44 protein-coding genes, 1 pseudogene and 1 CRISPR repeat array (2 of these 46 cut by a window edge) are annotated in these 57,671 nt (G+C 48.4%); of the genes and pseudogenes, 31 read left to right on the plus strand and 14 right to left on the minus strand.

All coding sequences use genetic code 11. From position 1 onward, the window contains the following. Both B7990_RS10390 and B7990_RS10395 read left to right on the plus strand, forming a co-directional pair. Positions 1 to 262, plus strand: the 3' portion of a protein-coding gene (locus tag B7990_RS10390; protein WP_088640887.1) for a hypothetical protein. Its footprint begins 185 nt before the window's first position; only the last 262 of its 447 coding nucleotides appear in the window; its start codon lies beyond the left edge, outside the window; its stop codon occupies positions 260 to 262. 17 nt (positions 263 to 279) lie between these two features. After that, complete coding sequence (locus B7990_RS10395) at positions 280 to 2,508, plus strand: FISUMP domain-containing protein (protein ID WP_088640888.1); 2,229 nt, start codon at positions 280 to 282, stop codon at positions 2,506 to 2,508. A gap of 179 nt (positions 2,509 to 2,687) precedes the next feature. On the opposite strand, the pseudogene ruvB reads toward B7990_RS10395, so the two are convergent. Further along, positions 2,688 to 3,356 (minus strand): annotated as a pseudogene (gene ruvB, locus B7990_RS10405) (Holliday junction branch migration DNA helicase RuvB); the annotation flags it as partial. 54 nt (positions 3,357 to 3,410) lie between these two features. Beyond that, the gene (gene ruvA / locus B7990_RS10410) at positions 3,411 to 4,019 is read right to left on the minus strand and encodes a Holliday junction branch migration protein RuvA (RefSeq protein WP_088640889.1); all 609 of its coding nucleotides are present in this window, start codon (positions 4,017 to 4,019) and stop codon (positions 3,411 to 3,413) included. Positions 4,020 to 4,318: 299 nt separating this feature from the next. Here ruvA and B7990_RS10415 point away from each other — a divergent pair, with 299 nt between their 5' ends. Both B7990_RS10415 and B7990_RS10420 read left to right on the plus strand, forming a co-directional pair. Further along, positions 4,319 to 5,368, plus strand: a complete 1,050-nt coding sequence (locus B7990_RS10415) for an ORF6N domain-containing protein (protein WP_088640890.1) — start codon at positions 4,319 to 4,321, stop codon at positions 5,366 to 5,368. A 77-nt stretch (positions 5,369 to 5,445) separates the two neighbouring features. After that, positions 5,446 to 6,195, plus strand: coding sequence for a tyrosine-type recombinase/integrase (locus tag B7990_RS10420; RefSeq protein WP_368668120.1), 750 nt, complete (start codon positions 5,446 to 5,448; stop codon positions 6,193 to 6,195). Between the two features lie 147 nt (positions 6,196 to 6,342). Here the strand turns inward: B7990_RS10420 and B7990_RS10425 are convergent, their stop codons facing one another. After that, entirely contained in the window at positions 6,343 to 7,536 is a 1,194-nt protein-coding gene (locus B7990_RS10425) for a TraB/GumN family protein (protein WP_088640892.1), read from the minus strand. A gap of 149 nt (positions 7,537 to 7,685) precedes the next feature. Here B7990_RS10425 and B7990_RS10430 point away from each other — a divergent pair, with 149 nt between their 5' ends. From B7990_RS10430 to B7990_RS10480, 11 genes are all read left to right on the plus strand, one after another. Next, positions 7,686 to 8,282, plus strand: coding sequence for a hypothetical protein (locus tag B7990_RS10430; protein ID WP_088640893.1), 597 nt, complete (start codon positions 7,686 to 7,688; stop codon positions 8,280 to 8,282). A gap of 77 nt (positions 8,283 to 8,359) precedes the next feature. Continuing rightward, positions 8,360 to 8,815: a hypothetical protein gene (locus B7990_RS10435; RefSeq protein ID WP_088640894.1), complete on the plus strand. Its 456-nt coding sequence runs from the start codon at positions 8,360 to 8,362 to the stop codon at positions 8,813 to 8,815. Between the two features lie 122 nt (positions 8,816 to 8,937). Continuing rightward, the gene (gene cmk / locus B7990_RS10440; RefSeq protein ID WP_088640895.1) at positions 8,938 to 9,606 is read left to right on the plus strand and encodes a (d)CMP kinase; all 669 of its coding nucleotides are present in this window, start codon (positions 8,938 to 8,940) and stop codon (positions 9,604 to 9,606) included. A gap of 36 nt (positions 9,607 to 9,642) precedes the next feature. Beyond that, positions 9,643 to 11,412, plus strand: coding sequence for a 30S ribosomal protein S1 (gene rpsA, locus B7990_RS10445; RefSeq protein ID WP_088630876.1), 1,770 nt, complete (start codon positions 9,643 to 9,645; stop codon positions 11,410 to 11,412). A gap of 104 nt (positions 11,413 to 11,516) precedes the next feature. Then, the gene (locus B7990_RS10450) at positions 11,517 to 12,995 is read left to right on the plus strand and encodes a phosphopantothenate--cysteine ligase family flavoprotein (protein WP_141099260.1); all 1,479 of its coding nucleotides are present in this window, start codon (positions 11,517 to 11,519) and stop codon (positions 12,993 to 12,995) included. A gap of 9 nt (positions 12,996 to 13,004) precedes the next feature. Beyond that, a complete protein-coding gene (locus B7990_RS10455) occupies positions 13,005 to 13,970 on the plus strand; it encodes a hypothetical protein (RefSeq protein WP_088640897.1) in 966 nt (321 codons plus the stop codon). Positions 13,971 to 14,118: 148 nt separating this feature from the next. Beyond that, entirely contained in the window at positions 14,119 to 15,543 is a 1,425-nt protein-coding gene (gene dnaB, locus B7990_RS10460) for a replicative DNA helicase (RefSeq protein WP_088640898.1), read from the plus strand. A gap of 9 nt (positions 15,544 to 15,552) precedes the next feature. Continuing rightward, positions 15,553 to 16,335 (plus strand): ABC transporter permease, encoded by a 783-nt coding sequence (locus tag B7990_RS10465; RefSeq protein ID WP_088640899.1) that lies wholly within the window; start codon positions 15,553 to 15,555, stop codon positions 16,333 to 16,335. Positions 16,336 to 16,345: 10 nt separating this feature from the next. Then, on the plus strand, positions 16,346 to 17,140 hold the full coding sequence (locus B7990_RS10470; RefSeq protein ID WP_088640900.1) for an ABC transporter ATP-binding protein: 795 nt from the start codon (positions 16,346 to 16,348) through the stop codon (positions 17,138 to 17,140). A gap of 20 nt (positions 17,141 to 17,160) precedes the next feature. Then, complete coding sequence (locus B7990_RS10475) at positions 17,161 to 18,354, plus strand: hypothetical protein (RefSeq protein WP_141099261.1); 1,194 nt, start codon at positions 17,161 to 17,163, stop codon at positions 18,352 to 18,354. A gap of 144 nt (positions 18,355 to 18,498) precedes the next feature. Then, positions 18,499 to 19,764, plus strand: a complete 1,266-nt coding sequence (locus tag B7990_RS10480; protein WP_088640902.1) for a PKD domain-containing protein — start codon at positions 18,499 to 18,501, stop codon at positions 19,762 to 19,764. Positions 19,765 to 19,927: 163 nt separating this feature from the next. Here B7990_RS10480 and B7990_RS10485 read toward each other — a convergent pair whose 3' ends face one another. Next, positions 19,928 to 21,364 carry a sodium:alanine symporter family protein gene (locus B7990_RS10485; RefSeq protein WP_088640903.1) on the minus strand — a complete coding sequence of 479 codons (1,437 nt, stop codon included), beginning with the start codon at positions 21,362 to 21,364 and terminating at the stop codon, positions 19,928 to 19,930. A 207-nt stretch (positions 21,365 to 21,571) separates the two neighbouring features. Further along, on the minus strand, positions 21,572 to 22,789 hold the full coding sequence (fabV, locus tag B7990_RS10495; RefSeq protein ID WP_088640905.1) for an enoyl-ACP reductase FabV: 1,218 nt from the start codon (positions 22,787 to 22,789) through the stop codon (positions 21,572 to 21,574). Positions 22,790 to 23,034: 245 nt separating this feature from the next. Between fabV and gltX the strand changes: the two genes are divergently transcribed. The 4 genes from gltX (at position 23,035) to queA (ending at position 27,943) form a co-directional block, all read left to right on the plus strand. Continuing rightward, on the plus strand, positions 23,035 to 24,495 hold the full coding sequence (gene gltX / locus B7990_RS10500) for a glutamate--tRNA ligase (protein ID WP_088640906.1): 1,461 nt from the start codon (positions 23,035 to 23,037) through the stop codon (positions 24,493 to 24,495). Between the two features lie 231 nt (positions 24,496 to 24,726). Continuing rightward, the gene (locus B7990_RS10505) at positions 24,727 to 25,890 is read left to right on the plus strand and encodes a BON domain-containing protein (RefSeq protein WP_254917476.1); all 1,164 of its coding nucleotides are present in this window, start codon (positions 24,727 to 24,729) and stop codon (positions 25,888 to 25,890) included. 20 nt (positions 25,891 to 25,910) lie between these two features. Further along, a complete protein-coding gene (locus tag B7990_RS10510) occupies positions 25,911 to 26,894 on the plus strand; it encodes a YafY family protein (protein WP_088640908.1) in 984 nt (327 codons plus the stop codon). 2 nt (positions 26,895 to 26,896) lie between these two features. Continuing rightward, entirely contained in the window at positions 26,897 to 27,943 is a 1,047-nt protein-coding gene (gene queA, locus B7990_RS10515) for a tRNA preQ1(34) S-adenosylmethionine ribosyltransferase-isomerase QueA (RefSeq protein WP_088640909.1), read from the plus strand. A 4-nt stretch (positions 27,944 to 27,947) separates the two neighbouring features. Here queA and B7990_RS10520 read toward each other — a convergent pair whose 3' ends face one another. The 8 genes from B7990_RS10520 to B7990_RS10555 all read right to left on the minus strand — a co-directional run bounded on the left by B7990_RS10520 (position 27,948) and on the right by B7990_RS10555 (position 40,991). Next, positions 27,948 to 28,472 carry a hypothetical protein gene (locus tag B7990_RS10520; RefSeq protein WP_088640910.1) on the minus strand — a complete coding sequence of 175 codons (525 nt, stop codon included), beginning with the start codon at positions 28,470 to 28,472 and terminating at the stop codon, positions 27,948 to 27,950. Then, the gene (gene hpt, locus B7990_RS10525; protein ID WP_088640911.1) at positions 28,469 to 28,990 is read right to left on the minus strand and encodes a hypoxanthine phosphoribosyltransferase; all 522 of its coding nucleotides are present in this window, start codon (positions 28,988 to 28,990) and stop codon (positions 28,469 to 28,471) included. Before hpt ends, B7990_RS10520 begins: the two co-directional genes overlap by 4 nt. Next, entirely contained in the window at positions 28,990 to 31,410 is a 2,421-nt protein-coding gene (locus tag B7990_RS10530; protein ID WP_088640912.1) for a DUF3536 domain-containing protein, read from the minus strand. The genes hpt and B7990_RS10530 overlap by 1 nt, the downstream gene beginning before the upstream one ends. A gap of 65 nt (positions 31,411 to 31,475) precedes the next feature. Beyond that, positions 31,476 to 33,362 (minus strand): glycosyl hydrolase, encoded by a 1,887-nt coding sequence (locus B7990_RS10535; RefSeq protein WP_088640913.1) that lies wholly within the window; start codon positions 33,360 to 33,362, stop codon positions 31,476 to 31,478. A gap of 20 nt (positions 33,363 to 33,382) precedes the next feature. Continuing rightward, the gene (locus B7990_RS10540; RefSeq protein ID WP_254917477.1) at positions 33,383 to 35,182 is read right to left on the minus strand and encodes a glycosyl hydrolase; all 1,800 of its coding nucleotides are present in this window, start codon (positions 35,180 to 35,182) and stop codon (positions 33,383 to 33,385) included. Between the two features lie 175 nt (positions 35,183 to 35,357). After that, positions 35,358 to 37,244, minus strand: coding sequence for a T9SS type A sorting domain-containing protein (locus B7990_RS10545; protein ID WP_088640915.1), 1,887 nt, complete (start codon positions 37,242 to 37,244; stop codon positions 35,358 to 35,360). A gap of 310 nt (positions 37,245 to 37,554) precedes the next feature. Beyond that, complete coding sequence (locus tag B7990_RS10550; protein WP_088640916.1) at positions 37,555 to 39,870, minus strand: glycosyl hydrolase; 2,316 nt, start codon at positions 39,868 to 39,870, stop codon at positions 37,555 to 37,557. Positions 39,871 to 39,992: 122 nt separating this feature from the next. Next, positions 39,993 to 40,991 carry an aldose 1-epimerase gene (locus B7990_RS10555; RefSeq protein ID WP_088640917.1) on the minus strand — a complete coding sequence of 333 codons (999 nt, stop codon included), beginning with the start codon at positions 40,989 to 40,991 and terminating at the stop codon, positions 39,993 to 39,995. Between the two features lie 515 nt (positions 40,992 to 41,506). Between B7990_RS10555 and mnmE the strand changes: the two genes are divergently transcribed. From mnmE to B7990_RS10575, 4 genes are all read left to right on the plus strand, one after another. Then, positions 41,507 to 42,925 carry a tRNA uridine-5-carboxymethylaminomethyl(34) synthesis GTPase MnmE gene (gene mnmE, locus B7990_RS10560; protein WP_088640918.1) on the plus strand — a complete coding sequence of 473 codons (1,419 nt, stop codon included), beginning with the start codon at positions 41,507 to 41,509 and terminating at the stop codon, positions 42,923 to 42,925. Continuing rightward, positions 42,915 to 43,769, plus strand: coding sequence for a GRP family sugar transporter (locus B7990_RS10565; protein ID WP_254917478.1), 855 nt, complete (start codon positions 42,915 to 42,917; stop codon positions 43,767 to 43,769). The genes mnmE and B7990_RS10565 overlap by 11 nt, the downstream gene beginning before the upstream one ends. Before the next feature lie 115 nt (positions 43,770 to 43,884). Continuing rightward, the gene (locus tag B7990_RS10570; RefSeq protein WP_088640919.1) at positions 43,885 to 46,098 is read left to right on the plus strand and encodes a M6 family metalloprotease domain-containing protein; all 2,214 of its coding nucleotides are present in this window, start codon (positions 43,885 to 43,887) and stop codon (positions 46,096 to 46,098) included. A gap of 112 nt (positions 46,099 to 46,210) precedes the next feature. Continuing rightward, complete coding sequence (locus tag B7990_RS10575; protein ID WP_088640920.1) at positions 46,211 to 47,680, plus strand: pitrilysin family protein; 1,470 nt, start codon at positions 46,211 to 46,213, stop codon at positions 47,678 to 47,680. Positions 47,681 to 47,823: 143 nt separating this feature from the next. Here the strand turns inward: B7990_RS10575 and B7990_RS10580 are convergent, their stop codons facing one another. Then, positions 47,824 to 48,726, minus strand: coding sequence for an Rpn family recombination-promoting nuclease/putative transposase (locus B7990_RS10580; RefSeq protein WP_088640921.1), 903 nt, complete (start codon positions 48,724 to 48,726; stop codon positions 47,824 to 47,826). 421 nt (positions 48,727 to 49,147) lie between these two features. Between B7990_RS10580 and cas3 the strand changes: the two genes are divergently transcribed. The 8 genes from cas3 to cas2e are packed head-to-tail and all read left to right on the plus strand — an operon-like array spanning position 49,148 to position 57,507. After that, the gene (gene cas3, locus B7990_RS10585; protein ID WP_088640922.1) at positions 49,148 to 51,751 is read left to right on the plus strand and encodes a CRISPR-associated helicase Cas3'; all 2,604 of its coding nucleotides are present in this window, start codon (positions 49,148 to 49,150) and stop codon (positions 51,749 to 51,751) included. 8 nt (positions 51,752 to 51,759) lie between these two features. Continuing rightward, a complete protein-coding gene (gene casA / locus B7990_RS10590) occupies positions 51,760 to 53,325 on the plus strand; it encodes a type I-E CRISPR-associated protein Cse1/CasA (protein WP_088640923.1) in 1,566 nt (521 codons plus the stop codon). Further along, positions 53,325 to 53,840 (plus strand): type I-E CRISPR-associated protein Cse2/CasB, encoded by a 516-nt coding sequence (casB, locus tag B7990_RS10595; RefSeq protein ID WP_088640924.1) that lies wholly within the window; start codon positions 53,325 to 53,327, stop codon positions 53,838 to 53,840. Before casA ends, casB begins: the two co-directional genes overlap by 1 nt. Continuing rightward, a complete protein-coding gene (gene cas6e, locus B7990_RS10600; RefSeq protein WP_088640925.1) occupies positions 53,840 to 54,460 on the plus strand; it encodes a type I-E CRISPR-associated protein Cas6/Cse3/CasE in 621 nt (206 codons plus the stop codon). The genes casB and cas6e overlap by 1 nt, the downstream gene beginning before the upstream one ends. 24 nt (positions 54,461 to 54,484) lie before the next feature. Beyond that, positions 54,485 to 55,606: a type I-E CRISPR-associated protein Cas7/Cse4/CasC gene (cas7e, locus tag B7990_RS10605; RefSeq protein WP_088640926.1), complete on the plus strand. Its 1,122-nt coding sequence runs from the start codon at positions 54,485 to 54,487 to the stop codon at positions 55,604 to 55,606. 2 nt (positions 55,607 to 55,608) lie between these two features. Then, positions 55,609 to 56,349 carry a type I-E CRISPR-associated protein Cas5/CasD gene (cas5e, locus tag B7990_RS10610; RefSeq protein ID WP_088640927.1) on the plus strand — a complete coding sequence of 247 codons (741 nt, stop codon included), beginning with the start codon at positions 55,609 to 55,611 and terminating at the stop codon, positions 56,347 to 56,349. After that, on the plus strand, positions 56,350 to 57,219 hold the full coding sequence (gene cas1e / locus B7990_RS10615) for a type I-E CRISPR-associated endonuclease Cas1e (protein ID WP_088640928.1): 870 nt from the start codon (positions 56,350 to 56,352) through the stop codon (positions 57,217 to 57,219). It begins immediately after the preceding gene. Further along, a complete protein-coding gene (gene cas2e / locus B7990_RS10620; protein WP_088640929.1) occupies positions 57,220 to 57,507 on the plus strand; it encodes a type I-E CRISPR-associated endoribonuclease Cas2e in 288 nt (95 codons plus the stop codon). It abuts the gene before it with no gap. Positions 57,508 to 57,555: 48 nt separating this feature from the next. Next, positions 57,556 to 57,671: direct repeats of the CRISPR family, unit length 28 nt; unit sequence GTTTTCTCCGCGTAAGCGGAGGTGTTTC; it runs 2,962 nt beyond the window's last position.

Consider the following 57,671-nt stretch of genomic DNA (forward strand, 5'->3'; position numbering starts at 1 on the left):
CACGTCCACAATGCATCTGGATGGTTTCGATACCGCCTATTTCGATAAGAAAATCTCGCTACGCCACCTACAGGTCAGTGCTGGTGACGAAGTTGACATCGATGACAATGGCAATTTCACTTTTGACAACCAGACCGTATTCGGATTGTGCGAGAACACGAACTCCATCAAGATTATCCCGAAAGCCAAGGAAAACGTAACACTCCGGCCATCGGCCATCATTCTTTATTCTTATATCGACGGTTACTACCAGTACCAATAAACGAATTTGAGTGACATATGAAAAAAGTTCTTTTTTTGATTTTTTTATGCGCATGGATTGCTGGGTGTAGCGACTCCTCGTCAACGTTCCCTTCAGAAAATCCGAAAGAATCTATACAGCCTATTGAACGTGCCGATTCGCTTTACGTAAAAATCCTCCATTATAACGGAACGGACAAAATCTACGAACTCGCCGCGTATCAGGATTCCTATCTCTTCAACGGGGAACTTGGCGATGGCGACCATTATACCATTGAACGAAACTTCTATATCGACACCGTCGTTTTCGATGTTTCTCCAAGATTCCACCAATGTAAAGATTCAAGTTCCTTGACATACAAGATTGACGGCAAAAAGGTCGAGACGGTCGAATCGAAATGGGGGAGACAGGCGCTTCCTCTGCCTGACGAAGAAAAGCACACCGTCGAAATCTCGACAGAGTCGACCTGTAACCAGATGACGGTCACGTTCGATATCGTCCCTTCCGAAAAGTCTGGAAAAATATTCAAGCATACCGACCGTTTTTACCTGAGCTTTTCCCCGAGGATAAACTCTTATCCTTACAAGAATGGTTCCCTGTTCCTCACCATAACGCCCAGCGTGGCACCGCAATACTTCGAAGGCGACACGACGCTCTCACGATGCAAGCTGGTGAGTGGCGAAGACAGCCTCATCATTCCCATGACATTCGATAAGTACAAGAAACGTCTGGGAACTCTCGCCCACATAAACGCGGACAGTGTCACGCTCACTTCGTTTACGGATGCGCATAAGGATTTCTCGCTTGCCTGCGCCCTATATTACCAGTCATGGAAAGTCCCGGCCAAGGTCGATTCGGTACAATACTTCCAGGCATTCCCTGTTTCCTTCAAGAAGACCATCGAAGAGCCCTACATTGGCGAACGCAACGGGAAAATTGATATCTTGCGCGAAAGCGATTTGCTGTCTTACCTTGTAATAATTCGCGCCCATAAAAGGGGAACCGACGAGGTTGTGCACAAGATATACTACGATTACATCCAGGACACCCTTCGTGTTGGCACAAACTGGTACCTTCCTCAAGATTCCCTCGGCTGTCTGGTTGACATAGATTCCATATACGCCTATACACTGCCCTATGTGCTGGCAACTCCGGAGTCGTACAAAATATGGGATTATCTCCATTCGAAATACGCTATAAGCTGTCTGGACGGCAAATGGTGCTCCGAAGACGCCGATATGAAACAAGACTTTGACACGACTCTCGCGAAGCTTTTTACCAAGTATGACGGAATGGATTCGCACACATGGATGTCTGCGTTTGCATGGGAGAGAGACCCTCCCGGCCCCTGTAACTTGCCAAAGTCCAGTTCCAGCTTCAAGAAAGCCGAAAGCAGTTCGAGTTCGGCCTTAGAGAAATGCACCGATGACAATCTCGGAAAAATGGTCGTAGATGAAGACTCGTCAATCTATGTCTGCGAAAACGGGAAATGGCGTGATGCGGAATATACGGAAATGGAGATAATGAAATCCTGCACAAAGGCGAACGATAAGGAACGCTACGAGAAGAAGTCAAAATACAGGACTTCTAATGGAATGCTTATATGCAAGAATTCCATGTGGTATGCGGTAACGATATACGATGACGATATCACGGACTATACCAATCCCGATATTGCATACAGGACATTCGTGGATACGCGGGACAATCATTCCTACAAGATTGTCGATATCGGGACGCAGACCTGGTTTGCCGAAAATCTGGCGTACACCAATGATACTTTGTCTGGAGCCTCTTGCTATGAAGACAATCCGAAGAACTGTAAGATAGGAGGAGTGCAATACTTGTGGAGTACCGCAATGAACTTGCCCTCTAAATACCAGACTGAGCTGGCGACGGAAATCTTGAAGGAGCCCGTGCAGGGGCTTTGTCCTGACGGATGGAGGATTCCAAACAAGGAAGATTGGGATATCTTGACCGAGTACGCCCAGAATAACAGCAAGGCAGAATCATCGTCAGACGCCCTGAAGGCCAAGAATGCCTGGAATTTTGATGATTACGACGACATTTCTGATGAATTCGGTTTTTCCGCCATTCCGGCTTCTGAAAATGGCGACGCCTATTTTGCCTCTTCTACAGAAACGAATGATCCCAAGAAGGGTGTTTTCGACTGGGGCATGTCTACATTCGAGCCATATCCTTCGAGAGGATACTCGTTTATGTACGACACGAAATATCTAGTCCGCTGCGTTAAGGACAAGGAATAGATTTCCTGCCATGCCGACCTTCACAAAATACATCCAGAACGAGGAACACTACTCCGAGGTGATTTCGCGTATCGCGAAGGTCCGCAATACGCTGTGGATCGGTACGGCCGATATCAAGGATGTCTATGTGAAGCAGGATGGCGACGCGATTCCCCTGTTGGGGCAACTCGCTGGCCTCTTGAAACGCGGGGCGTTCCGCGGCAACGTCCACCGAGAATGTTGGCCGCTTCTTCGGTAAGCTTAACTCCCAAAATGCGGGCGCTGCGCATGAGAATCTTGACGATGTCCTTTTCGTTGTAAAGTTCCAGGCGGTACTGGAGTCCAAAGCGGTCACGGAGCGGCCCTGTCAAGAGTCCGCTGCGGGTTGTGGCGCCGACAAGTGTAAAGTGCTTGAGCGGAAGGTTCACGCTCCTTGCCGCAGGGCCAGAGTCGAGCATGATGTCGAGCCTGAAATCTTCCATGGCGGGGTAGAGATATTCTTCGACGACGCGATTCAGGCGGTGGATTTCGTCGATGAACAGGATGTCGTTTTCTTGCAGGCTTGTGAGCAGCCCGGCGAGGTCGCTTGCCTTTTCGAGGACGGGTCCGCTCGTAATGTGGATGTTCACGCCCATTTCTTTCGCGATGATGCTCGAAAGCGTCGTCTTGCCCAAGCCCGGAGGGCCTGCAAAAAGGCAATGGTCGAGTGAGTCGCCGCGGTGCTTTGCCGCTTCGATGGCGATGGATAGGCTTTCCTTGATATCGTCCTGACCCGTAAATTCGCTCAGGCTTGGCGGTCGCAAGTTGCGGTCGGAATCGCTTTCGTCAAAAGAGCATTTCTGCGGTGAAATAATGCGTTGATCGTCCATATTCTAGTTCTTGGTCAATGGTCAGTAGTCAATGGTCTATCGTCTAATTACAAATTACAAATACTTGAGAGCTTCCGGGATAAGAGCTGCCGCGTCCGCGCTGTCGCCGAGAACTTCGACCGCTTTGACCACAGCCTTTTCTGCTGCCGGATCCTTGACCCCAAGCGTATGCAGAGCCAAAACCGCTTCCAACTTTGCCCCGGTTAGCGCTCCGATGCTCGTGATACCGCTCCCTTCGACATCGCCCAGCGATTGCAACATTACGCCAGCTTTTTCCTTGAGCGTCAGCGTCATCTGCTCGCATGTCTTTTTGCCAAGCCCCTTGATTTTGCTGAGGGCAGCCTTGTTGTCGCTAGCAATCATGTTCAAAAGATCGGCGGGCGTGCTTCCGCTCAAAATCCGTTGGGCAAGCTTCGGTCCGATACCGTTCACGCTTAAAAACATGAGGAACAAGTCTTTTTCGGTCGTATCCGCAAAACCGAATAACGTCATGGAATCTTCGCGTACCACGAGATTCGTGTGCAATGTGACTTCGGCACCCTCTTCGGGGGGCTTGCCTGCCGTAGAGGCCGAAATATTGACGCCGTAACCGACCCCTGCACATTCCACAACGACAAACGTAGGGGTTTTCTGTACCAAAATGCCACGAATCCGCTCAATCATAAATTCTCCAAATATGCACTTTTGTGCGGCTCTGTCGGGCTAAACTGTACACTTGTGCCCGGCTAGCAAAAAATCCTCAATCCGTAAGCCCTTCCAAAACTGTTTTTCGGCTGCATGACCGTAGTTTTTAGGCTATTTCGGCAGGTTCCGACTTCGCAGCGTTTCCGTAGCTATACGGCCTGGCCTAACAGAGCCGAAGGGTCATTTTCGCAGCTTTTTCGCAGTTTCGACCCAAAAGTACGGCCTGGCCCGACAGAGCCGTCCGTTTTTTATAGCGTGTAAACGGAGTGAGGTAGTATATGAGCAAGCAAAAAGCACCGGCATTAACCGCATCAAAAGCAGTCGGCAAAAACGATTTCTCCCTGATAGACGAAAATTTCCTGAAATCCAGAATCTACACGATTCGTGGTCTCAAGGTGATGTTGGATTCCGACTTGGCGGAAATTTATGGGTATGACAAAAAGGTTTTTAACCAGCAGGTCAAGAATAATATTGAAAAGTTTGACGATGATTTTCGGTTTCAGCTTGACCGCAATGAACTTGAAAATCTTATATCCCTGCATCCGGCATCAGACTTGAAGTCAAAATTTTTGACTTCAAGTTGGGGTGGCTTGCGAAAAATGCCATTTGCCTTTACCGAACAGGGTATTTATATGCTCATGACGGTCCTCAAGGGGGAACAGGCTATAGCTCAAAGCAAGGCTCTGATTCGCCTTTTCAAGCAGATGAAGGACTACATTGTTTCCGAGAACATGCTGTTGCTCAATGTGGGCAATAATCCGCAAATTTCCTCTTATATGGTTCAAAATACAAGGGAAATTGCAGAAATTCGTGGAGAACTAGCCGAAACCCGCACGGATGTTTTTGCAATGAAGTCTGATTTGCAGAAGGTAATGGAAAACTTCATTGATCCTTCGATGTTTAAGCACTTCTTGATTTTGAACGGACAGAAACTTGAAGCCGATGTTGCGTACGCGCAAATTTATGGTATGGCAAAGAAGTCGGTGGTCATTATTGACAATTATGTGGATGTCAAGACTTTAGATTTACTGCGGAATGTCGCCAAGGGTGTTGTCGTTACGATTTTCAGTGATCAATACGGAAGAACCCGGTTAACCGAGAACATGCTGGCTGATTTTAGGGCCGCACGCCCAGATGTTGTGCTTGAAGATCCGAAAACAGCCGGAAATATATTTCATGACCGCTATATATTGCTTGATTTTGGTTCTAAGAACGAGAAAATATTCCACTGCGGAGCATCTTCCAAAGATGCCGGGAACAAGATTACGTCTATTGTCCAGTTGGATGATGTTTCGGTTTACCATGCTGTGTTTGAGAACTTGTTATGAACTGCTTCGTCTTCTACCTTGCCGAAAGACCATCGTTTTATCAATATCTAGAAGGGCAGAACCTTGCGGTGAATACGATGGATTCGTATTGCTGGACGGCGGATTTTTTCAAGTCGCATTTCGGGCGGTTTGGTCGCAAATCGCTGGCTGATTACAAGAGTTTTCTTCTGGAAAATTTCAAGCCCAAGACCGTTAATTTGCGGATTCAAGGTATCAATAAATATCTGGATTACGCAGGCAAATCGAAACTCCGAGTCAAGAATGTCAAGGTGCAGCAAAAGAGTTTTCTTGAAAATGTCATCAGGAATGCCGATTACAGATTCTTGAAGACGAGTCTATTGCAAGATGGCCAAACCAAGTGGTATTTTGTGGTGTGGTTTCTTTCGGCGACGGGCGCCCGCGTGGGCGAACTGGTGAAACTCAAAGTGGAACATGTGGAGTGCGGATATTTTGACATTTACGGAAAAGGCGGAAAGCTGCGACGGCTCTACATTCCTGAAACTTTGCAAAAAGAAACTTTGCGTTGGTTGGAAAGTGAAGGTCGTTCCAGCGGATACCTGTTCTTGAATCGTTTTGGCAAGCAGATTACCCCGCGGGGGATTGCCTCGCAACTGAAAACGTTCGCAAAGAAATATGGCCTAGATGAAGCCGTCATTTATCCACATTCGTTTCGCCACCGGTTTGCTAAGAACTTTCTGGAAAAGCGAAACGACATCGCTTTGCTTGCTGACCTTATGGGGCACGAACATATCGAAACGACTCGTATTTATTTGCGCCAGACAGCAAGCGAACAGCGTGAAGTCGTAAATAAGGTTGTGACGTGGTAAATTTATATAAACTAAAAAGTCCGCTTTTAGGCGAACTTTTGTACAAAGTAAAGCTGTGCGGGGCGTTTGTCTGAGGTGCGTTTAACGGCAGGTCTTCGTCTAAGATTTTTCCTAATCCCTAAAACCTAATTCCTGACGCCTACTAAACTAGAATGCCTGGTAAATCTTGAAGATCGCGAGAATCTTTCCGATGATTGCAGGAATGCCCGGGCACAAGAAGCAGAGGATGACGCGCGTGACGCGGTTCTTCCACCAGCGCTTGACTTGCCATATGTCGTCGGTCAGCGTTTCCATTTCGGATACTCGTGGCGGTCTGACGTAGACTTGCGTGAGTGCCGTGAAAAATCCGACTCCGATAAGCGGTGTGAGTCCTGTAAACGGAGCCATGACCAGCGCTACCAGAATGGTCAACGGGTGACCGCCTGCGATGATTGCTCCGAGCATGGCGCCACCGCCGGTGAGCATGGCCCATTGTAAACTCAGCTGTCCTGCTTTTTCGATTCCTGCGACGTAGCCCACAAAGGCGATGCTTGCGATGATTAAAAATGTTAAAGTCCAGCCTAAAATTTTCCAGAGCGAGGTGCCCTTCGGGATGACGGAAATGGATTCTTCGCTTGGAAGTTCCTTGTCTTCCTCGATGATGCTTGCAATGCCGCGCATGTGGCCTGCGCCGATAACGGCGACGACCTTGTCTCCTGGAGCGTTCTTGATCTTGCTTGCGAGGAACTGGTCACGTTCGTCTATGAGCACCTGCTTCACTTCTGGAAACGTCTGGCCGAACTCCTGCATCATGGAATTGAGCGCGTCCTTTTCCTTGATTTTCTGGAGTTCTTCTTCGCTAATTTCGGTCTTGTCGAAAATGCTTGCGAATAGCCCGCCCAGGAGACTGAACTTGCGGTACCATGGAGTGCAGGCCCAGGTTCGCTTGAGCGTAATCTTGATGTCGCGGTCGGCCAGTACGATGGGTATGTTCTTTGCGCTTGCGACGTCAACGGCTTCCTTGAGTTCTGAGCCTGGCTTGACGCCGGTCTGTGCGCCCATGCGTTTCTGGTATGAGCCGAGCACCAGGTTTGCGATGAGGGTGGCCAGCTGCTTTTTGCGGATCACGTCTCTCAAGTCTGTGTTCTTCCAGCGGTTCGGGTCCTGGATAGACTTGAGGCGGCCTTCGTCAAGTTCTACACATACGGTGTCCGGGTTTTCGGTTTCGATGGTTTCGTGGACAAGGTCCTTTGAAACTTGCGAAATATGGGCCGTCCCGACGAGGACTATTTCCCTGTCGTCCTTGGTGCGGATTCGGTAGATGTCGGACTTTTCTTCAGACTGAGAATAAACTTCGTTCATAAGGTAGTGGTAATGTAGAAAAAGAAAGGAACATTTTGAGGAAAAAGGCAAGTTTGGGTACATTTTATAGAAAAATGGAACAATTGTGTGGATGTTTGTAATATTTATGTTTATATTTTGGTAGGATTTTTTTTTCGGAGGAGTACCCCATGAAAAAATTGTTGGTTATTTTATCTGCAATTAGCTTGTTCCTTATGGGCTGCGCAGGCACCCCGAAGGACGAAGGCGAGGCATTGGATAATGCCCTCGTTTCTTTCACATCCAGTGTCCAGAGTTCCCGTTGGCAGGAAGCTCTTAGCTATGTGACTCCGGACGAAGCTCGTCAGATTGGTACATCGGACGGCTATGAATTCTTGCCGGAATACCAGACGGCAGCAAGCCGCTTGCCGCTCTCTACGCTCCGCAAGGCCGGACTTGGCGTCGATAGCGATGGTCGCCTCGTCGGCATCAAGGCTGTCATGGACGAAACGAATGAACGCTACAAGGTTTCTGAAGAACAGGCTAAGGTCGGAACGAACCTGAAGCAGATGGAAGATGACCGCATCAAGCGCCGTCTCGAAGAAGGCCAGAAGATTCTCCAGGAAGAAGAAGCTACGGCTCATCAGGAACAGCAGGTCGAAGTGCTCACGAACCGCCTCACGGACGACGAAAAGCGCAAGTACGGCAGCACGGGTGAACTCCTTGCTCCGGAATCCACTCGCGAAGATGGCACTGCTGAAGAATCCTACAACGGTGACTACAAGTAATCGGCTCGTTTCCTGCAAAAACTTTTTGTAGATTTTCCCTCGACAGTTAGTCGGGGGATTTTTTTTAGGAGTGTCCTATGAATCGAATTGTTGCGTCATTTGCTATGCTTGTAACGCTTGCTCTGATGGCTTGCGGTTCGGACTGGAGCGTCGGTCCTAGCGATGGCGGAGCCTCTTTCAACAGGCGCTTCCACTATTACTACGAAGTGGACTGCCGTTACGATGCCTTTGACCAGCCTTACGACTGCTCGGACACCTATTCCATGTCGCCGTCCATGAGTGTTGACCTGCGGATTACCCACGATGGCTATGCCACATTTTGCGTCAATGATGATTGTTCCTACTATAACCCGCGCGAATACGATGTCGGTTACAATCATGGGACGCGCTATTATGATTTTGTGGGGTATGATACTCGTTGGGTTGTCTATGCCGATGGCTCCGAAGTCATTTTCGTAGATTCTCGCAATATCGACGCCTACGCCTACTATTATTACTACGATAACCCGGACTATTACGATTATTACTATTGATTTATTGGCGCAATTTTCTATATTGGCGCCCTTTCTGGGCGCATATAGCACGGCTCGGTCATGCCAATTCGTGCAAGCACGATTGACGCGACTCTCGCCTTAAGCTATATTTGCTCCCACTCATGAGTAATTCGGAAAATTTTGTTATCGCCCTTGATGGGGGCTCTGGCACAGGCAAGAGTACCACTGCAAAGATTATTGCAAAGAAATTGGGCATTACCTACCTCGACACAGGTGCGATGTACCGCGCCGTGACGCTTGCCGCCCTCGATGCTGGACTTGCCGCCGAAGAAGGTTCGGCCATGGACGAATTGCTCTCTAACCTCACGCTCGGGTTCGACTCCGAAAACCATATCCTCATTAACGGTGTCTGCCGCGAATCTGAAATCCGTGGCATGCGCGTATCGAGCAACGTGAGCATCTACTGCGCCCTCCCGTCGGTCCGCGCCGCAATGACCAAGCAGCAGCGCGAAATCGGCAAGAAGCAGAGCTGCATTCTGGATGGCCGCGATATCGGAACGGTCGTTTTCCCCGATGCGAAGTACAAGTTTTTCATGGTCACAGACGTGAAGGTCCGCGCCGAACGCCGCTACAAGGAACTCCTTGAAAAAGGCGAAAAAGTTACCCTCGAAGAAGTCCTCAACAATCTGGTCGAACGCGACCGCCTGGACTCATCTCGTGCGACCGCCCCGTTAAAGAAGGCGGACGATGCTATTGAAATTGACACTACACACATCTCAATCGAACAACAGGTTCAAAAGATTCTCGACTACGTAGGTGTAGTGGCGTAGCCTGAATCCTTTGTTACCACAACCCAATTAACTAATATGTCTCAAAATCTCAAATTCGGAACTCAAGAAGATCTCGAAGAAATTCTCGCCGCCCAGGGTGAATGCTCCCCGGACTTCCGCAAGGCCAACGCTGACGTCTATGCCGGCATGGGCTGCCTCGAACAGGGCAAGCTCGTCACGGGCAAGATCAGCCAGGTGAACGACCAGGAAGTTCTCGTCGACGTGAACTACAAGTCCGAAGGCGTTATTGATCGCGCCGAATTCAAGGATACTGATTCTCTCGAACTCGGTTCCGAAATCGAAGTGTTCGTCGAAAAGCTCGAAGACGAAGACGGTCGCCTCATCCTCTCCAAGCAGAAGGCTGACTTCGTTCGCGTGTGGGATCGCATCCACGCTGCATTCGAAAACAACGAAGTCGTACGTGGCACTCTCACGAAGCGCATCAAGGGCGGCGTTGTCGTCGACCTCTTTGGTATCGATGCCTTCCTCCCGGGCTCTCAGATCGACCTCCGTCAGATTCCGGACATCAACGCTCTTATCGGCCAGGAATTCGACCTCAAGGTTATCAAGGTCAACAAGGCTCGTCGCAACATCGTCGTTTCTCGCCGTGTTGTTCTCGAAGAAGAACGCAACAAGCAGCGTGGCGACGTTCTCGAAACTCTCGAGAAGAACCAGGTCCGCAAGGGTATCGTCAAGAACATCACCGACTTCGGTGCATTCATCGACCTTGGCGGCGTAGATGGCCTCCTCCACATCACCGACATGAGCTACAAGCGCATCAACCACCCGTCCGAAATGCTCCAGCTCGGTCAGGAAGTCGAAGTCATGGTCCTCGACTTCAACGACAAGAAGGAACGCATCTCTCTCGGCATGAAGCAGCTTAAGCCGCATCCGTGGAAGGATATCGCCGAACGTTATCCGGAAGGCGCTATCGTTAAGGGTAAGGTTGTTTCCATCACTGATTACGGTGCATTCGTCGAACTCGACAGCGGTGTTGAAGGTCTCATCCACGTTTCTGAAATGTCCTGGACCCAGCACGTCAAGCACCCGTCCAAAATCCTCACCGTCGGTCAGGAAGTCGAAGCTGTTGTTCTCAAGGTTGAAGAAGATGCAGAACGTATCTCTCTCGGCATGAAGCAGCTCGAATCTGATCCGTGGGATTCTATCGAAACCGAACTTCCGCCGGGCGCACGCGTCGTCGGTGAAATCCGCAACATCGCTTCCTTCGGCGCATTCGTCGAAATCAAGGAAGGTGTTGATGGCCTCATCCACGTCTCTGACATGTCCTGGACCAAGAAGATCACCCACCCGAACGAAATGGTCAAGAAGGGTGACAAGGTTGAATGCGTCGTTCTCGCCGTCGATAAGGAAAAGCGCCGCATTTCTCTCTCCATGAAGCACCTCACCGAAGACCCGTGGGATTCTATCGATTCCACCTATCCGGTTGACTCTGAAGTCAAGGGCAAGATCGTTCGCATGCTCGACCGCGGCGTCGTGGTTGAACTCGCTGACGGTATCGAAGGCTTCATCCCGGTTTCCAAGCTCACCGCTGAATACATCAAGGTTCCGGCCGATGCATTCAAGGTTGGCGACGAAGTTCCGGCTGTCGTGACCGAAATCGATCAGAACAACCGCAAGATTTACCTCTCCGTTGTTGACTACTTCAAGAACCGTGAATCCGCTGAACTCAAGGCTTGGATGGACTCCCACAAGCCGGGCGAAAACGGCACCACGATTGGCGAAGCTGTTGCTCCGAAGAAGAAGGCTTCCAAGAAGAAGGCTGAAAAGTCTGAAGAAGAAGCTTAATTTAGTTTCTGACTAAAGCTTAAAGGAATCCCGCGGGTAACCGTGGGGTTTCTTTTTATTTGTCATTCCCGCCTCCGAGCGGGAATCTCCATACACATCTCGAAATGCAGAAATTGACGCCTACGGCGTCCGCTGCTTCGGCTCGGAAATGCGAAAACAAGTTTTCGCGCTTCTCTCGCCTTGCTCACTTTTCTATCTTGCAGTTCATGAATCTCGCTGGAAAGAAAATCCTTCTTGGAGTCTCGGGCGGAATTGCCGCCTACAAGTCTTGTGAACTCTTGCGCCTGTTGCAAAAGAAAGGCGCCGAAGTGCGCGTCTGCATGACCGAAGCTGCTACACAGTTCGTGGCTCCGCTTACGTTTGCAAGCCTTTCCAAGTGCCCCGTTTACCTGAAGAACGGCGCCGTCGAAGCCCGCCCTTTCCAGCACATTGATTTTCCGCGTTGGGCGGACCTTTATTTGGTTGTTCCGGCGACCGCCAACGTTATCGGAAAGTTTGTCTATGGCATTGCCGATGACCCCGTAAGCCTTTGCTTTATGAGCTGTACGGGTCCGCGCTTTATCGCCCCTGCGATGAATGTCGCCATGTTCAATTCCCCGGCGGTCAAGCGCAATCTCGAAACGCTCCGCAGTTTTGAAAACACATTCGTGATGGATAGCCCGGCAGGCGAACTTGCCTGTGGCGAAGTCGGCAAAGGCCGCCTCCTCGACCCCGCTGAAATTGTCGCTTATTTGGAAGCAACCAACGTCGTCCTGAACAACGTGAAGGACTGTTCGCAACCCGTCACCCTGAGTGAAACGAAGGGTCCAATCAAATCTTGCCCAACGCAATCTCCTGCCGCGCAGTTCCTTCAAGAAACAGCTTTGCAGGACCTTCCTGCATCCGGAGTGGGCAAACGCCGCGTCCTCATCACCGCCGGCCGCACCGAAGAAGCGATTGACCCCGTGCGTTACATCAGCAACCGCAGCAGCGGAAAGACCGCAGTCGCAATTGCCGCGACGTTCCTTGCGAATGGCTTCGACGTGAATGTTGTCGCAGGCCCGATGGAAGCCGAATTCCCCGGAGGCGTACGCGTCAAAAAAGTCAAGAGCGCTTGCGATATGCACAAGGCCGTTCTCGAACAGATGAAGAACGCCGATGTGCTTGTGCATTGCGCCGCCGTAGCCGATTACCGCCCGAAGATAGCCGCCACCGAAAAAATCAAGGATAGCCGTAGCCAACTCATCTTGGAACTGGAACCGAATCCGAACATCTTGCGCGATAGCGTCGCACAAAAACGCGCAGACCAGGTCGTTATCGGCTTTGCGCTTGAAACGGACCACTTCAAGGAACATGCGGCCGAAAAGCTCAAGAAGAGCGGTGCTGATGCGCTCCTACTCAACGCCCCCGTGGCATCAAACAGCGGTTTTGGTTTTGACGAAGTCCGTTACACATTGATCCGCGCGAACTCTCGCAAAGCACAAGAATCCGGCGACTCTCGAAACGCCGCAGAGGTTGAAATTCCCGAGATGAAGATGGGCTCCAAAATCGATCTCGCGCAAGAAATTGTAGATTTTAGCCTTGATAAGTTAAAGAACGTTTAGAGGAACGGTATGCCCGAAGAATTTGATTTTAGCGAACTTCGCAAGTATCTGCAAGGCCAAATGGACATGGGCGAGGAGGATTTGCTCCTCGATGAACCGTGGACATTGACTCGCAAAAAGTCCGCTGCTCCGGCTCCTGCTCGTCCTGCAAATCCGATGCCTCAAATGTCGCGCCCGGCAAATCCGGCGCCATTCCCGCAGCATTCGGCTCCCGCGAATCCTGCTCCGATTCCGCAGCAATCGCCGTTCCCTTCAAACCCAGCCCCGTTTGCAAATCCCGCGCAGTCGGCATTTGCTGCACAGTCCGCTTTTCAGCAGCCTGCGTTCGGCGCTCCCGCGCAACCCGCGCCGGCTCCGCGTCCGGCCCCGGCGCCAAAGCTCGATGCTGGCCTCACCATTGCCCCGCGCGCCGTCAAGAAGACGACTGCCGCGTACGAACTTGCCGATTCCATCGGCGCCTTCTACAATGCGCTCAAGACAGATGCACTTTACGCCCGTGCCGCGAACGTTGTTCGCTATGAAGGCCCGGAACACCCGCGCCTTCTGATTCTCCTTGCTGCCCCGAAGCCCGGCGAGCCGGCCGGCGCCTTTTTCCAGTCTCCGACTGGCGAGATGCTTGTGCGTTTGTTCGGAAGCCTCGGTTACGCTCCAGACTCTCTTGGTGTTACATATTTCTACAAAGATGCTCCGCGAGCACTATCTCCGATCCTGCTCGCCTCGCTCCGTCGAATGCTAACAAAGGAACTTTCCTTTATTGCACCTGAAATGATGATTACCTTTAGCGAGCCGCTTTTCTATGACGTGTTCAGCAAGGGCAAGAACTTCAACGAACTCGCAGGAACTGCGCTTGATTTCAACGGCACAAAGACTGTTTCGCTTGTCGATGCTTACGCGATGACTTCGGATAAACAGCTCAAATGGCTCACGTGGAAGGTGCATATCCCGCGCAGCGGCCTTTTCACCGCCGCCAAGTAGCCGCGCATTCCACGTGCGCACTCGCAATTACATTGTCATGCCCGCCACCGAGCGGGCATCTCCATTTTTATGGCCCATTTCACCCCGATTTCGTGCCATCCCCAAAATTCCATGTAAATTTTTATTGTATATTTAAACCGGTATAGTTATGTCTGAAGAAAATAATTCCAAGTCGTTTGATGGTCGCCAAATGCCCGCCGATGTTGAGGCGGAACGCTGTTTGCTGGGTGGTATTTTACGTGACCCCGAAGTGATGGGCGTCGCTGTTATGGCCATCAATGACGATGACTTTTTCTACATGGAACGTCATCAGTTGATTTGGAACGCGCTTTGCAGTTTGAACAAGGCGGTTACTCCCATCGATCCCGTGACGCTTTCAGCGGAACTCACGAAGATGGGCAAGCTCGACCTTGTCGGTGGCCGCGAATACATCTTTGAATTGATGGAATCCGTCGCATCGTCGGCGAATGTCCCGTGGCAGTTGGAACACCTTCGCAACAAGGCGGTGCTCCGCAAACTTATCCGCACGTCATCCGATATTATCCGCCAGGCGATGGACCCGGCCTCAACGCCGGACAATGTGTTACAGGATGCCGAACGCGATATCTTTGCGATTGCCGATAACCAGGTGCGCAACACCTTGAAGTCGATCGACAACTTTGTGGCGCCTCTTTTGGAACGCATCAACAACCGTCGTGATGGCGGCATTACGGGTGTGCCTACGGGCATTACGGAACTGGATGAACTCACGAACGGTCTCCAGAATTCCGACTTGATCATTCTCGCAGCCCGTCCGGGTGTGGGTAAAACATCTTTCGCGATGACGGTTGCCGCAAATGCAGCCATTCGCTACGGCAAGAACGTTGCCTTTTTCAGCTTGGAAATGGACGGCATCCAGCTCGCCCAGCGTCTGCTTTGCTCGCAGGCGCAGGTGGACCAGAGTAGGCTCCGCAACGGTAAGCTCAGTTCTGACGAAATCAAGAAGATTATCGCCGCAGTGACGCCGATTAATCAGGCTCCGCTGTTTGTCGATGACAACGCCGACCTCGGCATCATGGAACTCATGAGCAAGGCGCGCCAGCTCAAGCACAAGGGCCACCTCGACCTCCTCATCATCGACTACTTGCAGTTGATGAAGACCGGCAAGGAAGAAAACCGCGCGGTTGCAATCGGTGCCATTTCCCGTGGTCTAAAAATCTTGGCGAAGGAATTGAGCATCCCGGTCATCGCACTTGCACAGCTCAGCCGTAAAGTCGAAGAAAAGGGTCGTGAACGCCCGCAGCTTTCGGACTTGCGTGAATCCGGTTCTATCGAACAGGACGCCGACATGGTGTGGTTCGTGGAACGCCCGTTCGTGCAGACGCACAAGGACGAAGACCGCTACAAGGCAACACTCATTGTGGCGAAGCACCGTAACGGTTCCGTGAAGGATATTGACATGAGCTTCGTGCCTGAATACACGACGTTCTACGATGCGACCGACCAGCAAGGCGTGGAAGGTGACGAAGATTATCAGTATGGCTCAGATGACGATGGCGGTGGACCGCAGGTTGCCGACTTTGGGAGCTTTTAAGGAAGTGCAATGCCGTTGATTCTGAAACCGATAAATTGGATAGGGCAAAAGATTGTCGATGCAATCGCCGCTGTAGGCGAGTGCATTTGCATCCTGTTCATTACGCTCAAGCAGTTCAGGTATGTGCACAAGAATCCGGCCCTGATCGTAAAGGAGATGATCTCTGTAGGAGTCTCCTCGCTCCCGCTTTTGTTTGTGACGTCCATCTTTACAGGCATGGTCGCGACCATCATGGCCGAGTTCGAATTTCACAATCTCGTGTCCGACAAGTTCGTGGGAACGGCCGCTTGCAAGATGGTGCTGATAGAACTTGGCCCCTTGCTTACTGCGATTGTGCTTTCGGGCCGTGTGGGTAGCGCCGTTGCTGCTGAAATCGGCTCCATGAAGGAAAAGGAAGAACTCTCCGCGTATGTGGTGCTCGGGCTTGATCCGTACCGCTACCTTGCCATGCCGAGGCTGTTTGCGTTCTTGACGATGATCCCGTGCCTGACGGCCATCTCTAATGCGCTTGCGCTGATTGGCGGCTGGATCGTCTGTGTGCTTGCTCTGGATATCACGACCTACACCTATTCGACCGGTATGCAGTACCTGTTCGAAAATCTGGACTTGTGGGCGGGGATTATCAAGTCTATTGTATTTGGAACGATCATATTTGTGCTTGCCTACTACCATGGGACGCATTCCAAGCCGGGTGCGCATGGTGTTGGACTTGCGACGATGAGCGTTGTGGTTTCTAGTTGTCTTATGATTTTGGTTTCTGACTTTATTCTTGATGCGTTCTTGTTCTTCTAGAGGTTGAGCTATGCCGAATGTAAAAATCGATCCGAATGACATTGCAATTCGACTCAAAGGGCTTAAGAAGTCCTTTGGCCCTCAGACCGTTCTTGAAGACGTGAACCTCGACATCCGCCGTGGCGAGACGATGGTGATTATCGGTAAGTCCGGTGGTGGCAAGTCTGTGATTCTAAAGCACATGATTGGACTTTTGCAGCCGGATGGCGGCGAAGTGACTGTCGATGGCGTGACGATCAGTACGCCACAGTTCTTCGATACGCGTACCATCCGCCGCAAGATGGGTATGTTGTTCCAAATGGGCGCCTTGTTCGATTCCATGGACACGGGCGAGAATATCGCTTTTGCCCTCCGCGAACATCACCCGGAAATGTCTGAAGCTGAGATCCAGAACGTGGTGACGGAAAAGCTTCAGATGATCAACCTCGTGCCGTCATTCCGTACAAAGATGCCCTCCGAACTTTCGGGCGGTATGCGTAAGCGCGTGGCTCTTGCAAGGGCCATTGCCTTGAATCCGGAAATTCTTTTGTACGATGAACCGACAACGGGCCTGGACCCGATTACAAGTGACGTGATCAACGATCTTATTCTCGATATGCAGAGCAAGCTCGGTGTCACCTCGGTTGTTGTGACGCACGACATGGTAAGCGCCTTCAAGGTGGCGGACCGAATCGCCATGCTATACAATGGGCGAATCATCGAAGTGGGTTCAGTCGATGAAATCAAGAATACAAGCAACCCGTATGTGCACCAGTTCATTACGGGACAACGTAAAATTTCGGTGGATGGGGAATCGCAGGAGTAGAATTTAAGATGGGGAATAATATGGATAGGAAAAAGTTTTTACCATTATTGCTTTCGTCGGCAATGGTGCTGTTCTGGGCTTGTGGTGAAGGTGAGATTGCTAAAGCTACAGATAATGACGAATTGGCGATGAAAAAAATCGAAGAAATTGATGAACTTGAATTTGCCAATTTCTTTATCAAGGAATACTGTAAGGGAAAAAAGAACTGCAATGTAGAACTTATAAAGAGTAGCAGTTCCAAAAAGAACGACGCGAAAAGCAGCAGTTCTGCAAAGTCTTCTTCGTCCAAAAAATCTTCTGATTCTGGCAAGAGCAGCAGCTCTGCGAAGTCTTCGTCGTCTGGAAAATCGTCTAGTTCTGGCAATAGCGGCAGTTCGACATCGTCGAGTTCGTCAAAGACCGGCTCTAGCTCCAGCGGCGCTTTGAAAGTCTCTGGTAAGTGTAGCGTCGAAAAAGACGATGTTGTTCGTATCGGAGACGCTGTCACGTGGAGCTATGTTCCTAATGAAGGAACGCTGGATGAAGGCAAATACAAGTGGGACCTGAGTCCTGATGCCGGAAGGAAGCCTAGCGTCCTTGTCGGTTCCGTTGAAGAAACCGGTTTCCCTGAAATCACGGTGGCTTATGATGCGGAAGGCCCTGTCATCGGTCCGTTGCTGACCTTTGCCGGCAAGGAATTTGATTGTGGCGATTTTGTAAAGCCGTTTACGGTACATGCTGCGGGTTATGATCCGACGTCTTCTTCTGCTATGGAATCCTCGTCTTCTGAGGCGGAATCGTCTTCTTCGGAGGTGAAATCTTCTTCAAGCGTCGTGAGGGGCTACTGCAAGGTTAGCAAGCGCGAAGCGTTTGTCGATGAAGAAGTGTACTGGTATGTTGCCGATGAAAACGGAGTCGAACTTGAAGGGTATCACAACTGGACGGGTCTCGGCGCCTTTGGTACGCTTGTTTCGGGCGAACGCGAAGGAAATGGTTCCACCAGGATTAAGGTGAAGTATTCTGCACCAGGGCAAAAGGAACCTACTGTACAGTATGGAACGCTGGCTCTTATTTGCGATATCGATGATGAACTGGATCCGTTCCTTGTAGTTAAGCCCAAGATTGAAGAAAGTTCATCTTCCGAAGAACCCGAGGAAAGCTCGTCATCGTATGTTGAATTGAGTTCTTCTGATCAGGCTTCATCATCTTCTGGTAAGCCTCCGGTGATCGATTAGTACACAAAAAACTGTATAATTAACTTTACAAACACCCTGGACTTGATGTCTGGGGTGTTTTTTTGTGAACTTCCTCAATAAAAAACGCTTACACCATTTGCATATTGCCGTGATTTAATTTATTTTTCGCCTAAGAGGTTTTTTATGAATAAAAAGTTTTATGTTGGAACGCTAGCTTTTGGTGTTGCTGCAAGTTTTTGGGCTTGTGGTAGTGGTGATATTTTGAACCCAAATAATGGCGACGATATTATGGGTCTCCCGATCAACTACGAAGATGGCGTAGCTGCTGACAATAGTCTTAATGAAGCCGTGATGAATTCTACCAACTGCCCAGAATGTTTTGTAAGTGTTCAGCCTAGTTCTTCATCTAGGGGGAGAGTGAGGTCTTCGAGTTCGGTAAATCCTGGCCTTTCTTCGTCCCGCTATTCCAGCGCTATAGTTAATTCTTCTTCCTCTATACCTGGCTATGTAAGTTCTTCATCTACGACGAATCCTCCGCCTTCTTATTCGTCGAGCGCTGTTGTGGTTTCTAGCTCTTCTATACCTTCTGGTCCGATTTCGGATATCGGAACTTGCCATCCGGATCTTGCTACGATCTCTAAGGGTGGAACGGCTACATGGGTGTTTGACCAGGATGCAAGCATTTCCGCTCTTAAGTTGCTGAAGGCGAAGTTCACATGGACGTTTGAGGGCGGTACGCCTCCGACTATTGAAGTTGATGGTGCTAATGGTACTGAACAGAAGGTCAAGTACGTCAATTCCGGTAAGTATGGTGCTTCGGTTGTCGTAAGCTTTACTGATGGTGCTCATGTTGTGCCCTGTAGTCCGCTACAGGTGAATGGTGAACCGATTTCTTGTAAGTGCACTGGTGCTGGCGGCGATGTCACTACCGATGCCGGTGTAGCTACATGGACCGCTACTTGCACTTCTGCTGCTAACATCATTGATTATGAATGGGATGGCGTGTCTGCAGGTGCGACGGGCGTTACTGGTACTCACACCTTTACGAAAAAGGGCCAGTCCTATGCTCCAGTTCTTAGAGTAAGCAACGATGATAATTCTGTCGAGACAGTGACCTGCCCGGCTATTATTGCTTCGGATGCAAACATTCCGGACTATAAGATTGAAACGACGCAAGATAAAGTTGAATTTGACAAGGTTGGCGAATTTACTTTGGTGGCCGACTTGCCGCAGAATTGGCATAATGATGCGACAACTTGCACCTTGGTCTGCCAGGGTGGAAATTCGCCGTATGAATTGACTATCGACGGCATTGAAGTTTCTGGTACGAACTATCAGGACATTAAGGGCAAGATGCTTGTTGCTCATACTGTTGGTAAGTATCCGATCCCGGTAAAGGTGACAAAGATCGCTGCTGGTGAAACCGTCTCTTGCGGTGTTAACTGGTAACAGTTGTGAAATTCTAAAAAAGACCTCCCGCATGGGAGGTCTTTTTGTATGCTCTGTCATTCTGAAGCGCGGCTTCGTCTTGCTCATAAAAATCTTGCTCATAAAAGGAAAGCCCGCTTTCGCGGGCTCCAATGACCAAAGACTATTGACCAATAACTAATGACTACTCTTTCTCTCCCTTGAACTTCGCAAGGAACGTCTTTGTTTCGTTCGCGACAATGCCAGAGAGAAGTATTAGCGCCACAAGGTTCGGGAATGCCATCAGACCGTTAAAAATGTCGGCGCTTGTCCAGACGGCGCTGACCGTGAGGTATGGTCCGATGAAAATGGCGAAGATGTAGACCCAGCGGTAGGTGAGAATCGCCTTCTTGTCCTTGCGGCCGAGCAGGTACTGCAAGCACTTTTCAGAGTAGTAGGCCCAGCCAAGAATCGTCGTGAACGCGAAGAACACGAGAGCTATTGCAAGGAAGTACGGGGCGATCACGGCACCGCCTGGGATAATGGCAAGGCCGCGGGAGAATGCTTCCATCGTGATGTTTACGCCTTCGAGTCCGAGCTTCGGATCCCAGGCGCCCGAGACGACAATCGCAAGGCCGGTCATCGTACAAATGATAATCGTGTCGAAGAACGTGCCTGTCATGCAAACAAGACCCTGACGCACAGGTTCCTTTGTCTTTGCTGCGGCAGCTGCAATCGGTGCAGAACCGAGGCCTGCTTCGTTACTGAAAATGCCACGAGCGATGCCTTTCTGCATTGCAATGAAAATGGAACCGACAACGCCGCCGGTGACTGCAGACGGATTGAAAGCTGCCCTCACAATCGTTTCGATTGCGGAGGAAATCTGCGAGAAGTTGAGGAGCAAAAGGAGAATGCAAGCGATGATGTAGATGATTGCCATGATAGGAACAATGTACATCGAGACTTTTGCAATGCGCTTGAGACCGCCGATGATGACTGTTGCCGCAAAGATCGTGACGAGGAGGCCTGCGATAGCTGTCGTGACACTCACGGAGTTTCCGCCGATGTTGACAAATTCAGCGGCATTCGGAGTGAGACGCGCCATGGCGCTCGTGATGCCATTGACCTGCGTGATGGTGCCAATGCCGAGGAGGCCTGCGGCCATGCCAAAGATGGCGAATATCACGGCAAGCCATTTCATGTTCCAGCCAAAGCGTTCCTTGATACCCGTTTCGATGTAATAGAACGGACCGCCGAGAACCTTGCCGTCCTTGTCTACTGTGCGGTACTTGACGGCGAGCAGGCCTTCGGCATACTTTGTTGCCATGCCGAGGAAAGCGGCGACTTCCATCCAGAAGAGGGCGCCCGGGCCACCGGTGCCGATAGCGGTTGCCACGCCGACGATGTTGCCTGTACCGATCGTGGCGGCAAGAGCCGTGCAGAGAGCACCGAAGCTAGAAACTTCGCCTGCGCCGTCCTTTTCGCTGTGCGCCATGAAGCGGAGCGCGTTGTGCAAGTTCATGACTTGCAGGCAGCCAAGACGGATGGTGAGGAGGATGCCTACAAAGAGAATGATGACAATGAGGGGAACGCCCCAGACGTACCCATCGATAGCATCGAGAATGGAATTGAGTGTTTCCATAAAGAATCCTTGATGTTAAGGGGTTTTGCTTCAAAGTTAGAAATAATGCTTGATGGTGTGAAGCTTTTTTTGCTGCTTTTTATAGACTTGTTCTATGACCGAAAAAATTGGATTGCGTTTGTTACGGCAAGTGTAAAAAATCCTGGCGTAAAACCAGGATTTGTAAAAGACGGAGCTGTTGAAGCCGCTTGGCGACTAGGGCTACGGCTAAATTGTAGTTAGAGAATCAACTTCGGCGTTGTAATCTACGCCTTCGATGTCGAAACCGTTTGTTGCGAGAAAATCGTGACGGTAGCCTTCGAGATCGCCGACCTCGGCGAGGTTCTCTTGCGTGACGGTCGCCATGCGTTTGTCCACTTCGGCCTGGACTTTCGGGTCCAATTCGTAGTCATCGATGCGGATGAGGTGATTCTCGTCTGTCGGAACCTTGGAACCCGTATAAAGTCTTTCGGTCATCAAGCGTTCCATCTGCTCGATGCATCCTTCGTGATTCCCCATTTCCTTCATGACCTTGAAGAGCACGGAAATGTACATCGGGATGATGGGAATGACGGCGCTGGAACGAGTGACAAGTCCTTTGTTCACAGAGACGTAGGCTTCGCCGTGGAGGTCGTTTTGCAATTCGCTGTTGAGTTCAAGCGCGGTTGCTTCGAGATGCTTCTTGGCGCCGCCGATTGTACCGTCGCGGTAGATGGCGTGCGAAAGCTTCGGGCCGATATATGAATAAGCGACGGTCTTCACGCCTTCGGCGAGAACGCCTGCCTCCTTGAGCTTGCGTACCCAAAGCGCCCAGTCTTCACCGCCCATGACTTTAACTGTATTGGCCACTTCTTCGGCGGTGGCGGGTTCTGCGCTGATGGTGCTGATCTTTCCGCTGAGGCAGTCGATTGTGGCGCCTGTGAACACTTGGCCGATCGGCTTCAAGACGCTGCGGTAGATCGTTCCGTTGTCTGGATCGACACGCACGGAACTTGCGACACTGTAAACAAGAAGGTCAACTTTCTTGCCCATCTTCTTGAGTGTGTTGATAACGTTTTGGCGCATCTCGTGCGAGAAGGCGTCACCGTTGAATGTCACGGATTCGAGGCCCGCTTCTTTTGCGAATTTGTCGAAAGCCATGTTGTTGTACCATCCCGGAGTTCCTGTCTTTTCGCGGGATTCGCCGATTCCTCCGTCGGAACCTTCCTTTTCGAATGAAACGCCGATGGTTATCGCCTTGTAGCCAAATGCGGCGACTATGCGGCTTGCAAGTCCATAACCGGTAGAGCAGCCGAGGACAAGAACGGTCTTCGGTGCATCGGCGGGAATATTGCGCGTGGTGAATTTCTTTTCGATAAATTCAATTTGGTGTTTGACGTCGGCAGCGCAACCCTTCGGGTGAGCGTTAATGCACATGTTGCTGCGGATCAACGGTTCAATAATCATAGTGGACTCCTAGTTTTTGACGCTCGCAACTTAGCAATAAAAGGCTAGTCGCTATGGCGTAAAAACAAAGTCTTTGAACGTAAAGTATTTGTGTAATAATTATGTAATAATTTAAGAAGTTTGTAAGGCCTTGTGAGTAGAAGATGTGCTAAATATGCGTCTAAAAGTAGAAATGTCGATAAATTTTATACAATGGAATTTGCTATTTTCTGTCATAAAAGTAAAAAGGATCACTAGAGGAAATTATGACTGAAAAAAGTCCTGTTCGTGTACGCTTTGCTCCAAGCCCCACGGGTTACTTGCATGTGGGTGGCGCTCGCACGGCGATTTACAATTACTTCTTTGCAAAACACATGGGTGGTACGTTCTACCTGCGCATCGAGGATACTGACCGTAAGCGCTATAACGAAACTGCTCTTCACGACTTGATGCGTGACCTCAAGTGGCTTGGCCTCCAGTGGGATGAAGGTCCGGGTTGCGAAGGTGACTGCGGTCCGTATTTCCAGAGCGAACGCCTGGATATCTACCATCGCGAAATCAAGAAGCTTCTGGATGCGGGTTGCGCTTACCACTGCTTCTGCACAGAAGAACGCTTGCAGGAAGTCCGCGCCGAACAAGAAAAGTCTCACGTGCCGGTCACAGGTTACGATCGCCACTGCCGTAACATCAGCCGCGAAGAAGCCGAAGCCCGCATTGCTGCTGGTGAAAAGGCTGTTATCCGCTTCAAGGTTCCGGAAACGGGCGTCACGGAATTCGATGACATGATCCGTGGACACATCAGCTACCAGAACGAACTTTTGGATGACCTCGTGCTCATCAAGCGCGATGGCTTCCCGACTTACCACTTTGCAAGTGTTGTCGATGACCACTACATGGGAACGACTCACGTGCTCCGTGGTGATGAATGGATCAGCTCTACGCCGAAGCACGAACTTTTGTACAAGGCTTTCGGTTGGCAACCGCCTGTGTGGTGCCATTTGCCGGTGATTCTTGACAAGAACGGTGGTAAGCTTTCCAAGCGCAAGGGCGCTGCTTCTGTCGGTGACTTCCGCGACCTCGGCTACTTGCCGGAAACGCTTGTCAACTACTTAGCGCTCCTCGGCTGGAATCCAGGTGACGACCGCGAAGTGATGAGCGTCAAGGAAATGATCGACTGCTTTACGCTCGAACGCATTAACCCGAAGTCCGCAAGCTTTGACGAAAAGAAGCTCCAGTGGATGAACGGCCAGCACATCCACATGTGCGATGATGAATTCCTCAAGAACATCATGGTCGAAGGTCTCAAGGCTATGGGCGTTGATACGAGCGCTGAACCGAACGAACGCTTGCTCGAAATCGTAAAGCAGCTCAAGCCTCGTGCACACTTTGTACAGGACCTTGCTACGATGGCGAAGTACTTCTTTGTCGCTCCGACGGAATACGACGAGAAGGGGGCGAAGAAGCATTTCGGTGAAGGCTCCAAGGAAGTCGCGACGCTCGTGCGCGATATGCTTGCTTCCATCGAAGACTTCAAGACTCCGGTGATTGAGAAGGGCTTCTATGAATTGGCAGAACGCTGTGGCCACAAGGTCGGTGAACTGGTGGGCGCTCCGCGCCTCGCTGTTTCCGGTGTGACTGCGGGTCCTGGCCTCTGGGAAATGTTCGAAATTATCGGCAAGGAAGAAGTGCTCCGCCGAATGGATGTGGCTTTGCCGCTGATGAAATAGTTTTAAGCTATGGGGGCGCTCGTAAACTCGCTTTGGGCTCGCTTCGCTTTGGGCAACCTCAAAGGGAGCCGTAGGCGACCGACCTCATACCCCAAAGGCACGAAGTGCCGACCCCATAGCTAACTATTAACTAGTAACTTTAGAATGCGTCAATATTTTCCATACAGATTATACTCACAGCAGCTGTACTGCAGGCAATGCCGGCAGGCAGTTCGCCATGATATCTGTGCGATGGAAGAGTATTCGACGTATGGTGGCTTGGATCGTGGAATCCCGCTGCTTTGCGTTTGTACGCACTGCGGAACGATCCATGTCGCTTTTTCGCAGGAATTTGCTTTTGGACGTAAGGACGAAGCTCATTCCGAATATGCGAAAGTCTATGGACACAATCGAATTTTCCCGGGTGACTGGCTTTACTTTGACGGGGCGACAAGGCCATGTATTGTTAAAAGCTTTTTCCAGTCCAGAGACCGGGAAGTTGTTGTGTACAAACGGAATGGCATGCCCGATGAAAAGTATGAAGGGCCGAAGATTCCGATAAGTCATGAGGTGGCGCCTGAAGGCTACAGGCTCTTGCCGGCACAGTGTGTGAACACTTTGCTTGGAGATCATGTTTACCATGTCCTCCGCAAACAGTTTGGTGTGGCTGTTGGTGTTGTTAAGGATGATACTAAAGACAAACTTGTGGTAAAGATGGATGATGGGTTGTTGGTCTTTATGAGTTATCCGCGTTATGCGGAGAATCCGCCAAACGACGAGGTTGTTTCCGTTGTGCGTAAACGACTGGAAATTTTGTCGAGCGGACTCAGTGAAGACATCACCATCGAAGCCGGTCAAGGAATTGTTTACTTGCGCGGTTTTGTAAATAGCCTTGCAACAAAACGGGCTATTCAGACAACTGTTGGAGAAATTATGGGACTCCGTGGTTGTGTGAACATGGTCCGTGTCCGTAAAAACTCTAAGATGACCGATGGTGACTTGGAGCGGCGGATCTGGGATGTTTTGGATGATGTTGCACATCCGATTTTTAAGTACAGCGTCAAGGTGAAATCTGGCGCTGCGAAGGTGACTTTCTATTACGAGGACGAAGTCTATCCTGAAGAACTGAAGGCTCGTATTGAAAGTATTCCAGGCATAGTCTCGTTGAATATGCATGGAACTGCAATTTTAAAAAAGAATTTGGGAAAACAAGATCTTTGCCGGAAGATTATGGATAAACTTGCGTCATACCGCTTCTTGAAAAATTCTTTTGTCCATGTTACTTATGTGGGAAAGCGTTTTTTGGTCGAAGGGCGTGTACGCAATATTATTCAGAGAGAGTTTGCACTATTGGCTGTTGCAGGATTTGCGCGGTCGGTGGCGGTGGGTAACCGGTTGAGAATATTAAAAACTTAGGAGTAAAAAGGGGATAACAAATGGCTACAGGCTATGAAAAAATAAGTAAAATCAAGTGTAAACTTCGTGTGCCGATGACGGTTGCAATGCTTGCCGAAGCTATGGATTGTGGTCCGCGAACCATATTCCGCCACTTAAACGCTTTGGAGCAGGAAAACTGTGGCTTGCATAAGTTTAAAAAAAATGGTGAGACTTTCTACGTTATTCAAACGGAACAGAAAGTTGATTTTAACCAGAAAATCGTCAAACAGCTTGAAAGGCTGAAAAAGACGATGAATGACACGACTCCGCTTGACTTGAAGAACAGAAAGCTTATTGACAGTGTCATCTCGTCGATGCAGACAACAGACCCGGATGGCTTTAAGGCAGAAGCGATTACTCTTGATCCGAACTATATCATGGATTATGGCCCGTTCTGCGACCATAAGGCTCAAGACTGTATGGTCTCAAAGCTTTTGTCTGCAATACGCGAAGGCTTTAAGATTCGCATCGTGTACAGAAGCACAAACGAAGGTACCGAAAAGGAAACGAAGGAAGTTTGCCCGATCAAGCTTGTAATGCGTGTGGATACGCTTTACTTGATTGCTGCGGATGAAACTTACGCAGAAACTCATGTTTTCAAGAATTATCTTGTTGAAAATATCATGAGTGTGGCTCAGACGAATAACTGCGCCATGACGCTTCGTGAGCCGTTCTGTGTGTATGATCATTATAAGTATGCTTTTGGCAAGTATGTTTCTACGGACGATCCAGAAACCATTTCGCTTGTTATTAAATCTGGCTGGCTCAAGACTCAGTTTAACAAGTCCCGATTCTCGCCGCCTGCAGAATTTGCCGAAGATAAAGACGGCAATATGATTGTGACATTGAAGCTTCGTTTGACTCCGGACTTTAAGACATGGCTGTTTGGAGTGCTTCCGGATGTGAAAATTTTGAAGCCGGAATCCTTGAAAACGGAAATGCTTGAACGCTTGAAAAATACTTTGAAAGAAATGAAGGCTTAGTGATGGAGTACCATCTTTCTGATTACAACTTTGAATTCCCGAAAGAACTGATTGCGTCCCGTACGGCGGGTAAGGGCAAAACGCGCATTTTGTATTGTCCGAAGAATGGCGGCGAACGCCGCATTATGAAGGCTCCTGAAATTGTCGATTTGTTCCGTCCGGGGGACTGCCTTGTGGTGAACAACACGAAGGTGATACCCGCTCGTCTTTATGGTGAAACTCAATTTGGTGGCCAAGTCGAAGTGCTTTTAGTCCAGGCGCTGAACCCGTCTGAATCAGGCGAGGCTCGCTTTGAAGCGAAAGTGCATCCGGGTAAGGCTTTCCAGGTTGGGCGTGAACTGACGCTTGCTGGAGTGCGTACTTTTGTGGAAGAAGTTCATGAGGAAGACGGTAATCGTGTCTTGCGCTTTGAAAAAACGCCTTCTGAAATGGAAGAGGTCATGAATAGGGAAGGCCATGTTCCACTGCCTCCTTATATTGACCGTCCCGATGATGAAGACGATAAAAAGGCGTACCAGACGATTTTTGCAAAGTATGCTGGCGCCGTGGCCGCTCCGACGGCAAGCCTCCACTTTAGCGAACAAATGCTTGATGACTTAAAGGCCAAGGGCGTCTATGTCGCTGAAGTCACGCTCCATGTGGGGCCGGGAACGTTCCAGAACATTTCTGTCGAAGATTTCACGCAGCATAAAATGCATGGCGAACATTACGAACTCACCAAGGAAAATGCAGACATCATCAACAAGGCTAAACGCGAAGGCGGCCGTATTGTGACTGTCGGCACGACGAGTACGCGCGTGGTCGAGACGATTGCCGATGCGAACGGATTCTTGAAACCGCAAAAGGGCGTGACCTATGCGTTCTTCTATCCGGGCTACAAGTACAAATTGATTGATGGACTTTTAACCAATTTCCATTGGCCAAAAAGTTCTCTCATTTTGCTTGTGTCCGCATTCTATGGCCGCGAAAACACGCTCGACGCATACAAAATGGCCGTAGAGAACAAGCTTAAATTGTTCAGCTACGGCGACGGAATGCTGATTTTGTAAGGGATTACTTTGTAGGCGTTTCGGATTCCATTTCGAGCGCCTGCGGAATCTTTTCGTCCTTGCAAAGGATTTCTTCGCGAATCTTGAATGTGAAGTCCTCCAGATTGTTTTCAAACATCTTCTGGAAGGGCTTCTTTTTTTGTACACGTTCCAAAGCGCAAGAGCAGTAATTGATGCGCTGGATCAGCTTGACTTCGTTGGTCGGCGTATCATGCGAAAAGACGCATTCGTGCATGATGGCGTATTCCATGGAACGGTCATAACGGTATTTGCATTTGTTCGGAAGGTCCGGCTGTGCGGCAATTTTCTCGATGATCTTTTCGGTTGGGATCTTGCTGCTGAACCAGTTATTGGCTTGGTAGCCCAAGAAGAAAAATAGCAAGCAGACGATGATACGGATGGTATTCCTTCTGCGGTATGCCATTCTGTTGAAACTGCGCTCGATGGCTGCAAAAGTCATTGTCGCATGTTTCTTGACTTCGTTCAAATCATCGTTTTCGTTGTTGTTTATGTTGTTGTTTTCAGTCATGCTTCTTCAAGTGCCCATACTTCTGGATAGGTGCGGTACGTGTTTGCATAGTCGAGACCGTAGCCTACCACAAATTTATCTTCAATTTCAAAACCAACGAAGTCGGCATGGAAATCCACCGTTCGTCTAGATTCCTTGTTCAACAGTACGCAAGTCGTGATGGAGGCGGGGGTGTAGTCCGCGAGGGCTTTCACGAGGGAATACATCGTGTTGCCAGTGTCTAGAATGTCGTCAATCAACAGAACGCGCTTGCCCTTGATGTCGAGACCTTCAAGGCCCGAGATATGGACGTTCGCGCTCGGATGGTCGGAATCGCCGTAGCTTGACGCCTTGATAAATGCAATGCGCAATTTCGGAGTCGCGATACGGCGGGACAAGTCGGCGGTAAACATATAGCTGCCAGTCAGTGCAGATAAAATCACGTCGAAATCAAACGCCTTCAGTTCTTGGGCGAGCGAGTCCAGACGCGCGTTTATCTCTCGCGCTGTAATGAGTGGAGCGCTTGGCAGCTTGTACATTAGACCACCTCAAAGTTCAACCATTGGAACATCGGCTTGAGGGCCGCAAACTTTCCGTCTGGTTCTGCCTTGTATTGCTTGTAGATGCTGAAGACGTGGTTTTCAAGAGAAGTCTTGTTGATGAAAAGCTTCAGCCAGTCGGCGACCGTGATGAGGTCGGTGATGTAGTTGAGCGTTTCTTCGTTGAACTTCTTGGAAACTTCGTCAATGAGGAGCGTGAGCTTGTGGAAGAACATGTGACCAAGCCCGCCAAAGCTAAAGTGCGTGTTGAGCGCTGTTGCTTCGTCGATGAGTTCGTGGATCTCTTCGATGGTCGCCTTGTTGTGTTCGTTCAGCAACTGCAATGCGGCATGATGAATTCTGGCGTTGATCTCCACCGTGAGGATTTTGCGCATAGTGTCCGGCAAGGTGTGGTCCGGGTCGGCAAGGCTGTCGATGGAAATGCCATGGTTCAGAGCAAAGCCGGAGAACGACTTTGTGATGTTCTCGAGGTGCTTTTGCGTCGAGAGCAAGTTGATGCGCTTCAAGGAATCGCTCGCGAGATTGCTCATGCGGACAACGTATGCAGTCGGGTAAAGTTCGTGGAGCTGTTCCGTCGTCATGTTCGGATTTTCAACGAACGTGAGAGCGCTTTCCTTTTCTTCGCCCATGGCGACGACGATGTTTACGCGGCTGAGCTGGTCTGTGACGACCAAGTTCGTGGTCACGCAAGATTCGCCGAGATCGTTGTCTTCGTAAGAAGTGCGTACAAGCGTCTGGCGACGGCGGGACGCGATCTTTGTAGCCGTGATGCGGGAATCCTTGTTGAGGTAGTCTTCTTCAAGTTCGAGGTGGTAAATCGCTGCACGTTCTGCCATCTGCTTGATGACGGACGGGACGTTTTCTTCGGCGTACTTCGTGAAGACTTCGGCGCCGTTCCACTTGTGTTCGTTACTTGTGGCACGGGCGAGGATGTACAGAATTTCGCTCTTGAGGTTGTCGCCCATCGGGAGGAACGGCTTCAAGAGTTGCATCGCACGGAGTGCATAACGCATGTTCTGCACCGGTTCCAGACCTTCGATATCGTTGAAGAACCAGCCGCAGCTCGTGAAGCTGAATAGGCAGAACTTCTGGATTTCGAGGAGTCGAATGGCCTTGGCGCGGTCTTCTTGCTTGCTGTAATCCTTGAGCGTTTCCTTGAGGTATTGTTCCTTGCGGGATTCGTCTTCGGGCGCAACGATCACTTGGATGTAGTTGTTGCGGGCTTCCCATGGATCGATCTTAGAAATCTTTTCGAATTCGCGAACGAAGATGTTGTCGGCGACTTCCTTGAGATGGTTGAAGGCGTCGCGGAGCGGGCCTCTCCATTTCTGGTTCCAGTCGGCGCCACCTCCGGTGGAGCAACCGCAGTCTCTGTACCAGCGACCGACTCCGTGAGCACAGCTCCATGCACAGCCTTCGCCGTAGAAATTCTTGAGTTCGACTTCGTGCTTGGGCGGGAACTTTTCGAGGAACCAGCCGTAGTTTACCGGAACCATGTTGTTCTGCGGAGCGAACTTGTTGTAAAGCCATGCGGCGCACATGTCGCCAAACGGTTCGTGGTGGCCGTAAGATTCGCCGTCAGTGCCGATGCTTACGAGTTGAGGCTCGCTGCGATTGGCGTCCCAGGCGCTTTCAATGCGGTGTCCGAATGTTCCTGCGTCGCGGAGCAAGTGCTCGAAGCCGACGGCGCTCGAAAGCCACGGATTGTAGAAGAATACGTCGAGGTAACCGTCACAGACGAGGTTGCCATCCTTGTCGCGTGGGTAAATGCGGTACGGGCGCGTCGTGTCGATGTTCGTGTTGCTGCAATCGGTCCACTTCTTGTCGCCAAACTTGCGGAACTTGTCGGCTTGCGTGGGCGAGAGAATGGTGTATTTGATGCCGGCTTTGATAAGTTCAACAACGGTCTCAAAATTGATGGCGGTTTCGGCAAGCCACATGGCTTCGGGCATGCGTCCGAAATGGAACTTGAAGTCTTCAATGCCCCAGCGGATTTGTGTACGCTTGTCCTGCGCACTTGCAAGCGGCATGATGATGTGGTTGTAAACTTGAGCAATTGCGTTACCGTGCCCGTTCATGCGTTCCTGGCTGCGCTTGTCGGCGTCTTGAATGCGCTTGTAGGTGTCGGGCGTATTGGTGCGGATCCAGCCCATAAGAGTCGGGCCGATGTTAAAGCTCATGAAATCGTAGTTGTTTACGATATCGACAATTTTGCCTTTAGAATTTAAAATACGGCTTGCGGAGTTCGGGCTATAGCACTCGCTTGCAATGCGTTCGTTCCAGTCGTGGAACGGACGTGCGCTTGGCTGGTTCTCGATAACGCCAGTCCAAGGGTTTTCGCGAGGGGGCTGATAAAAATGTCCGTGAATGGTAAAGTAAAGGGGGTTCTTTTCGGTCATGGCTTAAAAATAGAAAAAAGGTTCAAAAGTGAACCTTTTTTTTAGAATACATGTTACAGCGCACACTATTTTAAGCGTAATATCTGCATTGTGTTGTGTTTGTCGATACTCGCTTTGATGATGTAATTTCCGGAGGCGATGGATTGAAGGCTTAAATCATGAGTTCCTGCCGAAATATGACCTTGCATAAGCGTTGCGACACGGTGGCCAGTCAGGTCAAAAACGGTGACGGTGGCGCGGCCATTTTTATTCGTAAAAAGCGAAAGCGACTTGCCGTTTATGGCTAGACTTATGTTGTTTGTTACAATGCGCTTTGATCCAAAATTGCGGACGGTGACCTTATCCCAACCGGGCATGTTGTCAAGGGCGATGATGCGCTTGTCGTCGAGGTTCCTCTTCCACATTTCTGTGGTCGTCTTTTCCAGGAAGTTCCCGCTCCAGGTCTGGCTCCAGGTCATCCAATAGCTCCAATTGGCCTTGTCTTCGGCAATGCTATCGATGTCCGGGATGGCGCCGTTTTCGCTCAAGGCGATCATCTTGTTCGTGCCCACATCGCTCACAATTTTATTGTAGTAGTTTGCACCGGAATTGTGGTCGTTGAGCGGGTCATAAATGTCAACTGCGACAATGTCCACGTAATCGTCGCCCGGATACCAACTTGCATTGAGGGCTGAGTAATCGTAACCGAATTGCGGGTCGGTATTGATGTTCCAGACCCAAAGCAAATTCTTGAGGCCGTTTGTCTTTACCATGCGGTCAAAGACGAGTCGGTAAAGCTGTTTGTAGCAGTCGCCACTGCCGACTCCCCACCAGAACCAGCCACCGCTTGCTTCGTGAAGCGGGCGCCAGATAACGGCGACATCTTTCTCCTGCAATTGCTTGAACAGTGCAGAAACTTTATCAATATCGCTTACGATGTCCTTGTATTCCTGAGAGGCTTCGTTGATTTCCTTGCAAGTGGAATCCTTGAATGCCTTGGTGTAGTTGAAGCACGTGTTGCTTTCGCTAGAACCCTTGGCGCCGTTGGCGCAGCCGCTGCTGCGGTAGCCGTTCATGGGGTAGGTGTCTTTTGTGTAGAACACCGTGTCTTCGCCGACTTTCCAATGCCATGTGAATGTCGGGATGCCGCCCAACTTCCAAAGTTCTTCTGCCATCAGGAGGTTGTTTTCGGAATAGCCTCTGAACCAGCCTTCATCGGAATGTCCGCCGGCGGCAAAGAGCATATCAAAACCGCCAATGGCGGGGTAGTGCCCGGAACGCTTGTAGAATTCGGCAATGTCCGTCTGGCCTTTCCACGAGACTTCGGCGTCGGTGTACTTGCAGGAATCGGCAGGAGTGCAGCCTCCCGGCGGAATGAGCCGCATGTTGCCGTAATCGTAGTTGAAATTCTGGTCGCTAATCATCATGCCGCTAAGCGTTGCCTTCGTAAAGTTCTCGCGCAAGAACGAGAATACTTTGCGAGCAGATTCTGTCGCGTTGGGCGTGACGGGCGCGGTCCCGATTTTGTATTCCGGGTCGGGGTGGCGCTCAACGGTGATGTTGTCTACGCCAATCGCCTGGTTTCCGACCGTAATCTTGTTTTCGCCGACTTTCATCTTGGCAGATGCGGATACGACGTAGCTTGAATCGCAATTGCGCGGAGTCGTGAGCATGGAGCCTACATCGACGCCGTTGACCGTGATTTTAGAAGTAATCCAGTCGTACTGCTTGATGAGAACTTTCGTGGTAATATCGTAAACGGCGGTCTCTTCGACTTTGACCGTAAACGTGATGCCGCTTGCGTCTGCGGGCTTAGCGTATTTGCCTCCGGAGAAGTCTGCGCCTTCGGCTACTGTTACGCCGTTCAAGTCCTCGGCTTCGTAAGTTGTCGGTGCCGCGTAAACTGATGTTGTAGCGACTGCTGTGGCAAAAGCCATTGCGGAACAAGCGCCCGCGAATAATTTACATCCCATAATCACACTCCAAATTTATATTACTTCACCAAAATTTTCCCGTTCTGCGCAAAGCCTTTTCCTTGCACTTTCACGAGGTATTGCCCGGCTGCAATTCCATTCAAGTTGATGCTTGCGCTTGCACCGTTGATGGCACGACTCATCACTTGGTTGCCTTGCATGTCGAAAATCGCGACTCTTGCGGTTGCGCTGGCAGCAGCGCTCGGAACGCTAATTTGCAAATTCTTTCCGATAATAGACAAACTTGCGGTACCCTTCTGCGTATGTAACGTGTTCTTGATTCCCGTTGTCGGCGGCGGGACGATTTCGTACTTGTCCCAGCCCGGCATGTCTTCGAGTGTCAAGGTGTATTCGTTGTTCATCACGATTTTCCAGCTTTCGGCGTTGTTGTCGTTAGCCCAGCCTTCCATCGCGTAGTCACCGTACCAAGGCATGAACCAGCTCCAGTTGGCGCCATCGGCCTTCATTTCGTCAGGGTAGGGCACGGAACCGTTTTCGCTGAGCGTAACGATCTTTCTCCCGCCGAAAATTTCCTTGACGGTTTCGAAACTCCCGACAAGGCTAGAGTGGTTTGATTCGCGCGGGTAGTAATAGTAGTCGCGGCCCACAACGTCCACGTATTCATCGCCCGGGTACCAGTCGAGTGCGTCGGTCGCTTCGTCGGTGGTCCATACCCAAATTAAGTTGTGCAAACCCTTCTGGTTTACGAAAATGTCGAACATGAGCTTGTACAAAGCGACGCAGGGCTTTGCACCATCGGTGCCCCACCAGAACCACTTGCCGCTTGCTTCGTGGAGCGGGCGCCAAAGAACGGCGACACCTTCTTTTTGCAAAGACAAAAGCGAGTCGGCGATCATTTCCATATCGCGGACAATTGCCTTGTATTCTGCACTTTCTGTTTTCCACTTGTCGGAGGCCTCATCATAAGCCTTGGTAATGCTGAATTCCGTGAAAGGTGTGTTGCCGCTAGATTCGGTGTAGAATGCTTCTACATCGTGCATCGGGTCTTTCCAGTGCCAGTTGAATTGCGGAATGCCGCCTGCTTTCCAGACGGTCTTTGCCATTTCGAGCGAAGCATGCGTGTAACCCTGATACCATTGCTGGTCGGAATTCTTGCCTGAGGCGTGCAAAAAGTCAAAACCGACGAGGACCACGTTCTTGCCGCTCGCCTTGTTGATGTAGCTGAGTTCGGTTTGTGTTTCGTAGTTTTGCGGGGTGTACTGGCCGTTGTTTTCGAACGGGCGTTCCGTCATGACGCCGCTAATCACGTGCTTGCCGAAATTGTTGAGCAAAAAGTTGTAGAGTTTCTGTGCGCTTTCGGTAGGCTCCGGCGTGACAGGCTTCGGTGAAATGTTCCACGGGCTTGCTTCGTATTCCGTGAGTTCGATGTAGTCGAGGTTGACCCAGCCCCAGCTGTGGATTATGCCGATCTTGTTTTCGCCTGCGGTGAGCTTGATTTTGCCCGCGCCCTTGATGGTCTTGAAATCGTCAGATGTGCCGAAAGAAATCTGGCCGGCAGAAACATCGTTGACGGTCAAGTTCTGGATTTTGTTGCCCGATTCTGTTGGCAATTGGTAATTGGCCCATAGCGTGTAATAGCCTGTGGCGGTTACAGTCACCTTGAATTCCAGGTTGCCTTCTTTCATCTGGACGAACTTTCCACCCGATGCATTTGCATCTTCGGAAACGACGACTTTGTGATCATTGGCAAGGACGGCGTCTTCGGCTTCTAAGCGGATGGGGGAGGCGGCAAAAGCGGAACCCGCAAGTGCTGCGACAGTTGCCGTAGCGACAAAATTTGTGTAATTAAAAGTCTTCATAAACATTCCATATCTCCAGCTGTAAATCTATATTTTTGAACCCCAAATTCAAAGGATTTTCGTCACTACTTTCTTTCAAAACGCAGGATTGTCATGCCCGACTTGATCGGGCATCTCCTTCTTGTGAAAGCAATAAAAAAAGTCCCGTTTTTCGCGGGACTCTCGAAGCTTCTTGTTACTTCACAATCACGGGCTGCGTCGTGGTGATTCCAGCGCCTTTCATGCGGACGATGTACTGTCCCTTCGGCATGTCGGCAAGGCTGAACACGTAATTGCCTGCGCCTAGCATTCCGTTAAAGAGGGTCGCGACGATTCTTCCGTTCATGCCGAATACGTCAACGCTGACCTGGCCTTTCGCCTTTGTGTTGAGCATAATCTTGTTGCCGCTGATGGTGAATTTGGAGGTTGCTGCGAGCTTGTTCTTGGAAATCGTGGTTCTTCCATAGGCGTAGTTTTCATCGAAGACAATCCTGATTTCTGGAATCATTTCTTCGGTGTTTTCGTAACCGCGCTTGAAGGCGTCGTACTTGTCGGTGTTGAAGTCAAAGAGCGTCGTGGCGCCAGCCTTGATGTCATCGTAAATCACCGTGCCGGTGTAGCCTGCGGCATAGTTTGCAAATGTGATGCTGAGGGTCTTGTTGCGGTCGGCAAAGCTAGAAATGTCAATGGAGCAAGTGACCTTTTCGCCTGCCGGAACCTTGCAGCTGCCGTCCGTTTCGGTCCATGTCCAGGAATCCGTAAGCTTGAAAATCAAATAGAGGTCTGCGTCCGATGCGCCGTTGTTCTTGGCTGTCCAAGTGAAAGTCGTTGCGCCGGAGAGGTCCCAGCCGCCCTTGTTCTGGTATTCCACCTGGGCGTTATCTCCACCGTAAGTCACGGCCATCATGCCGTTTCCACCGGAACCGCCTTCAATGTTCACGTCCTTGATCTTGATGCTTGCCTCTTCTTTTGCGGCGAGAGCAGTCATTGCCTTGAGCGCCGGATCAATCGTGTAGCTGTAACCACCAAAGTTAGCTTCGGTCTTGTCGCCGATGTACTGCCAGGCGAGAGCGCCTGCGTAACCGCCGTCAAAAGCTTTGCGGTAGCATTCTTCCGTGGTAATCTGCGTCTTGGCAGCCATGCTTGCCGTATAGGTGTCGCCTGCCCAGCCGCTTGCCGGGAATTCGCCAATAATCATCGGCTTGCTGTCGTAGCTGTACTTTGTTGCCATTTGGGCCGCCGTATTCACGAACGGACTCACAGCATCGTTTTGCCAGTACGGGTAGTAATGTGTCTGGAAAAAGTCGAGTGTACCGTTTGCCTCGCCGCCCGCAGCGATAAGCGCAGCATCGTTCCAGTGCTTTTGATACTGGATGTTCACGCTACCCGTCGAAACGAGAAGTTCCGGGTTCGTCGTGTGAATTGCCGCTGCGACCTTGTTCGTAAACTTCTGGATTTTGGCAAGAGCCATCTTCTTGGTGGTCCAGCCGCTGCATTCGCTCGTCATGCCTTCCGGCTCGTTAAAGACTTCCCAAGTCATGAGTGCCTTGTGATTGCCTATGGCTTTCACAACCGGAATCAAAACGTTGTCTATAAAAGCCTTAGTTCCTTCGTCTTCGAAAAGGAGCGTATTTGCCGTGATGTCAAGCTTTTCGTTGTAAAGACCCCACTGGTTCGGTTCCATCAAGTTGTGGCTGAAAAGGCACATCGAGACCATTACGCCGTATTCTTCGGCAATGTCCAAAGCCTTCTTCATGTTCGCAATAGTGTTTTCCTTAGGACCCGTGACCAAATGCGTGGACTCGTCAATCGTCGGACTCTGGCTCATGTTGTTGAAAAGCCACCAGCGGATTGCGTTACCGCCTGCGGCACGTGTGCCTTCCACGGCCTTGCGCCAAGCATTTTCGTCAAGCGGGGAGGCTCCCACGTCGGAGTTGTAGTCGCTCCAGGCGAGGTTTGTGCCCGAGAAGAAAATCTTCTTGCCGTTGTATTGGAGATCCGTGCCGTTTACGGTGAGTCCCGGTGCTGCAAAAGCGGCGGTTCCGAGAAGCGTTGCGGCGATTAAAGTCTTGAAGCTATTCATAGAATATCCTTGTTTTTCTTTGAAACTAGATAAATAACGATGAAATAGGTCTATCCCGACTTTTGAGTGTTGACAAAACAGTGGAAAATGTCCACACCCCCAAACATCCTAAATATCGTTAATAGAAAAATAGATTCGATAAAAATGAAGTCAAGTTGCTCTGTGATAAAATGCAATTTCTTCAGGGAAATGTAAGCGGAATAAATGCTTTATTTGGCGATTTTGGGGTGAAAAGTGACGAAATGCACACACGAGAAAAGGCAGCCGCTTTCGCGACTGCCTTTGTGTATTTAGCTTTTTGTGTTATAATCTACTTGAGGAGGACCTTCTGGGTGGCGTTAAACCCTGCGCCCTTGGCGCGGATGATGTACTGACCTTTGTTGAGGCCCTGGAGGCTGAACGTGTGGCTGCCTGCGCTGAGGTTGCCGCGGTGGAGTGTCATAACGCGCTTGCCGATCATGTTGAACACGTCGATGCTTGCAAAGCCGGAGGTGTTTGCGGTGAGCGAGACGTTTCCGTTCTTGACGCTCATGCTTGCCTTCTTTGCGGCGGCAATCGGCTTGATTGCGGAAGTGCCTGCCGGCGTACCATCCTTGTTGTAAAGTTCGATGCTTGTGATGTGGCCCTTGCTCTGGTCTGCGGCCGAGAAGAGTTCTGTCTTCTTGTTGAATCCGTTGATGATGATGCCGTTGTCCGTGACCATGTTGTCGAAGAGCACCGTGCCAGAAAATCCGTTTGCGCCTGCCAAGATGAAGGTGACGGAGAAGAGGTTGTCGAGGTCCATCGGGTGTTCAACGCCTGCGTCGTCGGTGTAAGTCTCGATGGCAAATTCACAAGTGGATTTTGCACCGTCGTTGAGCCAGCAACCATCAGACGGGGACTGTTCCCAAGTCCAAGCCTTGTCCTTGGAACCGTCGCGGACAAATGCCATGCCGATCCAGATGCCGTTCATTTCGCCACCAGAACCCTTGTTTTCGATCGTGACGGCGATGCTCTTTGCGCCGGTCAAGTTCGGGACTTTCTTGAATTCGATATTTGCGCCGCTATCGTTGATGGCCTTGTAGGTCACGCCCATGAGGAGGTCTACATTTCCGGAATTTGCCTTGGCTGTGTCTGCACCGAATTTGGCGTTCTGCGTAGATGTCGGGCAAGCGTTAGTTGCTGCGGCTGCTTCGTTGTAGTTGTCCCAGCCCGGCATTTCGTCGAGGGTGATGATGCGTTCGTCGGCGAGGTTCTTCTGCCATACGCTTGCTGCGGTCTGGCTTACGTAGCCTGCTGACCAGGAATCGTACCACGGCATCCACCAGCTCCAGGTAGCGCCATCTTCGTACATCTTGTCAACGTCAGGAATCGGGCCGTTTTCGCTGAGCGAGATGATCTTGTTGGTGCCGGCCTTGTTCGTGAGGTCGATGAATGCGGAGCTGTTGCTCTGGTGATCGTTAGCGGCGTTGTAAATGTCGACGCTCAAAATGTCATAGTAGGTTTCGCCCGGAGTCCAGGACATCATAGCGGCGTCCTTCGGGTTGAAGTCCCAAATGAGGTTGTTTACGCCGTTCGTGAAGACCATGCGTTCGTAGAGCAACTGGTAAAGGGCTGCGAACTGCTTGCCCGTGTGGGTGCTCCACCAGAACCAGTTACCACCGGATTCATGGAGCGGGCGGAAGATGGCGGCGACGCCTTCTTTCTGGAGGTCAAGGAAAATCTTGGAGACGAGGTCAATATCTGCGACGATGGCCTTGTAAGCTGTGGAGAGTGTATCCCAAGTGGTCGTGCCCGTGACAAATGCTTCGGTGAAGTCGAATTCGGTATAGGTGTCGTGAGCGCCCTTGACGTAGAATTCCACTTCGTCACCCGGACGCCAGTGCCATGTGAATGCCGGAATGCCGCCCTTCTTCCAGGTGGTCTTGGCAATGTCGATTGCCTTTTCGGTGTATTCCTGGAACCAGCCGTCGTTCTTGTTCGCGCCCGTGGCGTTCATGAGGTCGGAGCCGACGAGTGCCGGGTACTTGCCGCCAGCCTTGAATACGGCCTGGACGTCTTCGTGCTGGGAGAAGTCGCCTTTGGTGTAGGCGTCCATGTTGCCGGTCATCACGCCGGAAATGGTCTTTTTGCCGAAATTGTTGACGAGGAAGTTATAAAGCTTGACGGCGGACGGGGTTGCCGTTTTGGTGATCGGGGCGTTGCAGAGGTTGAACGCCTTGGCTTCGTAGCCCTTGACTTCGATGTAGTCGAGGTCGATCCAGCCCCAGCTATTGGTGATGGCGATGGTGTTCTCGCCGGCTGCAAGGTTCATGACCGTTTCGACGTCGGCGAATTTGCCCTTATCGGTCACGTCGAATGTCACGGCGGAGGAGGCTCCGCCGACTTCGACGTTGTTAATCTTGGATCCGCCATAATTGTTCATGTAATGGAGAACGATGGTATATTTGCCTGCTTTTTCGACGGTCACCTTGGAAAATGTGATGTCGCCGCCGTTCATCTTGACATATTTACCGCCGGAAGCGGCTGTGTTAGAGGCTACGGCTGCGTCTTTGGTGATGGTTGCGTCTTCGGCTTCATACGGGGCCGCGAAGGCGGTGCAGGCGACTGAAAGGCCGCATGCGAGGAAAACTTTCTTAAAATCCATGTTCTCTCCTTAAGATACGTGTTCTCAAAATATATTGAAAAAAGCAAAAATGCAATAGCATTTTTGCTTGAAAGGAAAAAATATGTTTACGGGCATTTTTGGATGCCTTTTGGGCCCGTTTTTTAGCGTTTTTGGAACTTTGCCCCGAAAGTGAATGTGCGGCTTTCGCCCGGCTTGATGATGATTAAGTCACGGTGATGGTTTAAAGTATCGGGTTCTGCGGTCATCGGTTCGATGGCGATGCTCATACGGTCAGGCGGTGTGTAAATCTGGATGGCGTTGTATTGTTCATCGCCTGCCTTTTGCCAAATCTGGAGCGATTTGGTGTCGCTTTTGAGTTCTACAGTGGCTAAAATGTTCTCAAAATTTTTCTTGTTCTTGAGAACAAAGGTTCCGTTGCCCTGGTTTAAGCAGAAACAGTCGTTGATGAACTCGTCGTTGATGAGGCGCCCGCCCACGAAACGGGTATCCGGCTTGAATTCGCCTGTCGGGATGTCGGCCTTGTCGAGAATTGCGAGGTTTGATTCCGGGAGGGTCATCTGGAGGCCGTTGATTTTTTCACCGAGCGTGTAATAGGGGTGCCAGCCTTCGGAATAGGGAAGGTCGCATTTGCCGATGTTCGTGACGGTCGATTCGACAGTGTAGCTTTCGCCTGTGAACGTGATCTTGTTGACCGCGCGGAAGGGAAACGGGAAACCCGTAAATGCACCCGGCCAGTCGATACCGAATGTCGCGACGCATTTTTCGCTATCGCTTTCGAAACTCAGGAGGTTCCATTCTTTGTTCTGCAAAAAGCCGTGGAGGGCATGCGGTGCCCAGCTCACGTTGTTCACGAGCTGGTAATCGCTCCCGTTCCAGTTGAATTTGGCGTATGCCACGCGTCCCGGGAACGGGGCGAGTCTGCAACCTGCGTTTGTGTCGGGGCCCATTTTGAAAATGTCGTCGCCCTCGCGGTAGCCGAAAAGGAGGTCCTGGAGTTTGCCGTTATTGTCAGGAAGGCGCCAAGCGTTGAGGCCTGCGCCATAACCGCTCAAAATTTCGAATTCAGCGCCGTCGTCACGCTGCAAAACAAAGCACTGCACAGTGCCCAAAGGACGGGAAATAAGTTTGAAGTTGCTCATATCGTTGTTGCTAGTTGATAGTTATTAGTTATTAGAGAATTTAGTAATTAGACGAGAGAACGCTCGCAGGCTTGCTACAGACGGGAGCCTGTTTAAATTACTGCATTTTTCTCTTGATTTTGATTTTTTGCCGTTTTTTACGTCAAAATGATGGGGAAATTTCGTTTTTTGACGTAAAATTTTATACAAATTAACTGATTTTGGCTGAGAAATCCCGATTTTGGTAGCGTCGGGCTGCTTTTCCCTTCAAAAAATTGCCTGTTTCGTCAGTTTTTTGAAAAATTTGCCTCCAATATCTCGCAAATTTCTCAAGATATTATAGACAACGTTGAAATTTTACGTCAATTTCTTTGAAAATTCACCTTTTTTGACGTAAATTTTGACCTTTTTTCGATTTCACTCCTTTTTAGATTGCTGAACTCAAAGTTCTGCCGACTGCGGTAAAATCGCGATTATTATCAAACGACTAAAGACTAATAACCAATGACCAACTGCTAATTACTATCTTTCTCTTCATGGATTCTCAGACGATTGTTGCTCCGATGACGCCTGCGGGCGTGAGTGCCGTTGCCGCCATCCGCGTGAGTGGCTCGAAGGTGCGCGAAGTGGTGCGCCTCTTGTTCGGCGAATCGGCGTTCAAGAATTTGAAGCCTCGCGAAGCAAAGCTTGCGACGGCTCGTGACTATCGTACAATGATCGGCGATGACCGTAAAACGGCGCAAGTCATCGATAGCCTCCTCTACATCTTTTTTGAAGGTCCGAATTCCTATACCGGCGAAGACGTGCTGGAACTTTACCCGCACGGGAACCCGATTATCGTCCGCGAACTCATTCAGGTTATCAAGAGCGTCGAAGGCGTACGCTTGGCAGAGCCGGGCGAATACACGCGCCGCGCTTTCTTGAACGGTCGCATGGACTTGGTGCAGGCGGAATCTGTCGCCGATGTGATCCACAGCGCTAACCGTGACGAACTCAGGAACGCCCATCGCTTGCTCGGCGGTGCGCTCTCGAAAAAAGTCAAGACGCTTACGGAACAGGTCATGGATATCTCGGCCCGCCTCGAACTGGATGTCGATTTCTCCGAAGAAGAAGCTGACCCGGATTATGCGACTTGGGGCGTGAAAATCTCTGCGATTCGCGAAAGCGTAGAATCCATTTTGAAAAGTTTTAAGGGCAAGGCTGTCGTCAGCCGTTTGCCGCTTGCGGTTTTGTACGGCGCTCCGAATGCGGGCAAGTCGAGCCTCGTGAATGCGCTCCTCGGTGAAGACAGAATCCTCGTGAGCAACATCCCCGGCACGACCCGCGACTTTGTCGAAGTCCGCTTGTTCCTGGACGGGGGTGAAATCCGCCTTGTCGATACCGCCGGTATCGCGGACAAGGCGACCGATGCTCTCGATGCGCTTAGCATGGAAAAGAGCAAGGAAATCCTCGCCGAAGCGGACATGAAGATTCTGGTGGTGGACGGTAGTTTAGACGAGAGGCTAGAGACGAGAGACGAAAGTTGCATGTCCTGTCATCCTGAGCGAAACGAAGTGGAGTCGAAGGATCTCCATCCGGATTTTGTCGTCATTTCAAAGAGCGACTTGGGCGCATCTCGGCAGGTCGGCGCATCTTGCCAAGGCGGAAATCTTCACATTTCCTCCAAAACAGGGGTGGGTCTTGCGGATCTCAAACGCGCTATGAACGCCGCCCTTTTCAAGAAAACTGAAAATTCCGAAGACCTCTGGATCACAAGCGAACGCGAAAAGACTTGCCTCGAAGAGGCCCTTGCGGGCATCGACCGTGCACTTGACCTTATCCGCACGAATCCGGCGGTGGAACTTTTGGCTTTCGAAATGCAGCTGGTGCGCCGTTCGCTCCAGAGCATAACGGGCGAAATCTCGTCCGAAGACGTTTTACAACAAATATTTGCGGGGTTCTGCATTGGGAAATAGTTACGTTGGTCTCGTTCTTGCCGTCTTTGCGTTCGGCACTTACATGGTCCCTCTCAAGGCTTGGTCCAAGTTCTCGTCGTGGGCGTACCTCTCCTGCATGGCCTTGGGCATGTTCATCGGGCAGCTTTGCATCTCTTTTGCGACGGACTCGTTCCGCTTTTTGCCGGTAGGCATCCTTTGCGGTTTCCTTTGGGTGATTGCAGGCGCGTTCTGCTTCTGGGCGGTCAAGGCTGAACAGGACTTGACGGGTGCCGGTGTGCGCTCGATGGGCGTGAGCATCCTCGCTTCGTTTGTGAGCGGTGTACTTGTATTCTCGGAATCCACGCTGCTTTATTTTTCGATCCCGGCGATAATCCTTTTGCTTTTCGGCTTGAGCCGACTTGCCCCTCCGCAAGGGAACATTTTCAGAAATTGGCGCTCCCTTCTGGGCGGTCTCATTTTTGGGCTGTTCCTCATCCCCTACAAGTTTGCCGAAGTCCCCATACTCGAATTTATGGGTTCGTTTGCCTTAGGTATTTTTGTATCCGCAGAACTTTTGGTTGCAATTTTGAGTATAAAGCGACGTGCACTTTTTGAATATGGCGTTGCTCCGTCTGTGACGTCCATGTTTATGGGTGTCCTCTGGGTCATCGGACAGCATGGCTGCTTCTGGGCTATCGATTCGAATGGCGCTTTGGGTTACGCCGTTGGTTACCCGCTCACGCAATTGAATCTTTTGGTGAACTTGCTCTGGGGCGTGGTCGTCTTCCATGAATACCCGACCAAGCCGGAACGGATTAAGCTTGCCATTGCGGTTTTTGTTATTCTTTGTGGCGGAGCCTTGCTTGCACTGTCGAAAATGTAAAGTGCTGTAACTTTTTGTAGCGGTTGCTAATGCCGTTGGCGTTCTGTCAACGGAAAACATGTAAAAAACGCATTGCTTTTTTGCACATCCCCGATTCTGAATATATGTTTATAGTATGAGTTGGTGGAAGTGCATATTGATTGGGTCTTTAGTCGGTTCCGCGTCCGTGTGGGCCGTTAAAGCAGCACCGTTTTTAATCAATTCGACACAGCCGGATGGTTCTGTCGTGCAGATTCGAAAGGTCGGAAACGAACACTTTAATTACACGCTGACTGGTGAAGATAGTGTGCTTGTGGTTCGTGATTCTGCCGGTTATTGGAACTATGCCGACGAACATGGTAAAAAGACGGGTATGAGGGTTCATGCCAAGTCCAAACGTGGTGCAAAAGAGAAAAACTTCCTCAAAAAACGCGATTCTCACGAAATCTTGAGAAAGTTCCGCGAAAAACGCCTGAAAAAACTCCAGGAACAGCAGGCGGACACCTCTTTGGGACCCATGATGCTTCAGTCTTCTGCGGGTGCTCCCCAGATGGCTAATGAGTGGGGATGGGGCGGCAGGGGCGAAACGACCCAAAGTACAGGCGTTCCGACACGTCCGGCATTGAATTCTGTCCGAAAAGAGGGCGAAGTTCGTGGCCTTGTTGTTCTGGTCCAATTTAGCGATGTCAAGTTCAAGCGGGATAATGCCGCCGAAGAATATCTGAATTACCTCAATCAGGAGGGATATTCCAATTTTTATATGAGCGGCAGCGTGAGGGATTTCTTTATTTCAAATTCCAACGGCAAGTACCAGCCGACATTTGATGTTGCTGGGCCGATTACTCTGAAAGGTACTCGCGATTCGTACGGCTCTCAAGTGAACCCGAATAACATGGCGGCCGGTGCCGTCAAGGCTATTAGCGAAGCGATGGACTCGCTTGTTGCGAGCAATGTAGATTTTTCGCCTTACGATAGCGATGGTGATCGGGTTGTTGACTTTGTCTATATGATCTATGCCGGTGTCGGCTCTGCGGATACAGATGTGCAATCTGCGATTTGGCCCCATTCATACAATGTTGCAAAGCGTCTTACGCGTAACATGTCGATGAACCGTTACGCTTGCTCTCCAGAACTTGATGGCCAGTCGTATATGTATAATAGAAATACGACCGCGTTGAATGGCATCGGGACGTTCTGCCATGAATTTAGCCATGTGCTTGGACTCCAGGACCATTACGATGTGCAGGTCAACGACACGAGAACGAAAGTCCGTTACACGCCTGGTCAATGGGACCTGATGGATGCCGGGTCATACAACTGCCCGCAAAACAGATCGTATACGACGTCTTGCTCTCCCGCAAACATGTCCTCGTTTGAACGCTTTAGCTTGGGCTGGCTTGATCCAAGGTATCTAGAAGTTTCGGATACAACATTTGTTCTAAAGTCGATTCAGGAAAATGACGGGCTTGTGCTGACGTCTAAAAAGGATAATGAATATTACTTTGTCGATTTCCGTTTGCTGACGGGCTTTGATAAGGGACTTCCCAATAAAGGCGTCTTGATTTGGCATATAAACTATGACCGGTATTTATGGACGTATAACGAAGTCAACACATCGGACCCGATGAAGGTGGATCTGATCGAAGCCGATGGCAAAGCGGATATGTATTCGGTATCTGGTGACGCATTCCCGACGAATCGAGTTAATAGCTTTAACGGCTTTGTGACGTGGAGCGGCGATAGCCTCGGGCTTGAAGTTTATGATATCAAGATCGTTGATGATCATGCCGAATTTAAAACTCGGGGGAGCCGTACCCCGCGCGTGACGGTATCTTCTAGTTCGGCAAAGGTTTCTTCTTCGAGTGTTGCAGTCTCATCGTCGAGTAAAAATGTTTCGTCTTCGAGCCGGATCGCTTCGTCGTCAAGCCGGATTGTTTCCTCTTCAAGTCAAATAGCGTCGTCCTCAAGTCTTTTTGAAAAGAACTCCTCTATTGCCGAGGCCACTTCGAGTTCATCGGAAATGATGAGCAGTTCTTCTGATGCATCCTCGGTTTTGGAAAGCTCAAAGTCTAGCTCTTCGAAGGGTACTATTGCCTTGGATAAAAAGAATTCGACCATGCCGAATGTCCGCATCTCTGTAATGGATGGCGTTTTGATGGTGCATTCCAAGATTGCAGGCCGTAAGATGGTCAACCTTTTCGATGCCAACGGAACGCTTCTTAAAACGGAAATGTTCTATGGCGAATCCTGTGAAATTCGTTTGGGCGAAATTCGCGGAAAATCGTTTGTCATCGCGACGGTTGAAAACGAAGGACGGATAATAAAATCATATAAAGTTCGAATGAACTAGAAACTGGGGCGAAAGCCCCTTTTTTACAATATGTCATCCTCGCCATGATAAAATGTCATTCCCGCCTCCGAGCGGGAATCTCCTTTTTTAGAAAATATCTAAATTGTCTAACATGAAAAAACTTTTCGCTAGAATTGCTATGAGCTGCGCGCTTGTCCCGGCACTTTTGACGGGGACGTCTAGGGCCGCAGTAAACTTGCCCGTGCATAAGGAAGTCCTTGATAACGGGCTTACCGTACTTTTGTACCCGAACAAGCAGGCTCCGACAGTGAGCTTCCGCCTGTTTTACGTGACCGGCTCCGTCCACGAAGTTCCCGGCAAGTCTGGACTTGCGCATATTCTGGAACATGAACTCTTCAAGGGCACAAAGAAGGTCGGCATCTCCGATAGCGTTGCCGATGTCAGGTTCATGGCAACCCAGGATTCCTTGCAGGCTTTGATCCGCTCGGCAAGACTTGCTGACGATACCGCCCGCGTGAAAACGCTGACTGTAGAACACGATTCCGTGCTGAATGAGCACCGCAAGATTTTCATCAAGGATGAACTGTGGGGCGCCTACCAGGCTGCTGGCGGAACGGGTCTCAACGCCTTTACGAGCGACTTGGTCACGGCTTACACCGTAACGCTTCCCAAGAATAAAACGGAACTCTTTATGTGGCTAGAATCGGACCGCATGCAGAACGCCGTGTTGCGCGAGTTCTATTCGGAACGCTCTGTTGTCCGTGAAGAACGCCGTATGCGCTACGATGACCGCCCGACGGGCCGCTTTTACGAAACGCTGAATTCCATGATTTACGAAGCGTTCCCGTACCGTGTGCCGACCATCGGCTGGCCAAGCGATATCGAAAACCTGACACGCGAACAGGCCGAAGAGCATTACCGCAAGTATTACAAACCGCGCAATGCAATTCTCGTGATGGCAGGCGATTTGGACACGCTTGAAACGATGAAGCTTGTCAAGAAGTATTTTGCACCGATCCCGGCCGGCGAAGCATTCCCTCCGCTTACCGTGCGTGACCCCGAACAGGCTGGCGAAAAGCGTTTGACTGTCAAGCGCAAGGATGCCCCGAATCTTTACACGCTCGTCTTCAAGACTCCCGCTGTGGGCGACAGCACCCTCTACGCACTTGACATTGCCGAAGGCGTGTTGAACGGACGTTCCGGCCGCCTCTACAAGCGCCTTGTCGAAGAAGAAAAAATCGCCGTCGGCGTGAGCGCAAGCAACAGCCCGAACAAGTACATCTCCGAGTTTTCTGTCCGCGTGAATCTGCGCCCCGATGCCAATCGCGAGAAGGTCGAAAAAATCGTCTGGGAAGAACTTGAAAAGTTGAAATCGCAGCAGGTCAGCGAACGCGAATTCCAGAAAGTCAAGAACCGCGCTTATGCAGGACTCGTCCGTAGCTTGACCGATATGGAAAATGTCGCGACCATGCTCGGCTGGTACGAAGTCTATGGCGATTACCGCATCTTCCTCAACTGGGCTGATAATTTGGACAAGGTAAATGTCGCTGACGTGCAGAACGTCGCAAAGAAAACATTTGTCCGCGAAAAGTCCATTGCCGGATTCCTCGTGAAAGAATAAAAATGAGCGACGCTAATGCGTCGCTTTTTTGTATTCTCATACTCTCTTCGAAACATGACTGCTGCGGATATCAAATGCGAGTCCACAAGTGACCTCTCGCTTGATACCCTTGCATGTCATTCCCGGCTTGACCGGGAATCTCCTTACAAAGCTTCGATTTCCTCTTTGGTGAGACCGAATGTATCAGCAATGATATCTATTGAAACACCTTTGCTTTTTTGCAATTTTGCTTTTTCTTTCAACACTTTCTCATCGTGTTTTTTGAACGCATCTGAATCGTGCTGTTCAATGTAGTCCAGCACTACTTCGTTATCCCATCTGGCGTTCTTCATCATAAGATACTCCTCAAGTTTGTCTCCCTTCAAATTAGATATTTGAGAGACCGAAGTCAAGTGCTTGAATTTTTTGTTTTGGAGAGGAGGAGGGAGTTCTTTCAGTAAACTTGAGTATCTAAGTGCGAATAACCATTGGTTTTCGTTTTGTTTTAAGTCTATTTCTCTATAAATCTTTGGAATTTCAATGATGGTGAAGTTGTAACTGTCCATCATTATTTCGCCTGTCTTAAGGTCGCAAATGGAGCTTCGGTGAATAATGCGATCATCCTCAAACAGTCTATGTTGAGCGATTGCCATGATGTAAGTCGGCTTGACCTCGTATTTCCATCCGGGATAGCCTTGCGATACGACCATCTGTCCTGCGTAAAAAGCGAGTCTTTTCATAAAGTTTGTGAAAGGACGAATTTGAACTTCAATTTCAATGAGTTTTCCGGAATCGTCGGTGCAGTGCAAATCAAAAAATGTAGTCTTTGATTCCTTACTGCCAGTCGCGTTTTGCTCCGAACCACGTCTGCGGACGTCTGTAATAGGGTGGGGAAGCTGTGGCCCTAAAATATCGTTTAATAGGTTGATGAGGTTTGTTTTAGAATCTGGTTTGTCCGGGTCAAAAGCCTGCTTGAAAGCAGGATCAATTAGAAGGTCTGTAAACGGGCTTGTTTCGCCTGGTTTGATGAAATATTCAGACAAGGAATCTGGATTGTTTTGTTCCATATTAAACGCCTTTTCGCGACGATCCCTTGATTTTTGAAAATGTATCGTAGGGACCTATCGCGATGAATTTGCAACGCATTGCAAAAATATGCAGTGAACGTCGTGTTGATACAAGCAGCAAATGCTGCGCCGATTCATCGAAATGTTCGTCCGTCTCCTATACGGACGTGGTGCCCTACGTTGATTCAGACTTTATCTGAGTTCGGCCGGGAAGCTCTTTCCCAGGTACCCTGCGACGTCCATTTTTGATAAATGTCGTCACGACCGTCAAGCAGAGAGTTTAACTTGCCTACACGTATGCGGATTAGTTACTCATAAATAATATACACAAATGTGTACTAAAATGCAAGAGAAAAAAATTTTTTTCAAATAAATTTCAAAATGTCATCTTCTGACAGTCTAGTATGTTATATTGTAAAGTATGTTAGGAAAATGCTTAAATAATACTCAAAAACGTCAAATTGAAGCTTTTTCACCAGAAAAATGCTTGGCAAAGCTTGTTGATGACAATCTGACTGGTGAAAAGAAACCCGGTATTTCCGTTGCGGAACATTGCTTGATAACGGGTTTTGTTGCTGAGGAATTGTGCAAGTCCTTAATTGATAATGTGAAGGCGATACTGACAGAATCAGCTCCGTTTTTTGCGTCTATACATGATGTTGGAAAGATTAGTCCGGATTTTCAGCGGATGATATACACTTCTTGGCTTGGTAATGTCAAAGATTTTCCGCAGTTGCAAAGTGCTAATGAAAATAGGGCAAAGCGAAAAGATGTGAGTTTTCACGGAAAGGTTTCTCAAGTATCTATTGAAAGTAGCTTTCCTGAACAAAAAATGCTAGCAACCATTGAGGGAATGCATCACGGCTTTAAACCGAATTTTAGCCCAGTTGCGGAGAATAGCGATATTTATGGCGGCGATAATTGGACCACATTACGGCATAAGCTTATTGAGAACTTGAAGCAGAGTTTCCCTTATTCGGGGTCAAATAATTTAAACGAATGGAATCAAGCGTGTGTTATAGGCGGTTTTATTACCGTTGCGGACTGGATTGCTTCTGGTGGTTATTTTGGGAATATTCAGCAAAATCATTCTTATAGTAAAGATGATTTGAAAAGTATTGCTCATAGGGCTGTCCATAATGCTGGTTTTATACCACTTTCTATAAAGTCAGGACTGCAATTTGAAGATATTTTTGGCTTTACTCCTAGAAAAATTCAGTCGGATCTTTTTGAATCAGTTACTTCTCCTGGTGTTTATGTATTAGAAGCCCCGATGGGCTTAGGAAAAACAGAAGCGGCCCTTTATGCGGCTTATAAAATGCTGGAAAAAGGTCTTGCTTCTGGAATTTACTTTGGCCTTCCGACTCAATTGACATCCAATAAAATTTATGAACGAGTGGAATCGTTCCTTAGTAAAATCGTGGGCGAAGAATCCTCGTATTGCTTAAAGTTGCTGCATAGTTCTGCTTGGCTTGAAGAAGATTCTTTTGGTGAAGATGCCAAAGTTGGCAAGTCTTGGTTTGATTCTAAGAAAAGAAGAATTTTGGCTCCGTTTGCCGTTGGCACTATTGACCAAGCACTTATGGCTGCAATGAATGTCAAGCATAGCATGGTGCGAGCATTTGGCCTGGCAGGGAAAGTAGTAATTCTTGATGAGGTGCATAGCTACGATTCCTATACTGGAACGATAATGAATGCCCTTGTTGATGAATTAAAGCATATTGGATGTACAGTAATCATTTTAAGTGCTACGCTGACATCATCTCAGAAAAAGAAAATTTTGAATCTACCGCTTGAACAAGTCTTAAACGAAAGTTATCCCTTAATTTCAAGCCAAACGGACAAGTCTTTTTCTGAAATTTCGAGTTTGGGAGAATCCAACCGGAAGGTTTCTATTCAAATAAGTAAAGATGATAAAAAGGCTTTTGATGTCGCTTTAGAAAAAGCAGAAAACGGAGAACAGGTTCTTTGGATAGAAAATACAGTTGCTGAAGCTCAGGATGCATACAAGAAACTTGCTGCAAAATCTGCCGAAATGGGCTTAGAATGTGGTTTAATTCATTCTAGATTTATAAAGAAACAGCGCTCTGAAATTGAAAATAAGTGGGTCTTGCTGTATGGGAAAAACGGCTATTCCAAGCGAAGTACTTGTGGACGAATTTTGGTAGGAACGCAAGTCCTAGAACAATCTATTGATATTGATGCGGATTATTTGATAACCAGGATTTGCCCGATGGATATGCTTTTGCAAAGAATCGGGCGCTTATGGCGACATCGCGAAAATGATAAAATTCGTCCTTCGACAGCAAAATGCGAAACACTTGTCCTTTCGCCTGTTATTGATGATTTTATAAAAAGTGATAAAGTTTTTGGCGTGACGGGTGTGGTGTATAGCCCCTATGTTCTGAGCCGAACACTTGAGGTTTTGAAAAGCGTAGAAGCTATTAATTTGCCGAATGATATTCGTGGGCTGTTGGAAGGCGTTTACCAAGAGCGGCAGGAAGAAGGAATCCTTGCTAAAATGAAAACTGATTTGCTGGGAAAACAGTCTCATTTGCAAGGACTCGCTAGGGTCGGCTTATCTTCAGCTATTTCAACATTGCCAGAATCTGCTGTACAGACACGATATTCTGATGTTGATACGGTTTCTGTGTTGTTGTTAGAATCTTTCGAAGTTGAAGAAAATGGAGTTGAAATAAAGTTCTGGAATGAATCAGAGGCGATTGTTTTGCCTAAATACCCGTCAAGTGAAAGACAAAAAAGAGAATTGTCAAAAAAAATCGTGGATCATTGTGTAATTATAGCCAAAAAAGATGCACCTTCGATAGAGAGTCATATTAAATATTTTGAGAATTACGTGTATCTTGGCAATGCCAAAGATAAAGAGGATGATGAAGAATGCTTGTTCAGAGCGGTTATTGTGGATAAAGACTGCTCATTTAGGGATTTAAATCGAAATCGTTTAGACGAAAACTCCAAAAAAATGTTATATACAAAGAGTGTTGGTTATAAAATTGAAAAGTAAGGCAGAAAATGAAAGAGAATAGATTTAATTTGATTGATGAACCTTGGATTCCTGTTGTTGGAAAGGGAAAAGTTGGATTAAGGCAAATCTTTGCTGATGAATCCATCGCAGCTCTTGGAGGAAATCCTGTTGAAAAAATTGCTGTATTCAAATTGCTTTTGGCTATAGCACAAAGTGTGATAACTCCGAAGGATGAATCCGAATGGAAATCTTTGGGGGTAAAAGGGCTACAAGAGCGAGTTTCCGATTATTTAGAGAAATGGTATGACAGTTTTTGGCTTTATGGTGAAAAACCGTTCTTGCAAATGCCTGAATTGAAGAAAAAAGCAGAGGCATTGTCCAAAAAGGAAAAAAGAGAACCTTATAAAATAGGGAATGGTACTTTTGCTGATTTAATGGCTGAAAATAATACTTGCGTAACGCAATATGATTTTAGGGATGTTTCTCAAAACGATTCTGATAAAGCATTATTTTTATTGGCTGTCATTAATTTTGCATTTTATGGGAAACAACCAAATCAAGAACTTTCTTTAGAGAAAAATCTTAAAAAGAATGTAATAGCAAAGCCTGGTGCTAGTTTAGGATTTTCCAATTATCTACATTCATTCGGACTTGTTGAAAATGTTGTTACATCTGTTTATTATAACTTGCTTTCAGAGCAAAATGTAAGATCTTATACTTGGTTGTCTGAAGGAGTGGGTAAACCATTTTGGGAAATGATGCCAACAACCGAAAGTGATTGTGTAACAGAAACTTCGAAAAAAACATTATTAGGTCATTTAATACCATTGTCAAGATATGTGTTAATGGTAGATAATGGCTTGTACTTTACTGAAGGTGTTATTTATCATTTAGCCAAATCAGAAAAGAAAAAGGGGCAAAGTGTAGAAAATTGGATTGAAACTAGTATGTCATGGTATCTAGAAAAGGATGAAATAAAAGCGTTAAATGCCGATATTTCTAAGAAACCTTGGAGAATGTTGACATCAATGTTGTCTTTATCGGATACGGAAAGGAAGTATTGCAATTTGGGCTTGTCTTTATTCATAAATCGTATTTCAGAATATGATAAAGTATTTTCTATATGGTCTGGAGGTATTGATGTTTCCGGAGATTCGTTTGGAAAGAAAATAAAGAATAATGATGATTATGTTGAGTCTGAAATTCAATTGCATTCAAGCGCTTTTGGTGATTCTTTTTGCAATAAGCTTTTTGAACAAATGAGAAAACTCGACGAATTTTGCTCTGATTTGCAAAAATTTGTTGTTGGGTATAATGTGGAGATTAGAGGGGGGAAGTCTTCAAAAAATGCAAGGCAGATCGGATCGCAAAATATTCCAAGCGTAGAATCGGATTATTGGCAGCAGTGTGAAGGTGTTTTCCAACGAATTGTTGACACCTGTTCGATTGAAAATACAGACCAATATAATCAGGAAATGGATAAAATCAATGCTCAGATTTGGCAATTTGTAAAACAGATTTATAACCAATATTGTCCGAACCAATCGGCTCGTCAATTGGAAGCTTGGGCTAAAAATTTCCCTAAAAAGTTTGAAAAGAAGAGGTTATCATAATGGCTGATGAAAATAAACAGAAAGAACCATCATTGGTGGCAAAGATTTTTGCTCGTTGCAAAAATGATAAGGGATTTGCAGCAACTCTAAAGAGAGCTGATAATCCTGATACCGCTTATCAGGCATGGGAAATTTTAGCGACCTATGGTGTTCCGCTGGATAAAGACTTTAAAAGATTGCCTTATGCTTTGGTTCTTGCCGCTGTTGCAAGGTCTTCTAATGATCAGGACGGAAAACTTGGCTTAGGTGCTGCTTTGGCTAAGGCGTATCAAGATGAAAAGGGAAATGTTGGTGATGCTGCAAAACCTAAGTTGCGTCGAATTTTGGCTTGTGATGATGTGGTTGAAGTATGTCAAGTGCTACGTCCTATTTTGCAATTGATTTGTAGTAGAGGTGTTGGCATCTCTTTTGAAAAACTGTTAAATGATTTGAAATATTTTAATTCTGAAAAAACATTGGCTTCTTGGGCGCAGGATTTCTTTGGCTCAAAGTCTAAAGAAAACGAGGAGCCGTAATGTTTATATCTGTTTTACGATTAAGTCGGAGTGATGTTCAACAGATTGCCGTATGTAATCAGGGTGTTTTTGATGCATACACTCTGCATAAAACGGTATATTCGATGTTCCCAAAGGAATCTGAGGAAACAAGAAGCTTTTTATATGCAGATCATGGTGGCGATTTCAATGAAAAAAGAATTTTGATTCTTTCGAAAAATTTGCCAAAGGAGCCTCAAATAGGAAAAGTTGAAACACAAGAAGTCCCGTCGCAATTTTTGCAACAGGAATATTACGGTTTCGAGGTTTTGATGAATCCTGTTCGTTGTGATTCTAAAACGAAAAAGAAAATTCCCATTAGAGGGAATGATAAAGAAACTTTGAAACATTGGTTTTTAGAAAAGGCCGTAGCAAATGGATTTGAGGTTGTTTCAGATTCATTGTCTATTGGGAATACTTCGGTTTTACAATTCCATAAGGACAAGCAGAAAGTTGTTCTTGGAAAAGCCTCTTTCAAAGGCCGCCTTAAGGTCACTGACCGAGAAAAGTTTATTAATGCATTTGAAAAAGGACTGGGAAAAGGAAAAGCGTATGGCTTTGGACTTTTCCAAATTGTTCCACTAACAAATGTAACTGTCTAAAAATTTTAATAATAGGAGATAAAAATGGTTAATCAGAACCCTTACACCAACAAGAAAATAGAATTTCACATCTTGCAGTCTTTCCCGGTTACGTGCTTGAACCGAGATGATGTGGGTGCACCGAAAACGGCTATGATTGGCGGCGTGAGCCGTGCTCGAGTTTCTAGCCAATGCTGGAAACGTGCTGTTCGCTTGGCGATGCATGAAGTAAGTGGTGTTGAACTTGGCACCCGTACAAAATTGCTTTCGGATCTTGTTGCATCTGCTTGTAAAGAAATGGGTGCTACACCGGAACAGGCAAAAGCATGTGGCGATAAAATTGAACAAATCTTTATAAAGTCAGACTCTAAGAAAAAAGGTGATGAAGAAGGAGATTCTAAAGCCGATACCTTAATGTTTTTGGCTCCTGCGGAAATCTCTTTGATTGCCGAAAAGTTCAAGGAATGTGAATTTAAGCCTGAAGAAGTAATTAAGGATGCTAAGCATCCTGAAAAGGATTTGGCAAAGATTATTGAAAAGTCCAAGTTTGCTCAGTCTGAAACATTGGATGGCCTTGATATCGCCCTGTTTGGAAGGATGGTTGCTCAGGCTCCGACAATGAATGTTGAAGCTGCATCTTCTTTTGCACATGCGATTTCGACACATCGCGTAACAAATGAAGTGGAATTCTTTACTGCTGTTGCTGACTATTCTAAGGATAATCAGGGGTCGGCTCATATGGGTTCTCTTGAATTCAATGCTGCTACATATTATCGTTATATTTCCCTTGATTTGGGTCAACTTTATGAATCGTTGGGCGGAGATCAGTTCTTCCCACAAGCAGTATCTTCTTTCATTAAGGCTCTTTATGTAGCTGTTCCTTCGGCAAGGCAGACAACGCAGGCTGGAGCATGCTCTTGGGATTTTGCTGAAGTTTTTGTTCGCAAAGGACAGGGAATGCAACTTTCGTTTGAAACGCCTATTCTCAAAGACGATAACGGTGGTTTTTTGTCCAAAAGTAAAGAATATATGAAAAATACTCTTGCTAAAAAGGAAAAGCTTTCTGGTTCGCTGTTTGGTTTGATTAAGAAGTTCGAATTTGGTGAAGATGAAAACTTCTCTATCGATAATCTTATTGATGGTGTTGTAGCGGCAATTAAGGAGTAACAATGGATACTCGTTGGATGCTTCTTTGGTTTGAAGCTCCATTGCAATCTTGGGGTGCAGATTCCAAGTTTTCTCGCAGGGATACGCTAGAATTCCCGACGAAGTCGGGTGTTCTAGGTCTTGTTCTTTGTGCAATGGGAGCTTCTGGTGAGCAGAAGGATTTGCTGGCTTGTTTTTCGAATTTAAAACAGATTGTTTTATCGTTTCAATATGATAGGGATTCTTTGTTGCATGATTTTCAAATGATTGGTTCTGGATATGATTCCAATGATCCTTGGCAATCTTTGTTGATTCCTAAAACTGGAAACGGTAAGTCGGCTGTTGGTGGGGGGACAAAATTGACGCATCGTTATTATTTGCAAAATGCAGTTTTTGCGGTGTTGCTTGAGGTTCCTGCGGATTTGACGGAAAAGATTGCGAATGCTTTGCAAAATCCAGTATATCCAATATATCTGGGACGACGCTGCTGTGTTCCGACTGATTTCGTATATCATGGAGAATTTGCTTCTGAAAATGAAGCGGAGCAGGCTGCAAAGGATTATGCCGCGAAGAAATCAGAATTGCGTAATGAAAATCTTCCTGATTATGCAAAAAAATTGTTGTCTTTGAATTTTAAGGTGATAGATGGCGATTTCCCTGAAAAGGGCGATGTCTTTACATTGAATGATGTGCCTATACAGTTTGGTACTCAAAAGATGTATCGTGATCGCCGCGTCACCAAGATTTCAGAAGGATTGTCATAAATGGCTGATGGTCAGGTAAAAGAAAAAAGTAATCGATTGATTATCAAGGTAACGCATGATACGTTGCCTCAAATAAAAGATCGTTATCCATTTCTTTATCTTGAACGAGGCCGTTTAGAAATAGACGATAGTAGTGTTAAGTGGATTGATTGTGAAGGCGAAGTTATTCGTCTTCCTATTGCCACAATAACGACCTTGTTGCTGGGGCCTGGAACTAGTGTAACTCACGAGGCTATTAAAGTTCTTGCTGCCGCAAATTGTAGTGTGTGCTGGGTTGGTGAAGACTCGTTACTGTTTTATGCAGTGGGCAATTCACCAACCGCAAATACTCGAAATTTACGACGACAGATGCAGATTTCGTGCGATCCTGAAAAATCGCTTGCGGTCGCAAGACGCATGTATGAGCGACGTTTCCCGGATGAAAATTTGAAAGGCAAGCCTTTAAAAGAAATGATGGGGATGGAAGGATATCGTGTTCGAGCGTTATATGAGAAAAAAGCAAACGAATATGGAGTAGGGTGGCGAGGTCGTTCTTTTACACCTGGAAAGATGGAATTGAGCGATGTCACTAATCAGGTGTTGACCGCTTCAAATGCGGCCTTGTATGGCATTCTATGTTCTTGCATATATTCTATGGGGTATTCGCCGCATATTGGATTTATTCATTCTGGATCGCCATTGCCATTTGTCTATGATATGGCCGATTTGTACAAAGAAGAATTGTGTATTGATTTGGCTTTTAAAATGACATTGGATTTGGCGGGAGAGTACAATAAACATCGGGTATCAGCTGAATTCCGGAAGCGGGTTCTTGATTATAAATTGTTAGAACGTATAGGTCCAGATATTGAGGAGATGCTAGGTAAGTAAATGGTTGTTGTTATCGCAAATGATTTGCCCCCAGCTGTTCGGGGAAGAATGAAGTTATGGTTTGTAGAACCGAGAGCGAACATATTTGTGTCTGGAATAAAAGATTCTGTCGCAAATGATGTCGTTCAATATTTATTGAAGTCATGCCCTGCTCAATCAGGGCTTTTAATTTTTCAGCGGATAAATAAGGCACCCGGATTTAAGATTTGGGGACAGGGGGATCCGAATAAGAAAATAGACGAAATTTCGGGTTATCAGCTGATTGTTGAAAAAATCTTAAATCAGTGAAGTACTATATTTTGTGTATTGCCAAGTGTGTAATCACAAAATCTTGGTGTTTTCTCCGCGTAAGCGGAGGTGTTTCCCTTACGACGGGTGAACTTTCCGATGTTTATGAGTTTTCTCCGCGTAAGCGGAGGTGTTTCTATTATTTGACTGGTGCCGATGTTAAT

It is taken from the genome of Fibrobacter sp. UWB4 (assembly GCF_002210345.1).
In the GTDB taxonomy this organism is placed as follows: domain Bacteria; phylum Fibrobacterota; class Fibrobacteria; order Fibrobacterales; family Fibrobacteraceae; genus Fibrobacter.

What these genes read in the sequence shown, in the direction of transcription:
- B7990_RS10395 (WP_088640888.1), top strand. Translation starts at nt 280, where the DNA reads ATGAAAAAAGTTCTTTTTTTGATTTTTTTATGCGCATGGATTGCTGGG.
- ruvA (WP_088640889.1), bottom strand. Translation starts at nt 4,019, where the DNA reads ATGATTGAGCGGATTCGTGGCATTTTGGTACAGAAAACCCCTACGTTT.
- B7990_RS10415 (WP_088640890.1), top strand. Translation starts at nt 4,319, where the DNA reads ATGAGCAAGCAAAAAGCACCGGCATTAACCGCATCAAAAGCAGTCGGC.
- B7990_RS10420 (WP_368668120.1), top strand. Translation starts at nt 5,446, where the DNA reads ATGGATTCGTATTGCTGGACGGCGGATTTTTTCAAGTCGCATTTCGGG.
- B7990_RS10425 (WP_088640892.1), bottom strand. Translation starts at nt 7,536, where the DNA reads ATGAACGAAGTTTATTCTCAGTCTGAAGAAAAGTCCGACATCTACCGA.
- B7990_RS10430 (WP_088640893.1), top strand. Translation starts at nt 7,686, where the DNA reads ATGAAAAAATTGTTGGTTATTTTATCTGCAATTAGCTTGTTCCTTATG.
- B7990_RS10435 (WP_088640894.1), top strand. Translation starts at nt 8,360, where the DNA reads ATGAATCGAATTGTTGCGTCATTTGCTATGCTTGTAACGCTTGCTCTG.
- cmk (WP_088640895.1), top strand. Translation starts at nt 8,938, where the DNA reads ATGAGTAATTCGGAAAATTTTGTTATCGCCCTTGATGGGGGCTCTGGC.
- rpsA (WP_088630876.1), top strand. Translation starts at nt 9,643, where the DNA reads ATGTCTCAAAATCTCAAATTCGGAACTCAAGAAGATCTCGAAGAAATT.
- B7990_RS10450 (WP_141099260.1), top strand. Translation starts at nt 11,517, where the DNA reads ATGCAGAAATTGACGCCTACGGCGTCCGCTGCTTCGGCTCGGAAATGC.
- B7990_RS10455 (WP_088640897.1), top strand. Translation starts at nt 13,005, where the DNA reads ATGCCCGAAGAATTTGATTTTAGCGAACTTCGCAAGTATCTGCAAGGC.
- dnaB (WP_088640898.1), top strand. Translation starts at nt 14,119, where the DNA reads ATGTCTGAAGAAAATAATTCCAAGTCGTTTGATGGTCGCCAAATGCCC.
- B7990_RS10465 (WP_088640899.1), top strand. Translation starts at nt 15,553, where the DNA reads ATGCCGTTGATTCTGAAACCGATAAATTGGATAGGGCAAAAGATTGTC.
- B7990_RS10470 (WP_088640900.1), top strand. Translation starts at nt 16,346, where the DNA reads ATGCCGAATGTAAAAATCGATCCGAATGACATTGCAATTCGACTCAAA.
- B7990_RS10475 (WP_141099261.1), top strand. Translation starts at nt 17,161, where the DNA reads ATGGATAGGAAAAAGTTTTTACCATTATTGCTTTCGTCGGCAATGGTG.
- B7990_RS10480 (WP_088640902.1), top strand. Translation starts at nt 18,499, where the DNA reads ATGAATAAAAAGTTTTATGTTGGAACGCTAGCTTTTGGTGTTGCTGCA.
- B7990_RS10485 (WP_088640903.1), bottom strand. Translation starts at nt 21,364, where the DNA reads ATGGAAACACTCAATTCCATTCTCGATGCTATCGATGGGTACGTCTGG.
- fabV (WP_088640905.1), bottom strand. Translation starts at nt 22,789, where the DNA reads ATGATTATTGAACCGTTGATCCGCAGCAACATGTGCATTAACGCTCAC.
- gltX (WP_088640906.1), top strand. Translation starts at nt 23,035, where the DNA reads ATGACTGAAAAAAGTCCTGTTCGTGTACGCTTTGCTCCAAGCCCCACG.
- B7990_RS10505 (WP_254917476.1), top strand. Translation starts at nt 24,727, where the DNA reads ATGGAAGAGTATTCGACGTATGGTGGCTTGGATCGTGGAATCCCGCTG.
- B7990_RS10510 (WP_088640908.1), top strand. Translation starts at nt 25,911, where the DNA reads ATGGCTACAGGCTATGAAAAAATAAGTAAAATCAAGTGTAAACTTCGT.
- queA (WP_088640909.1), top strand. Translation starts at nt 26,897, where the DNA reads ATGGAGTACCATCTTTCTGATTACAACTTTGAATTCCCGAAAGAACTG.
- B7990_RS10520 (WP_088640910.1), bottom strand. Translation starts at nt 28,472, where the DNA reads ATGACTGAAAACAACAACATAAACAACAACGAAAACGATGATTTGAAC.
- hpt (WP_088640911.1), bottom strand. Translation starts at nt 28,990, where the DNA reads ATGTACAAGCTGCCAAGCGCTCCACTCATTACAGCGCGAGAGATAAAC.
- B7990_RS10530 (WP_088640912.1), bottom strand. Translation starts at nt 31,410, where the DNA reads ATGACCGAAAAGAACCCCCTTTACTTTACCATTCACGGACATTTTTAT.
- B7990_RS10535 (WP_088640913.1), bottom strand. Translation starts at nt 33,362, where the DNA reads ATGGGATGTAAATTATTCGCGGGCGCTTGTTCCGCAATGGCTTTTGCC.
- B7990_RS10540 (WP_254917477.1), bottom strand. Translation starts at nt 35,182, where the DNA reads ATGAAGACTTTTAATTACACAAATTTTGTCGCTACGGCAACTGTCGCA.
- B7990_RS10545 (WP_088640915.1), bottom strand. Translation starts at nt 37,244, where the DNA reads ATGAATAGCTTCAAGACTTTAATCGCCGCAACGCTTCTCGGAACCGCC.
- B7990_RS10550 (WP_088640916.1), bottom strand. Translation starts at nt 39,870, where the DNA reads ATGGATTTTAAGAAAGTTTTCCTCGCATGCGGCCTTTCAGTCGCCTGC.
- B7990_RS10555 (WP_088640917.1), bottom strand. Translation starts at nt 40,991, where the DNA reads ATGAGCAACTTCAAACTTATTTCCCGTCCTTTGGGCACTGTGCAGTGC.
- mnmE (WP_088640918.1), top strand. Translation starts at nt 41,507, where the DNA reads ATGGATTCTCAGACGATTGTTGCTCCGATGACGCCTGCGGGCGTGAGT.
- B7990_RS10570 (WP_088640919.1), top strand. Translation starts at nt 43,885, where the DNA reads ATGAGTTGGTGGAAGTGCATATTGATTGGGTCTTTAGTCGGTTCCGCG.
- B7990_RS10575 (WP_088640920.1), top strand. Translation starts at nt 46,211, where the DNA reads ATGAAAAAACTTTTCGCTAGAATTGCTATGAGCTGCGCGCTTGTCCCG.
- B7990_RS10580 (WP_088640921.1), bottom strand. Translation starts at nt 48,726, where the DNA reads ATGGAACAAAACAATCCAGATTCCTTGTCTGAATATTTCATCAAACCA.
- cas3 (WP_088640922.1), top strand. Translation starts at nt 49,148, where the DNA reads ATGTTAGGAAAATGCTTAAATAATACTCAAAAACGTCAAATTGAAGCT.
- casA (WP_088640923.1), top strand. Translation starts at nt 51,760, where the DNA reads ATGAAAGAGAATAGATTTAATTTGATTGATGAACCTTGGATTCCTGTT.
- casB (WP_088640924.1), top strand. Translation starts at nt 53,325, where the DNA reads ATGGCTGATGAAAATAAACAGAAAGAACCATCATTGGTGGCAAAGATT.
- cas6e (WP_088640925.1), top strand. Translation starts at nt 53,840, where the DNA reads ATGTTTATATCTGTTTTACGATTAAGTCGGAGTGATGTTCAACAGATT.
- cas7e (WP_088640926.1), top strand. Translation starts at nt 54,485, where the DNA reads ATGGTTAATCAGAACCCTTACACCAACAAGAAAATAGAATTTCACATC.
- cas5e (WP_088640927.1), top strand. Translation starts at nt 55,609, where the DNA reads ATGGATACTCGTTGGATGCTTCTTTGGTTTGAAGCTCCATTGCAATCT.
- cas1e (WP_088640928.1), top strand. Translation starts at nt 56,350, where the DNA reads ATGGCTGATGGTCAGGTAAAAGAAAAAAGTAATCGATTGATTATCAAG.
- cas2e (WP_088640929.1), top strand. Translation starts at nt 57,220, where the DNA reads ATGGTTGTTGTTATCGCAAATGATTTGCCCCCAGCTGTTCGGGGAAGA.